Source organism: Streptomyces sp. NPDC005070 (assembly GCF_053600395.1).
Map to the genome: position 1 here is coordinate 1 of NZ_JBSFZS010000043.1, position 52615 is coordinate 52615.

Here is a 52615-nt window from a genome sequence, read left to right on the forward strand (position 1 = left end):
GCGGGGCGTGAGTCACGCGTCCCTGCCACCCCATAGGGGTGTCTGAACGGAGGAGTCCACCCCAGCAGCCAACTGGGCACTACCTCCAAGCCCGGACCTTCAGGACCGGGTCAAGTTGACTCAGAGGAGCCCGTAGGGGAGCCGTCGTCCTCCGCCAGTACCCGCTGGGCCACCGCGAAGGCCGCATTGGCGGCCGGGACACCGCAGTAGACCGCCGTCTGCAGGAGCACCGCTCCGATCTCCTCGGGCGTGAGGCCGTTGCGCCGTGCCGCGCGGACATGCATCGCCAGCTCGTCGTGGTGGCCGTGGGCCACCAGCGCGGTCAGCGTGATCATGCTGCGCTCGCGGCGGCTCAGCGTCGTGTCGGTCCAGATCTCGCCCCAGGCGTAGCGCGAGATGAAGTCCTGGAACCGGGCCGTGAACGGGGTCTGGCGGGCCTGCGCCCGGTCCACGTGCTCGTCGCCGAGGACCTGACGGCGTACCTCCATGCCGCGCCGGGCGCCCTCCGCCGAGAAGTGCGCGCGCAGCGCCGTCAGCACGGCCTCTGGGCACTGGGCGGGCGCCAGATGGGAGGCGCCCGGGATCTCCACGAGTGCCGCACCCGGCACCGCGTCCGCGATCTCCCGCAGGTGCGCGGGCGGCGTCGCGGGATCCTCGCGCCCCGCGATCAGCAGCGTCGGTACGGTGATCGACGCCAGCTCCTCGCGGAGGTCGTACGCGGCGAGGGCGTCGCAACAGGCGGCGTACGCCGCCGGGTCGGCGTCGCGGTGGTCCTGGACCAGTTCCGGAACGGTGAATCCGGCGGTGAACCAGCGGGCGTCGGCGGTCGCCGCGACGGGCCCGAGGCCCTCGCGGCGCACTAGTTCGGCCCGTTCCTCCCATGGCTTCGGCCCGTTGAAGTGGGCCGAGGAGCAGATGACCGCGAGCGATGAGAGCCGTTCGGGGTGGTGGACCGCCAGATGCAGGCCCACTGCTCCGCCCAGCGACACACCGGCGTACGCGAAGCGCCCGATGTCCAGGGAGTCGGCCAGTTCCAGCACGAGCCCGGCCAGGTCGGCGACCGTCGCGCCCGGGCCGATCGGATTGGAGGGTGCGCCGCCGTGCCCGGGCAGGTTCCAGCGCACCACCCGGTGGGCCGCGGACAGTTCGGGCGCGATCTTGTCCCACAGGGCGTAGGACGTCCCGAGCGAGGGCCCGAGGAGGAGCGGGGGAGTGGCCGGGGATCCCTCGGCGCGGTGGGTGAGCAGGGTCGCGGTCAACGTCGCTCCAGAGCACGGTCGGTGAGGACTCCGGCGGAGCCCGTGTAGCGGGTCGGGTCGGTCAGGTCGGCGAGGTCGACACCCGGGTGGTCCCGCAGGGCGGGTTCCTCGCCGAGCACGTCCGCGAGGGGCCGCCGTTCACCGGCGGCCCGATCGGCGGCTCGCGTCAGCAGTTCCCTGGCGCGCGCCCGGCCGAGAACCGGGGCGAGTTCGGCGGCCAGCCGTTCGGAGACGATTAACCCGTGGGTCAGGCCCAGGTGTTCACGCATGGCGTCCGCGTCGACCCGTAGGTTCTCGGTCAGTTCGGCCGTGTCGCGGGCCGCCCCGCTGGTCAGCCGGAGCAGATCGCGCAGGGGTTCCCACTCGGCGTGCCAGGCCCCGGCCGGCCGTTCGTCCTCGGCCGTCAGTGTGCCGTACAGGGTGGCCGCGAGCAGCGGAGCACGCCGGGCGGCGGAGGCCACGAGGGTGGCCCGCACCGGGTTCGCCTTGTGCGGCATCGCGGACGAGCCGCCGCCGGATCCCTCGGCCAGCTCGGCGATCTCCGTGCGCGAGAGGGTGAGCACGTCCACGGCCGTCTTGCCGAGCGCGCCGGCCGTGAACGCCAGGGCTCCGGCCAGGTCCGCGATGGGTGTGCGCAGGGTATGCCAGGGCAACACCGTTTCGGCGAGGCCGAGTTCGCGGGCGTACGCGGCGGTCAGGGCCCCGGTGTCCTGCGTACCGAAGGCGGTGAAGGCGGCCAAGGTGCCGGCCGCGCCGCCCAGTTGGGCGGGCAGGGAGACCCGTACGGCGCGCAGCCGGTCCCGGGCGTCGAGCACCAGGGACCGCCACCCCGCCGCCTTCAGCCCGAAGGTCGTCGGCACCGCGTGCTGGGTGAGCGTGCGGCCGGGCAGGACGGTGTCCCGGTGCCGCGCCGCGAGCCGCGCGAGGTGGTGCCCGGTCCGTTCCAGGTCGTCCAGGACCAGGTCAAGGGTGCGGGCCGCGACGAGCATGGTGGCCGAGTCCAGGATGTCCTGGCTCGTCGCGCCCCGGTGGACGTACGGGCCGAACTCGGCGGCGACGGCGGCCGTCAGGTCCGTGACCAGAGGGATCACCGGGTTGCCGCCGCCCCGGGCGCGCAGCGCGATCGACGTGAGGTCGAAGTCCGCGGTGGCGGCCGCGCGGGTCACCGCCGTCGCGGCCTCGGCCGGGGCCAGACCCAGGGACGCCTGGGCCCGGGTCAGGGCGGCCTCCGCGTCGAGCAGGGCCCGCAGATAGGCGGTGTCGCTGGTCGCGGCCGACGCCGGAGAGCCCACCCGGCCGGGAGCGAGCAGGCCGATGTCGGACGCGAGGGGGTCGGTGCCCGTCACCGGAACTCCAGGAAGACCGTCTCGCCTTCGCCCTGGAGGCGGATGTCGAAGCGGTACGTCCGCGGCGCGCCCTCGGCCGCGATCAGCGTGGCGCGCCGCTCGTCCGGCAGCGCGTCGAGCAGCGGATCCGTGCCGTCGGCCAGATAGGCGCGGGTGAACAGGTGGTGGGTCAGGCCGCGCGCGAAGACGCACACGCCGATGTACGGCAGCCCGGTGTTCCCCGGGGGCAGGGTGTGCAGCGCGTAGCGGCCGTCGGTGTCGGTGGCGACCCGGCCGAAGCCGGTGAAGCCGATGCCGTTGCGGCCGAGGAACCCGCCCGTGGACGGGTCGCGGCGCAGCGAGCCGGGGGCGCCGGTGAGCGAACCGTCGGGCGCGGCCTGCCAGAAGTCGAGCAGGGCGTCGGGGACCGGCGCGCCCGCCCCGTCGAGCACGTGGCCGTGCAGGGTGATGCTGTCGGGGTGGCCCGGGGGCGCGATGTCGCCGCCGCCCGGGAACGGCAGTGCGTGGCCGTAGAAGGGACCGATGGTGTGGGCGGGAGTGGGGAGCGGTCGCTCGGTCATGTTCATCGGCCTTCCTCGATCCAGGTGGCGGAGGGACCGTCGAGGACTATGTCCCACGTGTAGCCCATCGAGAACTCGGGCCGCGAGAGATCGTGGTCGTACGTGGCGATCAGCCGGTCGCGGGCCGCCCGGTCCGTCACGGACCGCAGGATCGGGTCGTACGGGAACAGCGGGTCGCTCGGGAAGTACATCTGGGTCACCAGCCGCTGGGTGAACGCGGTGCCGAAGACCGAGAAGTGGATGTGCGCGGGCCGCCAGGCGTTGGTGTGATTGCCCCAGGGGTACGCTCCCGGCTTGACCGTGGTGAAGGTGTACCGTCCCTGATTGTCCGTCAGGGTCCGCCCTACGCCGGTGAAGTTGGGGTCGAGCGGGGCCGGGTGCTGCTCGCGCAGATGGGCGTACCGCCCCGCGGCGTTGGCCTGCCAGATCTCGACGAGCTGGCCGCGCACCGGCCGGCCCTCGCGGTCGAGCAGCCGGCCCGCGACGGTGATCCGCTCGCCGATCGGCTCGCCCCGGTGCTGCAGGGTGAGGTCGTTGTCGATCCCGGTGATGTCGGTGACGCCGAAGACGGGACCGGACAGCTCGACGGTCTCGGGGTCGTCGCCGCTCACCGCGACCAGCGGCTGCTTCGGGTGGCGGAGCCGTGAGCTGCGGTACGGGGGATAGTCGCGTGCGGGGTGGTGCCGCACGGGCGCTCCGCCGGCCACCGCCTTGTCGTACGCGTCCTGGTGATCCTTGATCTCGGCGTCGATGTCCGACTGGGTGAGAGCCATGGTCGAGTTCCTAGCGTTCGAGGACGAGGGCGAGGCCCTGGCCCACGCCGATACAGAGGGTGGCGACACCGACTCCGCTGCCCTTGCGGGCGAGTTGGTGGGCGACGGTTCCGGCGAGCCGGGCGCCGGAGGCGCCCAGGGGGTGGCCGAGGGCGATGGCGCCACCGCGCGGGTTGAGGATCGCGGGTTCGAACTCGGGCCATTCGGCGAGGCAGCCGAGCACCTGGGCGGCGAAGGCCTCGTTCAGCTCCAGTGTCGACAGGTTGTCAAATCCCTTGCTCGCCTTGGCCAGAGCGCGGTTCACGGCTTCGACGGGGGCGAGTCCGAAGTACCGGGGGTCGATCGCGGACACACCGGTCGCGGACACCCGGGCGAGAGGTTCGCGGCCGGTGACCCGCAGGCCCTCCGCGTCGGTCAGCAGCAGGGCGGCGGCACCGTCGTTGAGCGGCGAGGCGTTGGCCGCGGTGACCGTGCCCGCCTCGGTGCGGAAGGACGGCTTCAGCCGGGCCATGGCGTCGAGGGACGCGTCGGCGCGTACGCATTCGTCGGCGTCGAACACGACCGGACCGCCCTTGCGCCGGGGCAGGGACAGCGGGGCGATCTCGGCGTCGAACAGGCCTTCCTCCTGGGCCCGGGCCGCCTTCCGGTGGCTGGCGAGGGCGAACTCGTCCTGCTGCTCACGGGTGATCGTGTGCTTGTCGGCGATGAGTTCGGCGGACTCACCGAGCGGGATGGTCCACCGCGGGTCCATCCCCGGATTGACCATGCGCCAGCCGAGCGTCGTGGAGTACAGCTCGGTGTGCCCGGCGGGGAACGGCTTCTCGCTCTTGGGCAGGACGTAGGGCGCGCGGGTCATCGACTCGACGCCGCCGGCCAGGACGATCGAGGCGTCGCCGAGCGCGATGGCGCGGGCGGCCTGGATGACGGCTTCGAGCCCGGAGGCGCACAGCCGGTTGACGGTCACGCCCGGCACGGAGGTGGGCAGCCCGGCCAGGAGGGCGGCCATCCGGCCCACGTTCCGGTTCTCCTCGCCGGCGCCGTTGGCGTTGCCGAAGTACACGTCCTCGATCCGCGCCGGGTCCAGGTCCGGGGTGCGGGCGAGGAGTTCGCGGACGGCGTGGGCCGCGAGATCGTCCGGTCGGACGGCGGCGAGCGAACCGCCGTACCTGCCGATCGGCGTCCGTACGGCATCGACGATGTAGACGTCCTTCACAGCCGGATCCCTTCCGCGACACGGACCTCGGCGGCGGTCCTGGCCACGACCTCCGCGGCCGTGACGCCCGGGGCGGTCTCCACCAGGAGCAGGCCCTCGTCAGTGACGTCGAGGACGCCCAGGTCGGTGATGATCCGGTTCACACAGGCCTTCCCGGTGAGCGGCAGCTCGCACTCCCCGAGGATCTTGGGCGAGCCGTCCTTGGCCGTGTGCGTCATCACCACGATGACCGTACGGGCCCCGTGGACGAGGTCCATCGCCCCGCCGATGCCGGTGATCATCTTGCCGGGGACGGCCCAGTTGGCGAGGTCGCCGCCGGCCGACACCTGCATCGCGCCCAGCACCGCGACGTCGATGTGCCCGCCGCGGATCATCCCGAAGGACAGTGCGGAGTCGAAGTAGGAGGCACCCGGCAGGACCGTGACGGTCTCCTTGCCGGCGTTGATGAGATCGGGGTCGACCTGGTCCTCGGCCGGGTACGGGCCGGTGCCGAGAATGCCGTTCTCCGACTCCAGGATCACCTCCACGCCCGGGGGGAGGTGATTGGGGATCAGGGTCGGCAGGCCGATGCCGAGGTTCACGTACTGGCCGTCCGTCAGCTCCCGCGCGGCGCGCGCGGCCATCTCTTCCCTGCTCCAGGCCATCACTCGCCCACCGTTCCGTTCGCCGCGGACGCCGAGACCGTCCGCTTCTCGATCATCTTGGCGTTCGCCTGCTCGGGGGTCAGGGCCACGACGCGCTGTACGAAGATGCCGGGCAGATGCACGGCGTCCGGGTCGATCCCGCCCGGCTCCACGAGCTCCTCGACCTCGGCGATCGTCACCCGGCCGGCCATCGCGGCGAGCGGGTTGAAGTTCCTAGAGGACTTGTTGAAGACGAGGTTGCCGTGCCGGTCGCCCCTCGCGGCCCGTACCAGTGCGAAGTCGGTGCGGATGCCGTGCTCCAGCACGTACTCGGTGCCGTCGAACTCGCGTACCTCCTTCGGCGGGGAGGCCAGCGTGACCCCGCCCTGGCCGTCGTACCGCCATGGCAGCCCGCCCTCGGCGACCTGGGTGCCGACCCCGGCGGGCGTGTAGAAGGCGGGGATCCCGGCGCCGCCGGCGCGCAGCCGTTCGGCCAGTGTGCCCTGAGGGATCATCTCGACCTCCAGCTCACCGGCCAGGTACTGCCGGGCGAACTCCTTGTTCGCGCCGATGTACGAGCCGGTGACGCGGGCGACGCGTCCGGCGGCGAGCAGGGTCGCGAGCCCGGAGTCCATGGCCCCGCAGTTGTTGGAGACGACCCCGAGCCCCTGGACGCCGCGCTCGTGGAGAGCCGCGATCAGCACGTTCGGTACGCCGCTGAGGCCGAATCCGCCGACCGCCAGGGTCGCGCCGTCCGGTACATCGGCCACCGCCTCCAGGGCCGTGGCGACCACCTTGTCCATCCGCGAGGCCTCATCTCTTCCGGCTGTTCCGGCGCCCCAAATTAATCAGGGCACTGATTAATTCTTCGAGGCGTTCGACACGCTGCCATCCGGACATCGGTCCGTCAAGACTCCGTACAGGCGACAGAATGCGCGGCGGCAGCATGGCCGACGGAGGTGGGACAGCCGCCGAGGAGGGCGGGTATCGTTCAGTGCACAAACGAATTCGGCAGCGATGACGTCAGGAGCGCACATGGCCGCTGTGGACCTCTCCACCCATCCGGGCCACCTGGCCCGGAGACTCCAGCAGGCGCACTACCTGCTGTGGAACACGATGGTCTCCGAGGAGATCACCTCGCCCCAGTTCGCGGTCCTGAACGCGCTCGTCGCCGAGCCCGGCCTCGACCAGCGCACGGTGGGGGAGCGGGTGGGGCTCGACCGGTCCACGATCGCCGAGGTCATCAGCCGGCTCGGGCGCCGCGCGCTGCTGGACAAGGTGCGCGACCCCGAGGACGGGCGGCGCTACCTGCTCCGCCTCACGGACGACGGGCTGCGCGTCCACCGCAAACTGACCGTGCGCACCGCGCGCATGAACCAGGTGTTCCTGGCCCCGCTCTCCGCCGAGGAACAGGGCCTCTTCTTCGACCTCATCCAGCGTGTCTCGGACGCCGCCGAGGGGCTCCGCAACCCCGCGGAGCCCCTTCGCGCACAGCACTGAGGCGCCGCTCACGCCTTGGCCAGGACCACCCACACCTGGCCCGGCGCGAAGTTCATCGGCGCGCCGTCCGGGGTGGTGAACCGGGTGCCGTCGGTCGCCGCGGGGCGCGTCCAGTTCGCGTCGAAGGCGCGGCCGTCGCGCAGCACCTGGGCCGTGCCCGAGCCCACCGACTCCGTGAACGGCGTGTTGTTGCCGAGGAAGTCGTGGTACTTCGACGTACGCACCTTCACGTACTGGATGACCACGGTCGCCGGAGCCACCGTTTTGCCGTCGGTCGTCACCGTCGGGGTGCCGTCCATGGCCACCAGCCAGCGCCCCCGTTCGGCGGACCAGGTGAAGGTGAAGCGGGCCGACGGGAAGCGGACCGTGCGCGAGGTCTCCGGAGTGCCGCCCGAGGGTGCCGCACCGAAGTGGAAGCCCGTGGTCAGCGCCGCGTCGCCAGGCACGGAGTCCATCAGCCGCCGCGGACGCAGATACAGATTGTGCGGAGCGGCCTTGCCCGCACCCCGGTACCAGGCGTCGGGCACCCTCCCGGCCGGCTCGGGATCCAGCGGGGCGTCGTCGATCAGCGGCAGCAGCTTGTGCTGGGCTCCGGAGAAGGCGAGCGTCGGGTCGTGGAACTGTCTCAGCAGTTCGAGATCCGACTCGCGGGCACTGCGTACGGGCCCGACGGCATCGGGCAGGGTGCTCGCGAAGACCGCCATCAGCCGGCTCAGACCGCCCTCGACCTGCTCCGCGTAGACCACGTCCGCCGCGTCGAGCCCTGTCTGGGGGCGGGCGTCGGGCGCGTTGTCTATCTTCACCGCGAGCACCGGTCCCGCCTTCACCGTGCCGGTCCCGCTCTCGCTCGGGCTCTGGCTCTGACTCGGCGACCGGCTGTCGTCGGTGGCTCCGCCCCCCGAAGTGCAGCCCGACATCAGGGAGCCCGTCACCGTGACGGCCAGCAGTGCCGCCGTCCACGCGCCCCGCCGCGTCCGCACCATCTCTCGCATGCCCACCGTGCCACCTGTCCCGTGCCATCGATTTATGCGTTCATCAGTTCATCGGTGGCCGAACCCGATCGTTTCTGATTGCGCGCGGCGACTGAGCTGATCGGCTCAGCGGGACGATCCGTGCAGGGTCGAAGGGGGTCGCGGAGGCGACGATTCCGTGCCGGTGATCCGGCTCTGCCCGGGTGTCTCAGCTCCGCGGCCCCAGGATCTCCGCCAGGTCGTAGCCGACCGGCTCCTCCAGTTGTCCGTACGTACAGCTCTCGGCGGTGCGGTCGGGACGCCATCGGCGGAAGCGGGCCGTGTGGCGGAACCGTACGCCGTTCTCCATGTGGTCGTACGCCACCTCGGCCACCCGCTCGGGCCGGACCGGAATCCAGGACAGGTCCTTCTTCGCCGACCATCTGCTGGGCGCGCCGGGCAGCCGGGCGCTCTCGTGCGCCGACTCCTGCGCCCAGGCCGCCCAGGGATGCTCCGCCGCGTCCTCGAGCCGCAGGGGCTCCAGTTCCTCCACCAGTTCCGCCCGCCGCTTCATCGTGAACGCGGCGCTCACGCCCACGTGCTGGAGCGTGCCGCCGGTGTCGTACAGCCCCAGCAGCAGCGACCCGACGACCGGCCCGCTCTTGTGGAAGCGGTAGCCGGCCACGACGACATCCGCCGTCCGCTCGTGCTTGATCTTGTACATGGCCCGCTCGTCCCGCAGATACGGCAGCGTGAGCGGCTTCGCCATGACTCCGTCGAGCCCCGCTCCCTCGTACTGCTCGAACCATTGCTGCGCCACCTCGCGGTCCGTGGTCGCGGGCGCCAGATGCACCGGTGCCGTCACCTCGGACAGCGCCTTGATCAGCAGCGCGCGCCGGTCGGTCAGCGGCACGTCCAGCAGGGAGGCGTCGGCCAGGGCCAGCAGGTCGAAGGCCACGAAGGAGGCGGGAGTCTTCTCGGCCAGCATCCGCACCCGGGAGTCCGCCGGGTGGATCCGCTCCGTGAGCGCGTCGAAGTCGAGCCGCCCGTCCCTGGCGATCACGATCTCCCCGTCCATCACACAGCGCTCCGGCAAGCGCTCCCGCAATGCCTCGACAAGCTCCGGAAAATACCTGGTCAGCGGCTTCCCGGTGCGGCTGCCGATCTCCGTCTCGTCCCCGTCGCGGAACACGATGGCCCGGAAACCGTCCCACTTCGCCTCGTAGTGCATGTCCGGCGGGATCTTCGCCACGGACTTGGCGAGCATCGGCTTCACGGGGGGCATCACCGGCAGATCCATACTTCGACTCTAAGAGCCGTCCATGGTGTCCGCCTGTCGCGTCTTCCGTCCGACAGCGTCCGGCTGTCCTGCGGTTTTACCGCCGCTTCGCGGCCGGGCTGTGAGACGAGTGTGAGACGGCGTCGCGGTCGTCAGGCGCCGGCGGTCGGGTCCTGCTTCGGTCGGCCGCCCTTGCGGGACCGGCGCTCCGCGAGTTCCTTGTCGGCCTTCTCAAGGTCGGCCTTGTCCTCGTCGGTGCCGTGCTCCAGGACGCGGGCCCTCATGTGGTCGAGGACGTCGTTCGTGCGATCCGTCCCGAGCTGCTCGCACACCCGCCCGTATGCCTGCCACAGCGGATCCGGCACCCGGATCGGACGGGGTGTCGTGTGCCGCTTCGGCGCTGCGGCGGACTGCTCTGCCTCATGTGGCAGTCCCTGTTCTTCGGCGGCCTGCCCCGCCGCGGCAAGACGTTCACGCAGCGCCTGATGACCGCGGCCGGACTCCTCGACCCCTACGTCCGGCACTACATTGCGGACGGGAAGGGCGGCGCCGACTGGATGCCCGCCCGGGCGGTCGCCCACCGGCTGGTCATGGGCGCGGAGGACGACGCCGTCGAGGCACTGAAGGCGATGCTGAAGGAGCTGCTCGCCGAGATGGAGCGCCGGTTCGTGCTGCTCCGCGGCCTGCCCGTCTCCGTGTGCCCCGAGGGCAAGCTGACCCCGGCCATCGTCGAGAAGTACAACCTCCCAATCATCTTCGTCACCATCGACGAACTCCAGGAGTACTTCACCCCAATGGACAAAGACGACCGCGATCAGGTCATCAACAACCTGTGCCGCATCGCCCGGCGCGGGCCGGCCGCAGGGTTCGTCTCGAACTTCGCCTCGCAGCGCCCGGACGCCGAGTCCGTGCCGACGAAGCTGCGGGAGATCATTACTCTCCGGTACTGCACACAGGTCGTCGACCAGACCAGCTCAGACATGGTTTTGGGCAAGGGCAAGGCCGCCCAGGGCGCCGACGCCTCGGTCCTGTCCGAGGACCACCGCGGTACGGGCGTCCTGGTTACCGGCCCGGCGTCGTTCGTCACCGTGCGGGCCGACTTCCTCGACGGCCCGGCGTTCGCCGAGCTGTGCCAGCGCGGCCGCGTCCTGCGGTAGAAGGCGGGGCAGCTCACCGGCGAGGCCGTCGCGGACGTCACGGCAGCAGCCGACCAGGCCGGATACGTCATCGCCCCGGCCCTGTCGGACTGCCTCACGGTGATGCGGCACACCGCCCGGATGCACACCGTGGATCTGCTGCATCGGCTGGAGAACCTCGACGAGGAGTACGGCGACTGGGATGCCGAGCGCCTGGCCCGCGAGCTGGAGGCGGCCGGGGTGAGGCGGACCACGAAGCAGGTCAACATTGGCGGAAAGAACCTCGCTGGCTACCGACGCGAGGACCTGGAGGCGGCCGTTCCCCCGGAGTTCCTGAACGCCCGGTAGACCCCACCCCCTCTACAACCACCCCCGGAATACGACGGCGGCCCCCGCTATCCACACCTGTGGATCTAGAGGGGGGCCGCTACCGGCATATAGAGGGGTGTAGTGGCTCCTGGCCTGCGAGGTAGCGGCCCTAGAGGGGGGTATGGGCCAGTGCCGTTCCAGGCCGCTCAGGGCGTCCAGTGCCGCGGGGCGGACGAGGTTGAGCGGGCGATCCGGGAACCCGGAGCTACAGCTACGACGCCCTGAGGCCCTTGTGACCCACTGTGATGAAGGTGGGGAGTCAGATGGCTCAGTCGCCCTGGCAGGAAGTGCGCCTTATGTCACGACTTCCTATCTTGATTCTTGGAGTGCCTGGAGGGCCGCGCCTCACATCGGCGTTCGCTACCGTGGAGGGAGCCGTCCAGTCACGAGCACACATGGGAGTAGAGCGATGAAGACGACGTTGGCGTCTCGGATCACGAAGCCGCGCAGCCGGACGCGTCTGTCGTCGTTCCTTCTGGGCCTGGGGTCGACGTGTGACGTCGCCGGGCTCGGAACCTATACGGCGATGAGCAGGGTGCAGGTCGGCTCTGTTCGGATGGGTCAGGAGCACGATTGGCTGGCGGTGGGCAGGGACCTTCGCAAGGTGATGGCGGACGATCGGATCATCCTGACGGTGACTCGTCAGAGTCCTCGAGTGACAGAGAAATCCGAGCAGGCGGTGGTCGAGGTGCTGCGGCGGGTGAAGGCCAGGCAGAAGGCTCAAGTGGGTCGCCGCGTGCTGGTCGGCCGGAAGATGCAGAAGGTGGATTTTCGCAAGGTGGTCACGCGCGATCGGATCGACCCAGCTCCGTAGGAGGGCCAACCGCCGGGGAGATGGAGTTGGCGGGTTCCGTCGGGGAAGTCGTAGAAGGCGCCATCGAGGAGCTTACGGAAGCCTCGACGGAAGCTATCGAGGAGATCCACAGAGAGATCAGGCGCGAATTCCGGTCCGGCCCACTTCCTGATCCTTCTGAGCTTCTAGCCTATGAGAGTGCGCTGCCGGGCCTCGCTGACCGGATCGTCCACATGACCGAGGTGGAGCAGCAGCACCGACACGAGATCAATACGTGGGTGGTCCGGCAGCCGTACTTCCTGGCACGTACTGGGCAGCTTTGCGGTCTGGTAGCGGTGCTTCTGATGGCAGCTTTTGCCGCCTACCTCGCATCCCTAGGTGAAGCGGGGTGGGCAGTCGCTGTGGCAGCTGTGGACTTTGTGGGAGTTGCCGGAGTCTTCGTGACGGGTCAGGTCGCGTCTCGGCGTCAAGACAAAGCGCTTGAGGCGAGCGACGACGACGAGGAAGACGACGAGACGGAAGAGGACGAATGAGCACTTCACATCTGCGACGGCGGATGTAAGGGCAGGGGTTGCCCGCCCCTACCAGCACGGGGCTGCGGGGCGGGCGAGGGCGAGCGGTTCGGGAAGCCGCGGACGTGCCCGCGCTGCCGGGGAAAGCGGCTTCGCCTGTGCGTTGGGCGGCGAGCTCATAACGCTTGGCGCCGAACCCGTGACGCCGGTGTCCGGTGACGGCGAAGATGCCCCATGCTCTCCCCCGCTCGCATCCTCGGCGCGACTGCCGCCGCCGTAGCCCTCGCCGGCGGTGGCTTTGCTGCCGGCCGCCTTACGGCTCCTGACGCCAGCTCCACGGCGTCCCAGTGCACGGAGCCCCGGGACCTGCTCCGGCGGTATGCCGACGCCATCAATGCGGATCAGGACCTGGCGAAGAATCGAACCAACGGGCGAACCTACGCCCACGTGATCTTGCAGAACCCCGACTGCTTCGGAGCCGAGGAGCGAGCATCTGCTCAGACCATCCTCGACACGATCGGCCAAGGTGCGCCGCAGGATTCGACTGACGGTTTGGAGGAGTGCTTCGCCGGCGCTACCGACGGCACCCTGGGGAACGACTGCTGACCCGCCTCCAGTCGGTCAGTGCTTCCAGACCTCGGGCCCGCCGCCGCGCCACTCGATCAGCTCGGACCGGACGACGTCCATCTCCCCCCAGTCCTGCAACCCGGCGGTCTGCATGAACGCCGCGACGTCGCGCACAGAGAAAGCCCGGCCGAGGATCACCCCGTCCACCCGGACACGTCGGCCGCCGTCCTCGTCGGGCGGGTAGATCACCACGGGTCTACCGGTCATGATCACAGCATGGCCTGTCCTGACGTTCTCGGCATTCGGGGGCGACGGACGTCTGCGGCGACGCGGGAATGCTGACGGCCGGGGCGGCTTCTAGCGTCGGTCGAGTGGGGCTGAGTCAGCCACAGTGATGATCGCGGCGTGAAGAAGATCCATTGCACTGACCGCCCCGATGTGACGCCGACTGGAATCATCGGATGACCCGCGAAGAGCGGCTCGCGATCCTCGGCCCCGAGACCGTCGCCGCGATCAAGGCCCGCGTCGCACTCGCCCCGGACCCCAGCGACGAACTCGTCGAGTATCTCCGCCGGATCTGGACCAACCCTGGCGGAGCGATCCCGAGGTCCCGGCGCAGCGGGGGAGCCAGACATGACCCCCGCCGAAGCCGCAGCCGCACGCCGGCGGGCGCTCCTCGGCGACGACGTCATCGACTACATCGACGCCTGCGTGGACGCGGCCCCCGACCCGGAGCCCGTTGAGTGGGTCGAAGCCCTCCGCCGGATCTTCACCAGCACTCCAGGGACGATATCGTGAGCGTCGGCCCTCTGTTCGGCCGCGAGGAAGCCGAGCGCCGCCTCGGACCGGCCGCCGTTGAGCGAGCCCGCCAAAACGTGGCCGCCGCCCCGCCACTGGGACCCGAACTCCGGGAGCAGTTGAGGGCCTTGTTCGCCTCGGTCCGCTTCGCGGAACGGCAGGCACCCGCGACTCATGAGATATGAGCGGCGTCCCGTTCTCCTTCGCTGACTGCGAGGCCATGTTCCCTGGCTGCGCCGAGCTCGTCGCCCGCAAGGTGGCTGAGGCCCCTCGGTTCACCGAGGAGCACAAGCTCCGCGGCAAGGCGCTCTGGTCGACGTTCCGAGTTCCAAAGAAGCTGGAGTCCTGCCGGGGCGGGGTCGACCAATAGCCCCCAGCTAGCGAGTGCACAACGGCTGGCGTCGGACGCACGACGCCAGCACCCGTTGAGCACGCTGGCAACGCCAGATGGCGAGCCTCGGCGGCCCCCGCCGGGCGCTCAGGCCAGCTCAAAACACCGGGCCCGCTCCTCTGTGTAAACGGTGTACTCGTCATCGCCCAGGATGCGGACGGGGAGCCTTTTCACGATCGGCGTGATGCCGTCAGCCACGATCGTTACGACGAGTGCCGTAGCCCCGGGTGCCAGTTCCCGGACGTCTCCCAAGTCCAGGCCTGGCAGGGTGCGGGACCACTGGCCGTGGACGATGCTGTCGGTACCGCCGTCCCACTGGATCTGTGTCACCCCGACGCTCGTGACGAAAGCGATCTGTTCCCAGCCCGGATGCTCCCCCAAGCCGCCGAGGCCCTCGAGCTGGATCCGCCCGCCCGGGTTCTTCGCCGCGTAGACGCTCGAATTCGTCAGCGTCACGGTGGCCCAACTTTGCTTGAAGCTGGCGATCCTGCGCTGCTCGCTGTCGCTCACCTCGTCATCGTCGATCGCCGCTGCCACGAAGACGGGCTCGTTCGGGTAGCTGAAATTGAACGTGATCGCGATATCCAGCGAGGGGAGACCCGTGGCTGCCCTGTAGGCCAGCAGCGCCAGCACCGCGGCGACAGCGGTCAGAATGCAGGTGTCGATCACGAGCGCGGTGTTCACGATGATCGCTCGGTCGTCGGTGTGCAGCCCCAGCTTCCAGCCGCCGACAGTGGCTCCGAGGACAATGACCGTGCCGACTGTGATCGTCGTCAGAGTCGTAGCAGTCGTCAAGAGACGGTAGTTACGCAGGAATTTCACGGCTGGAGTGTTCCACGCGGCGGTGTTGAGTGCGGCAGTATCCGCAGAGCCGACCGTGCCTTCCTCAAGGAGAAGTTCATGTCGTACGCCGATGACCCCAAGCGGCTCGCTCGCCTGCTGCGGGACTTGGCCCAAGCCCTCGAAGACAGCGGGGTGAGCCCCGTCGGGACCAGCAACGAGCGGCATCTGATGGACGATGCGATCCGGGCAGCCAATGAGTTGGACCCCGACCGCGGCGGACCGGGGCGCGGACGCTTCGCCGCTTTCTGACGGGCTGCGCCCCTGCACGCGAACGGCTCCGGTCACCCTGGCGGAGCCGTTTAGGGAGCAGCCAGCAGGCTCCCGGCATCGTCGAGAATCCACCCGTTGCCGGCTGCGTCCTTGAAGGTGATGTGGACCATGCCGCGCTTGTTGGTCATCACGTGGAACCACGCCTCGCGACCGACGCCCAGCCGTTCCACGTGCATGTCGCTCGTGCCGCGGATGAGTTCGGCGAGGATGCCAGCCGCAACTCCTTCGCCAGGCACCACGTCAAGGGCGTGGAAGGCTGGGATCCCCTGTGTCTCACAGCGCACTTCGGTGATCGGGTCGTTGCTTCCATTGACGACCTGGATGTAGTCCGGGTCTTGGGCCACCAGATGGATCTTGCGTGCCTGAGCTTCGCGACGATCCTGAGCCGCAGCCATCAACTCTTGCCGCTCCAACTCAAGAGTTCTCGACTGCTCTGCGATGAAAGTGCGTTGCTCGTCGATCTGGTCCCGCTGACTCTTCAACGTCCACACCGCAGCAGCAGCTGCCGCCGCCGCGAACACAGCCCCCAACCACGTTGGGGCGTCACCCCAGTTGATCGCGCTCATGTCCGAAGCCTACGAGCAGGCGCAGACAGTCGGCTGAACGCGCTGGATAGGCGCCCGCTACGCTTCACTGATCTCGGTGATCCGCTTCGCCACGGCATCCAAATGCTTAGTTCCGATGGCCATCTCAGCGGACATCAGATCGAACGACGCCTGATCTTCGCTATTCGCGCCCACCGTGCACGCCGATGCGGACTTCCCCAGATGATCCAGTGCCAGCTTCCAGCGCGCGGCCGACTCCTTGTCCGGGATCGGGTCTTCTTCCGCGGCCCCTTCAACATCCGCGGTGAGCTGCGCACAACTGGTCTGCAACGCCTCCAGGTCGACCGGGTCCGAGTCCTTCTCCACTTGTCCCAGGCTCTTCGCGAGGGTGTCGAGGGAATCGAAGCCGCCGGCATCTGCCCAGGCGCGGACCTTGGTGGCTGTATCGGCGCTGGCCGACGCAGATGCCGATGCTGATGTCGTTGTCGCCTGCTCAGGCGTGGCGCTGGTGCTACCGCAGCCGGTGAGCGTGAGTGCGAGCGCGACTGCCGTCGTCGCAACCGCAGGCCTGATACGCATGGTCCCCCCAAGGACAGATGAGCCAGAACACGGATGCTGCTCTGTCGCATCGACGTGTGGGGGCGTTGTATCCCTTCCGTGACACAAGGTCACCCGAGCATCACGGAGGGGCGCGAGTTGCGCCCTGTTGTGGGCGAACGTGTCCGCACTACGGTGCGCGGCAGATCAGCGGACCGACGAAGGGACTGGCAATGACCCGACGCCTGTGGAAAGTCGGCACGAACTCCGGCAACGACGGATGCCCCACCCTGTACACCGAGCCCGGCACCAACACCTACGTCGTTCAGGGCGACCCGGTCACCGACCCGGCCGACCTCGCGCAGCTCGACCTCGCGGAAGGCGAGGCCGCGGTGACCGTGCCCCGCGAACTGCTCGCGAACTTCGGACCGAAGGAGCCCGTGCACGTGCCGCAGTTCATCAGCTTCGAGGACTTCGCCAGCATGTTCGCCAAGCTGAAGCACTCCGCGTGGAGGCTGGAGACCCGGCGCCGCTACGCCTCCGACGAGACCACCGGCACCTACGCGCAGTTCCTCGCCGAGGGCCGCGTCGACTGGGACCTCGACGACCCGTGGTGCACCGGCCGCCGTCAGCAGTCCGCGCTCGGGAAGCGGTTCGAGCGGGCCCGGATCGTCGACGAGCCGCCCACCGTCGGGCAGCGGTACCTCCTCGACAATGCCCGCCGCAACACCGAGGTCGGCGAGACGATCCGTGTTCTCACTCGCTCCCGTGCCGAGGAACTCGGCCTCCCGTGCGAGGACTTCTGGCTCTTCGATGCCCGGGTTGTCGCCCTGCTCCACCACGATCAGGACGACGTCATGACCGAGGTGGAGCTGATCACGAACCCCGTCGAGGTGCTCCGGTATGCGCAGGTTCGCGAGGCTGCTTGGCACTTTGCCGTGCCATACGACCAGTTCAGCGGGTAGCTTCCAAAGGGTGAGCACGGACTTCCAGCAAGCCCGCGAGGCGCTCGGCCGTCGGCTCCGTGAGCTGCGCGGCCAGCGCACCCAACGGGACCTGGCGGCCGTGCTGCAGTGGCCGCAGGCCAAGGTTTCCAAGCTGGAGACCGGACGGCAGACCGCCACCGCCGACGACGTCACCTCCTGGGCAGAAGCCGCAGGCGCCCCGGAGGCAGCCCCGGAACTCACGGCCCGACTCCAGGGCCTGGAGACGCACACGCGGTCCTGGCGCCGCCAACTGCGGGCCGGACACCGCCCGGTGCAGGACGTCCTGACCATCGAGTACGAGCGGTCTACCGAGCTGCGGGCGTGGCAGGGCGCCATGGTCGTCGGCCTGCTCCAGACCCCGGACTACGCGCGCGCCGTGTTCACCCGGTACGCCGAGCTCCATCAGTCGCCGCGTGACATCGAGGACGCGGTCCGCGCCCGGGTCCGGCGCCAAGACCTGCTCTACCAGCCGGGCCGCACCTTCCACCTCCTCATGTGGGAGGCAGCCCTGCACGCGGGTGTCGCCCCGCCGGACATCCTCGCGGCGCAACTGGACCGCCTCGGCTCCGTGATCGGCCTCGACACCGTCCGCCTCGGCATCGTGCCCTTCGGCGCTCAGGTCGGAGTGCCGCCGGCCAACGCGTTCTGGCTGTACGACGACCGTCTGACCATCGTCGAGGACTGGCATGCCGAGCTGTGGCTGAACGACACGGACAGCGTGGCTCTGTACCGGAGGGTGTGGGACACCCTCGACCAGGCCGCGGTGTACGGAACCCATGCCCGGCGCCTGATCGCGCGGGCCCGGAGCCAGTTCACGGACCGCCCGTAAGCATCACGGCGAATTGCTCGGGGGCCCGGTCGAATATTCGCGAATCAGACCGGGCTCTGATTCTCGCGGGCCCCTACCTTGCTGGTCATGGCCTTACAACCTGCCCCGTATGTACGGCAGGCGGGACAGGACTGGCTCCTCTCCTGCGCCGACATCCCCTCCGAAATACGGTCCCTGTGGGACGCCGACGAACTCGGACCGTTCCCCACCGGAGGCCACTGGATGGCCGCCGAAACGACGCTCACGCGGACGATGGACGCCCTCAAGCGCATCGACCCACCCCAGCGCGGTCCGGTCCTGTCCGACGTCACCCACGGCCTCGCCTGGTGGCTCCTGCCACACACCCTCGGCGAGGAACTGGACGACGTCCGCACAGTCACCGTCCACCCCCGCGGCTGGGTGCTCCGCTGCCCGCCCGTCCTGTACCCGGTCCGCGGCCGCGTCTGGCTGGAACGCCCCGACGGGAGCGGCCGGCTCAACGACCCTCTCCTGCTCGGCGCCACGCTCGGCCCCGGCGGTGGGCCCCGACTCCCCGCGGAGGCATGCGCATGACTCTCACCTCAGCAGCAACCACGGACAGCTTCCTGCGCGAGAGCCGCGGGCAGCGGCTGATCGACGCCGCGACATCCGACCGCGAGCTGGCAGCCGCGCAGGCCCTCGTCGAGGAAGAGACGATCCTCGCTCACCGCAGCGTGCAACGCGCGCTCGGCCTGGAGACGCCAAGTCCCTCGGCGGTCCGGTGGGAGGGGCTGGCCGGACGGGTGTACGGCCTCGGCCTGGACGAGGAGCAGCGCGCGTTCCTGGGGCTCGCCCTATCGATGCTGGGCATCGGGCACGTGTCGCTCGCCACGGTGTCCGATCTCGGAGAGCGGCGCCTGGCGGTCATGCTGCGCGCCATCGCGCGGCTCGCAGGCAACAACACGTTGGCGGTGGGGACGCGGCTCTGAACTCTCGCTGCCGGCTGCGTGGTCGGCAGCGAGTAGGGGCCGGCCTGCCCAGAGACCCGTGGGGGCAGACCGGTGACGGCTGCTCGCCGTCCTCGGCATCCCAGACTCAACGCGAGGGCGGGCGGGACCAGGCCCCGGCCGGACGCCGATCCGGTCGGGGCCACTCCATGCCCTACGCCTTCGGGTGGTCCGCCAGCAGGCTGCCGCGCTCGCAGTCCGGGCACGTCCTGCCGCTCACGGCCCTCGTCGGGAAGTCGAGGTCGGGCCGCACGTCATAGACGATCTTGTGGTCGTAGCCGCGGGAGTGGAAGGGGAATCGTCCGGCCTCGACGTCGTAGGCGTGAACAGTGATGCCGGACTCGTCGGCGCTGCGCAGGAGCCCCGACACGTCGTCCGCCTCCAGGGCGGTCTTCAGGTTGGTCATGAGGACAGACTGGTTCGCCGTCCGCCGCAACGCCAGGAATCAGCGAAACGGATTTCGCCCCGCCCTCTCAACGGTCCCACCAGGAGCGGCAAACGAGGTGGAGCCACGAGCGGCGTGGAAATGGTGGCAGCGCCGGAATTGAAAATCACCCGATCGGGGTCACAACCCGGACACAGGCCCCACACCGGTCGCTCATACGGCGCATGATGCGACCTCCATCACACGCACGTCCTGGGGGGACCATGCGCCGCGCCACCACCATGCTGCTCGCCTGCCTGCTGCTCGCCGGCGCCACCGTCGGCTGCTCATCCGGCGACGACAAGGCCGACGCGAAACCCACCACGCCCGCCCGCGTCACCGTCACCGCGACACCCTCACTCAGCCAGGCCGAGACGGAGCGCCAGTGCAGCGCCGCCGTTTCCGAAGCTGCGCCCGGGTGGGACGACTGGAACATCGACCCCGGGAAGTGGGCGGACGATCCGCGCACGCCGAAGGTCTGCCTGGGGTTGAAGGATGAGGAGTTCCCCTCTCGCGGGAACCGCGAGTTCATGGCCGCGTTCCTCGACGGGCTGGAGGCGGCGGACGATCCGCGCGCGCGTCAGTAGGCAGGACACGGCCCGGGGCTAGGGACTGTCCGATGGGTCGTGCGAGCTGATCAGGGCCGGTGGTTTGGGCGCAGATGACCTTCTCCGAAGGCACTGTGGTCGGGCTCGTCGGCGCTGAGGTGCTCGTCGCCAATCCGCTCACCCTTTCCTGCGTCGGCCGGTTGAGGAATTTGGTTGCGGTGGATCAGGCGGATGCGGTGATACTCCGACATGAGTAGAGACGCCGAGGTCATCGTGCTCGCCCGCGGGTCGGACGAGGTGATGGAACCGCTGACCCAGGAGGACCCGGAACGCACATGGCGAGGTCGCTTCGTCCCGATAGCGGGGCACTGGGGCTACGAGTTCGGGTGGGCCCTGGAGTTGGAGAAAGTGCGTGCCCGCAAGGGTCTGCTCAGGCACCTGGAGTCGCTGCCGTGGCCGTGTCCGCATACGGTGCAAGTTCTGCTCCGTGACCAGGACGACGACTGCTTCGGGCTATGGATGTTCCACGAGGGCCGACTGGTGGAAATCACCATTGCGCGCACCGAGCGTTTCCACCAGCCGGCACCGCCCAATGAGGAATTCGAACCTGACCCGGGCATGCTGCTACGCACCGACCAAGGCACGGCCCTGCCCGAGCAGACCCCAGAAGCACGCCGCGACACCCGCTCACCCTGGTAGACCGAGTTCGACAGCTCATCTGGGGACGTCAGGGCTGTCGACGCCCGCGTGCTCAGCGAACTGCGCCACCAGTACCCACCACCCAGGTGCTGACAAGCTGTGAACGAGGCGTTTTCACTGCGTACGGAGCCATAGGCGGATCGCAGCCACAGTGACCGTCCCATGGAAGACGTACGCCCGTTTGTCGAAGCGCGTGGCGACGGCGCGGAAGTTCTTGAGCCGGTTGATGGTCCGCTCGACCTCGTTGCGGCGGCGATAGATCGACTTGTCGAATCCTGTGGGCCGGCCTCCTTGGCTGCCGCGGCGCCGGCGGTTGGCCCGCTGGTCTCTCGGCTCGGGGATCGTGTGCTTGATCTGGCGCCTGCGCAGGTGACGCCGATTACGGCGTGATGAGTACGCTTTGTCTCCCCCGACATGGTCGGGTCGAGTGCGCGGTCGTCCACCAGCCTGCCGGGGCACACGGATCTTCTCCAGGACGGGAATCATCTGCGGTGCGTCCCCCCACTGGCCGGGCGTGATGACAAACCCGAGCGGGCGACACCCACCTTCCCCAGCAAGGTGGATCTTGCTCGTGAGCCCGCCTCGCGAGCGTCCCAGGCCCTCATCGGGACGGTGACGCGCCGGACTCTTGCGCCGACCCGGGCTCTTCGGGGCGCGAGTGGAGGCGCCGGCCGCGTGCTGATGAGCGCGGCAGGTCGTGGAATCGACGCTGACCACACTCCAGTCGATCCGGCCCTCGGCATCGACGTCGGCCTGGACGGCCCGCAGAATCCTCTCCCACGTGCCGTCCGCCGACCACCTGCGATGACGATCGTGAACCGTCTTCCAGCTACCGAAGCAGGGAGGAAGGTCCCGCCAGGGGAGGCCGGTCCGCTGCCGGAACAGAATCCCGTTGATCACACGGCGGTGGGACTGCCAGCGTCCACCCCGTCCGTGATTCGTTGGCAAGTGCGGCTCCAGTCGAGCCCACTCTTCATCCGCAAGATCTCCCCGCCCCATGTCCCACGGGACGAGTGCCCAGCGGGAGCGTCACTCGACCCATCGGACACGACCTAGGTCTAGCACCCCCGCTAGTACCAGATCTTGCCCTTGACCTGCGACCTAGCGTCTAGCAGCGGCACCCCCGGACGCCGTCATTCCCGCCCGAGAGAGGAATCCCGCCCCATGGTCACTGCTTGCCTGCTGTTCCTGCTCGTGCTCGGCCGCTACGCAGTGTTGTGTGCGGTAAAGCCGTTCGCGCCGTGCCGCCGATGTGCCGGCCGAGGGGAGATCGAGCGCTTCCGAAAGGCGCACACCTGCCCCCGGTGCCGTGGCCACCGGCTCCGGGGGCGCCTCGGACGCCGGGCCCACAACGCGTTGGTCCGTACGTACGACGACGGCAGCCGCTGATCGCAGCAAGCGCTCCGGCTATGGCTGCGAGGTGCCGTTCATGGAGTTGGTCCGTTGCTTCGGAGGGCGCTGCTTCGGTGCCGCTTTCGGCTTAGGGTCTTTCCGTTCGGCCGATGACCTGCCTCTGTGGGAGCTGGTGGCAAGAACCTCGTTAATGATCTGACACCGCACATCCTGGGCGTGATCGGCGTCGAGTCCTGCCGTCAGTCGTTCAGCGGTCAGATAGAAGCTGTTCAAGACCGGTTGGTCGAAGTATCGGTTCAGTTGGCCGATTGACTCCTTGTACATCGACAGATACGTCTTGGTGAGGTATCCGGACAAGACGGTGCTGAATGCGGCGAGAGCACCAATGAACCAGCGGACTTGATCGAGCGGAACGAATGCCACGGCGAACGCGGCACACACCAGCAGAAGCAAACCGATGTGCATCGCGACCCGGGATGACTTGAACGATTTGTCAGCCTGTTCAGTCACGATCCGGTGATAGGTGTCGATCTGGCCCTGGTTGAGTTCCATGAGAGTAGCCAGCTCGGTGGTCTTCTTCAGCTTCTCCAGCGCTTCATGCCGTAGCTCTTGCTGGGTCTTCAACTGCTCAGCGATACGCGCGTTCTGATTCTTCATGTACGTGCGCCGCGTGATCAGCCAAGGAACAGTGATGAGGAGAAGGATGAGGCAGGTGGCTCCAACACCAGCGACTGCTGTCCACACAGCCCTGTCTGCATCGCCATTCTTGTCGGCTGCCAGGGACAGAAGCATGGCTCCCACTCCGGCGATACCAAGGGCGATCGACCCGGCTGCGAAGAATGCCGCTTTGCGATCGTCCTTGCCCTGGAAGGCCACGTAGTGGCCCTGACGGTAGACGTCTCCGCTCATCGCGACCCCGATGGTCCCCGAGCTTACAATTCTGCCGTCGGCCTCACCGCTCATACTTAACCCCCTGATCAGGACCGGAAGCCTAGTGCCGGCCCTACGTACGCGGGACCGGTTCGCGTGAACTAGTGACTTGCCGCACCCGCCGGGCTTCTGGGCCGGTAGGCGAGAGGAGCGGTCCCTCGGGGCCGCTCCTCTACTTCAGGCGGCTTTCAGCGGGCTGTTCGATGCCCGCAGCAAGCTGTGGATCCGGGCATCCCGCACCCGGGCCTCCGGGTGCTTCGGCCCGAACGCCTCGGCCATGACCTGAGAGACGGCATACATGGTCAGGGTGTCCGGCGGGATCGGCGTCCCCGTCGTGCCGTTCAGCCGCAGTGTTCCGCCGCTGCCGTGGCCGGTCTCGTAGCAGTCGACGGTCTCGTCACCGAGGGGCAGCCCCAGCTCCGCGAGTCGGGCATGTACTGCTCCGATGGCGTCGTTGTGCCCACGAACTGTCAGGAACAGTGCGCCCAGCTCGCGAGCTGCGTCGTGGATCGCCTTGACGATGGCGTCGTCGGACTTGGACAGCTTGGCGCTCATGGCCTTCACATCTGCCGCGTGGGGGCGCTCGGCGGCCTTGCGGTTCTTCAGGGCCTGGTCCTGTGCGGCCTTGCGTTCCTTCAGCTCGGCGAGATGCCCCATCCTCAGCCGGATCGCATCTGCCGTCTCGTCCCGGTTGGCCATGCGCAGACGCGCGCCCCGCTCCCGCATCTCGGCGACGCGGGCCTCGGCCTGCTCAGTGATCACGTGCTGCTCCTTCAGGCAATGGATCGGCGGGCCGCTGCGCGGGCTCGCGCGCGGTCCGTGTGCTGCTGCCGCGCAGACTCCGGGGCTGCCGTGGCGAACAGGGCCTGCGCCTCGCGGATGCTGCGCCGGGCGTCAGCGTCACCGGCGAGCGCGGCGTCTTGATGCTTGGTCATCGCACGGATGTGCGCTCGACTCGCGCTGAGGGCCATGCCGTGATCCGAGGCTTCGTATGCGGCGCGTATATCGTGAATGCCGTGGGGTCGAGTCGCCATTACGTTCCCTTTCGGTGCGGCCGAATATTTGATCCCCTCTCTTTATTCTAATGGGGAACGCGGGTTCTTGAGTGCGAAATCCCGCTTTGTCAACCCTGATTGTGGAACTATTTATTTTGCCGAGAAATTACCTAAAAATCTTTTCGATTTGAGCGCGCAGGACCACATGGTGTGGCGCGGATTTTCAAGCCTATAGCGATTCCGGCATTTCGTATGAATCGGATTCTTTGGTCAAGGTGTGCTTGAGGGTTCCGGCTGGTCGTCGCCATCAAGGACCCTTTTTGCGATCTCCAGGAATCGATCCCGAGCGTGGTGGTACGCATTAGCTTCTTGGGTCGCTTGTCCGTCGCTACGCTCCCGGGCTTCGTGAGCTTGACTGAACGAATCCACGACTTGCTCGACCCCTTCGAGGACTGACTCTGGTCCCTCAAGGGAGATGGCGGCCAAAGCCCGCACGATAGGTGACACGTCGGAGAAATTTCCGCGCTCGATGCTTTCTGCTACGTCCAGAAATTCGATGTACACCTGTCGCCGCCTTTCGTCGATGCGGGCACGCCGCTGCTCGTCGAGAGTGGCCTGCACCGTGTGCAACAGCGCGTCCGCCTGGCGTTCCCCAGCGTGCTTTGCGGCCTCGGCCTGCCGCAGCCCGGCGCTCCGCGTGTACCACCCTGTGACGATCGAACCCGCCACCGCTGAACCGGCCGCGATCAGCGCGACCCCCCATTCGCTCATGGATGGAGTCTGCCGGTCGACGGCCCGTGAAACGGGGGGATCGGTCGTACTCGTGCAGGGCCGCGGCGAGTTGCCGACCCTCGGGGGCGTGACGCCGCAGGAGCGCACCGGCCGTCGTGTGCAGTTCGTTCCACGAGGGTGGACGGTCGACGGCGAGGGCATCCTCCAGCACCGTGCGGACGGGGTGATTGCCGGCCGGGAGGGCGTGACCATCATGCTCGCCGTCTGGGTCCGTCGCGGGGGCCTTGGTGTGTTCGCTTGAAGCTGCTCAGAGCCAGAGAGACCAGACGCTCGCTCCGGAGCCCAGTACGACGCCCAGAAGCGTCAGCAGGAGAGGGGCTTTCAGCGAGTCTGAGGCCTGCTCCAGCACGTTCAGGCGGATGAGCTCCTTGAGATAGGAGACATCGTTCCACGAGGAGGACGGCGGCAACACCATCTCCATGTGCAGCTTCTTCTCATCTTCCGGCATCTCAGATGCCAGAAGAATCTGGATCCCGCGCCATTGCCAGTCCAGCTTTCGATACTCGGCCCGTAGCTCGCCACCGCCCCAAATGAGCCCGCCGATGGTGAAGAGCAGGGCAAGGATGGTGAGGGCTGCGACCGTGCCGCGCTGGCCGTCGAGGCCGGCGGCGAGGACCACGCTGGCCCCCGCGGCGAAGCCTGCGCCTAGAGCCGACCAGTGGCGCGCCGTCACTCGGGGATGGCCTGATCGCGGACGAAGGAGCCCATGCCGGGCGTGGTGACCAGCAGACCTTCTTCGCGCAATGCGGCGGTCGCCTTCCGCACGGTGCCGCGGGCGACGCCGAACTCCGCCTCCATCTGGACCTCGGAGACGAGCGTGCGGGGCGGCAGCTCGCCGCTGATGATGCGGGCGCGGAGCACTTCTGCGATCTGCTCCCACTTGGGCCGGGTCGGGTCGTAGTCGATCACCCGTCCGACTGTAGGTATGCGGACGTATTAGGGCATAGATATACATAGCCATGCCTAGGTATAGACAGGTGTGTACAGGACTCTTACGGTGGCGGCCTAGGAGGCCCCGGCGACCGCGCGAACGGCCCCGGGGCGTGGCCGACGCTTCGAGGAGCGCGACATGACGCAACGTAGCGGCCGCCCGGCGGCCGTGGCAGAGGCCCTGCCGCTGGATGTGGAGACGATGAGGGCGACGGCCCGGCTGCTCCTGGGGGAGGACGCCGAACTGCCCACCGAGACCGAGCTGAACACCCTGACGCTCACACTGCGCGGGCACATGATGCTGCTCATCCCGGCCGTCGAGGACGTGGCCCGGCCGCTGCCCGAGGACGACGTGCCCCGGGCCTGCGCGATGGCGTGCCTAGGGGAGTCCCGCATGCGGCTCGGGCTGGAGCCGGGGGTCACCCTGCCCGCCGCCGTGGCCCACGCGCAGCGGCTCGCCCGTTCCGTGAACGCGTTGTGCGATCACGTGGAGAACCTGAACGGGGGGCACAGGTGAGCGCGCTCCGGATCTGCCGCCACTGCGACGAATCGATCACCGACCCGGACGACGCGGTCCTCATCGGTTGCGATCTCGGCAACTCCGGTCCGGGCTGGGACGTCTGGGCGCACACCAGGCACGCTGCGTTGGTCGGGCCGGACCCGGACGCGGTGCGGATCCTGGCCCGCGTCCTTCTCGCGCGAGCGCAGCAGTGAGCCGGCCGTCTGCTGTTCGTCACTCACCTACGTCACGAAGGTACGTATGTCAGTCGAGAATCCCCCGCAGGCAGCGGCACTGGCCGACCTGCGCAAACTGTCCGGGCTGTCGCAGCTTGAGGTCGCCCGGCGGATGGGCGTCAGCAAGGCGCGGACCGGCCAGATCGAACTGGACTTCCCGAACGTGCGTTTCTCCGTGGTGGAGGCATACATCAAGGCCCTCGGCGGGCGTATCGAGTTCGCCGCTGTCGGGCCCGTCGATGTGTGGGCGGACGAGATCGCGCAGGACCCGCGAGGCCCCCGTGATCACGGCGACCGTACCCGCGTCCGCTCTGAGGGCGGCTGACGGCCCGTGAGGCGGACGGCGGGAGTGCCCGCCGTCCGTCCTTGGAACGCGACCCTGAGGGGCGCTCAGGGGCTTGGGCGGCGCTGCTGCGGCAGTCGGACGCGCGATAGAGGGAACAGAGCGATCTGGACCCACTCTCGCGTCTGATGCACGACTGCCAGCCCTTCGCCCTCGAACCGGATGCGCAGCCTCGCCGGTGCGCCGCCCGCCCTCTCGGCCGCGCTCAGCCGTACGGTGCTCACGGCTGCCGTCATGCCCCGCCTGAGAGCCCAGCGAGAGGCGCCGGACCGGACGGCGCGGACGGAGTCGAAGTCGGTCCCCTCGATGATCTCGTGTTGCAGGAGTTCATCGTCGGTATCCAGCGGGACCGGCTCCATGCGCCTTTCCTTCTCTCCCTCATGGGGCTGCGCCCCGGGGAAGTCGCGGGGCTGCGCTGGGAAGACGTCGACCTGGAGTTCGGGACGCTTTCGGTTGTAAACACCAGGACGATGGTCAAGAACAGCTACGTCATCGAGAAGGACACCAAGACCAGTTCAGGGGAGCGGGACCTTCCGCTGCCGGACAAGGTGAAGGAGGCGCTGAAGAAGTTCAAGGCCCGTCAGGCGCGCGAGAAGCTCGCGGCGGGGGAAGCGTACGAAGAGAGCCGGTACGTGCTGGTGGACGACCTCGGTCGCGTCCTGACCACGCGCCACCTGCGTGAGCAGGCATACGACCTGATGAAGCGTCTGCAACTCCGGAGGGTGCGCCTCTACGACGCTCGTCACTCCTGCCTCAAGTACCTGGCTGTCAACGGAGTCACGGACGTGGTCCTCGCCGCCTGGGCGGGCCACACGAACGCGGCCTTCACGAAGGCCCGGTACATCGCCCCCGATGTCGAAGACCTGCGCCCTGCGGCCTTCGCATGGGACGGTCTTCACGGCGCTCTTCCGGTGCCGATGTGAGAAGTTGTGAGATCTGATCACTAAGTGATCAGGAAAAAGTGCCTCTGACCTGGTAGTACGTGCCCCACCGCAGATCCAAACTTCGATTCTGCGCGGTGGCGCGGGCATCCGCCCGGTGTGCGGGGCCCGCGAGCTGCGCCTACCGTGGCTCGCATGGGCGATGCGGTGGAACTCGAAGCGGCCGGCAGGAGCGTTCGTCTGTCCAGCCCGGACAAGATCTTCTTCCCTGAGCGCGGATTCACGAAGCTGGACCTCGCCCAGTACTACCTCGCCGTCGGCGACGGCATCCTGCGCGCCCTGCGCAACCGCCCCACCACCCTGGAGCGCTACCCGGACGGGGTGACCGGGGAGTCCTTCTTCCAGAAGCGGGCGCCCAAGAACATGCCCGACTGGATCCCGACCGCCCACATCACCTTCCCCAGCGGCCGCAGCGCCGATGAGATGTGCCCCACCGAGCCGGCCGCCGTGCTGTGGGCCGCGCAGTTCGGCACGCTCACCTTCCATCCCTGGCCGGTCCGCCGCGACGACGTCGACAGTCCCGACGAACTGCGCATCGACCTCGACCCGCAGCCCGGCACGGACTACGCCGACGCGGTGCGCGCCGCCCACGAACTGCGCGAGGTCCTGCACGAGTACGGCGGTCTGCGGGGCTGGCCCAAGACCTCCGGGGGCCGCGGCCTCCATGTCTTCGTGCCCATCCAGCCGCGCTGGACCTTCACCCAGGTGCGCCGGGCTGCCATCGCCGTCGGGCGCGAGCTCGAACGCCGTATGCCCGACCAGGTCACCACCGCCTGGTGGAAGGAGGAGCGGGGCGAGAAGATCTTCGTGGACTACAACCAGACGGCCCGGGACCGCACCATCGCCTCGGCCTATTCCGTACGTCCCCGCCCGCACGCCCCGGTCTCCGCACCGCTGCGCTGGGACGAGGTGCAGGACGCCAGACCCCGGGACTTCGACCTGGCGACCATGCCGGGCCGCTTCGCCGAACTCGGCGACGTGCACGCCGACATGGACGAGCACGCCTTCTCGCTGGAGGCCCTGCTCGAACTCGCCAGCCGCGACGAGCACGACCACGGTCTCGGCGACCTCCCGTACCCGCCCGAGTACCCGAAGATGCCGGGCGAGCCCAAGCGGGTGCAGCCGAGCCGCGCGAAGCACGAGGACGCCTAGAGTCCGGGGCCGGCCTCGGGGCCCGCCTGGGGCCCTCTCCGCCAAGTCACCCTGTGGTGACACCGGTTCGAGGCGTTTTCGATGATCGGGGAGCACCCCCACGGAGCGAGCGGTCGCGCGGCTATCCTGATCGGCATCCGCCGAGGAGGTGCCCTGAGGTGACCGAGACAGCGTCGCGCCCCACGCTGGAGGCCGTGGCCGCGCGGGCCGGGGTCTCCCGGGCCACCGTGTCACGGGTCGTGAACGGTGGGGACGGAGTCCGTGAGCCGCTCGTCGAGCGGGTGCGCCGGGCCGTCGAAGAACTGGGCTACGTGCCGAACCAGGCCGCCCGCAGCCTCGTCACCCGGCGCCACGACGCGGTCGCCGTGGTGATCGCCGAGCCCGAGACGCGGGTCTTCGCCGACCCGTTCTTCGCACTCCAGCTCCGGGGCATCAGCAAGGAGCTGACGGCCAACGACTCCCAACTGGTCCTGCTGCTCACGGAAGGGCGCGACGACCACGCCCGCGTCGCCCGCTATCTCGCCGGCGGCCATGTCGACGGCGCGCTCGTGTTCTCCCTGCACCTCGACGACCCGCTGCCGGGCCTCATCCACGGCGCAGGTGTGCCGACCGTGTTCGGTGGACGGCCCGGCTGGGGCGACGGCGTCCGCGAAGCCGTGTATGTCGACTGCGACAACCGCGGCGGAGCCCGCCAGGCCGTTCGCCACCTTCTCGGTCTCGGGCGGACGCGCGTCGCCCACATCACCGGTGCCCTCGACCAGACGTCCGCCGTCGACCGGCTCGACGGCTTCCGGGACGTCATGGCCGACGCCGGTCCGGAGCTCGTCGCGCAGGGGGACTTCACCCCCGCCGGCGGCGAACGCGCGATGCGGGAAATCCTGGAGCGCCGCCCCGACGTCGACGCGGTGTTCGTGGCGAACGACCTGTCGGCCCTGGGCGTGCTGCGCGTGCTGCGTGAGCACGGACGACGGGTGCCCGACGACGTTGCCGTGATCGGCTTCGACGACATGCTGCCGATAGCCGAACAGACGGATCCGCCGCTGACGACGGTGCGTCAGGACATAGAGGAGATGGGCCGGCTGATGGCCCGGCTGCTGATCCGCGGTCTTGAGGGCGGCCCCGCCGCGCAGGACCCGGCGCCCGATCCCGCCGGAGTGGTCCTGCCGACGACGATCGTACGACGGGCCTCGGCGTAGGGCTGAAGACCGTGGTGCGAGGGGCCTCGGCGCGGCGCCGGCGCCGGTGGCACGACGGGGCTCGGCCTGGCGCGCGGGACCTCTCGGCGCGGGGCCGGTGGGATTGCCCCGCGCCGGCCCCGGCGACCGGGGGCGTCAGCTCTGCTGTGGGGCGCTCTTGATCACCGCGAAGCGCGCCCCGTACGGATCGGCGAGCTTGGCGATGCGGCCGACGCCCTCCATGTCCGTGGCGGGCATACGGACCGTACCGCCGAGTTCCCCGGCCCTGGCGACCACGGCGTCCGTGTCGGGGACCTCGATGTACGGCAGCCAGTACGCGCCGGCCTTCGCCTCGACCGGGTCGTCCGCGAGCGGCATCAGGCCGCCGAACACGCCCTCCGCCTCGGTCTCCGCGGGGTTGACACAGGTGTAGGTCCCGCCCGGGAACTGGAACGCCGAAGTCTGCCACCCGAAGACGGAGTTGTAGAACGCGGCGGCCGCGGCGATGTCCGGCGTGCAGAGCTCGACCCAGCACAGCGAACCGGGGTCGCCCGCCATGCCCAGGCCCTTGGTCCGGCCGGGCTGCCACACGCCGAAGGTCACGCCCGCCTGATCGGCGAGCATGGCCATGTGGCCCTCGCCCATCACGTCCATGGGCGGCATGAGCACCGTGCCCTTGTGCTGCTCGACCGCCTTGGCGGAGGCTTCGGCGTCCGCGGTCCGGAAGTAGACGTTCCAGGACGGCGGGCCCTGCTCGGCGGTGATCTGCATCCCCCCGGCCACGGTCTTGCCGTCCACCTGGAAGAAGCCGTAGCCACCGGCGTCCGGCCCCGCCGACTGGAACCGCCAGCCGAAGATGCCTCCGTAGAAGGCGATGGCGCCTTCGATGTCGGCCGTGCCGACATCCAGCCAGTTCGGGGAGCCGTTGACGAAGCTGGTGGTGAGCATGATTGCCCTCCTTTGAGGGGTCCCGTTGCCTTTGATGCCGAGTCTTCCACCGCCCACTGACAATCGCCCCGGAGACGCGCAAACCGCCCGGAGCGGCGACGTCCGTCACTCCGAGTGGCCGCCGGGATTCGTATCGTCGCCGACTTCTCCCGCGCGCCGCCGTGCCCTAGGCCTTCCCGCGGGGCCATCATCGAGGCCGCCGGAAGCCTTGGTACACCGCGTTGATCCCGCGTTGATCGAACGTTTTTCGCCGCCGGGCACGCTGTGACCATGTACTCGGTAACCATCACTCCGTCCGACCTCGCCTGGCAGGAACAGGCGTTGTGCGCGCAGACGGGGGCGGACTTCTTCTTTCCCGAGCCGGGCAGCTCGGTACGCGACGCCAAGCGCATCTGCGGGATGTGCGTGATGCGTCCCGCGTGCCTCGAATACGCGCTGAGCAACGACGAACGCTTCGGCGTGTGGGGCGGACTCTCCGAGAAGGAGCGCCTCGGCCTGCGGCGCGCCCTGGAGTGACACGCCCCCGGCCTCCTTTCGACTGCCGTCGTGGATCATCGGAGTGAGCTGATTGGCATATGCGCTTGGACAGTGACAAATGTGCGTATGACGTCCTCTGATCGTTGTCACCGACACCGAAAGGGATGTCATGGCCGACAGCAAGGCCGACAAAGCAAAAAAAGCCGCCGGGTCGATCGGACTCGTGACGCCGTTGGGGAAGTCTGCCGCCGCGCAGGCTCCCCGGGCCGACGAGGAGTGGCAGCTCCCCGGCGGCAGTGCGCGGGTGTACTACGGACAGGGCCAGAAGGGAGTGGTCCGGCCGGTGGTCCTCGCCGACGGCTTCAACCTCGGGCCGTCCGACTTCGACTGGCTGTGGGACGGGCTGGAGAACGGTGAGTTCCCGTTCATCAGCCGGCTCCGGCAGCGGGGACGCACGCTGATCCTCGTCGGGTTCGACGAGCGGAGCGAGTCGATCCTGCGCAACGCCGAGACGATGACCGCCGCGATCATGCGGACCATCGCCGAGCAGCTCGGCGACGCCCGGCTGCTCGTCGGCGGGTTCAGCATGGGCGGCATCGTCGCCCGCTACGCGCTGGCGAAGATGGAAATGCAGCGCATGGACCACCGGGTCGCCTGCTACGTGTCGTTCGACAGCCCGCACCGGGGAGGGTGGGTGCCGATCGGGCTCCAGGCGTTCGCGCACTACCTCGCCGACGCCGGCGACGACACCTACCTGCGGCAGATCAGCAGCCCCGCCTCCCAGCAGATGCTCTGGCGCCACCTGGACGCTCTCGACGGCACGCCGAAGGAGAGCCCGCTGCGCACGGAGTTCAAGCACCAGTTGGAGCGGGTGGGCGGCTGGCCGCGCATCCCGCGCCTGCTCGGGGTCTCCAGCGGACGCGGTGACGGCGTGGGCAACGGGGTGCGCGCCGGGGCGAAGGCGCTGACCTGCGCCGGGCCGCTCTTCGACGGCACGTACTTCCTCGCCCAGCCGAAGGGCGAGGCGGCGGAGGTGGCCGTGCTCGACGGCATCCTCGGCGGACCGCACACGATCACCACGAGCGGGTTCCCCGAACTGGACGGCGCGCCCGGCGGGACGCTCGAATCGTTCGGCATCGTCGGAGACACGCTCAAGGCGTTCGGCGAGAACATCGACATGGTCCACCGGGCCGTGTGCTTCGTCCCGTCCGTCAGCGCGGTCTCGGTCCGCGACCTGGACCGGCAGGAGAACCTGTACGTCAACATCGACCAGCTGCCCCCGGACCAGTCCGATCTCGACGACTTCATGCTCTCCGAGCGCAACGACCCGCACGCCATCATGACGCCGGAGATCGGGGAGTGGGTCCTGGACCGGCTCCCCGACTAGACCGGCCCGGGACTGGACCGGTCGGGGACCGGGCAGCCGCGCGACCGGTCGTGGCCCACGGGGCCACGGCATGTGCGGGCGCCCCGGCAGGACCTGAACCCTGCCGGGGCGCCCGCGCCCGTTCCTGTCCGCCCGGGACGGGTCACGCGGTGGCGCGGGCCGCCATCCGGGCCTTGCGGGCGGCGAGCTTCTCGTCGAACTTCGAGGCCTCGGCGTCGAGGCCGCCCATGAAGAAGCCGAGCTCCTCCTGGGCCTTGAGGCCCTCGGGGCCGAGGCCGTCGATCTCCAGGATCCTGAGGTGACGCAGCACCGGCTGGATCACGTCGTCGTGGTGGATGCGCAGGTTGTAGATCTCGCCGATGGCCATCTGCGCGGCCATGCGCTCGAAGCCGGGCATGCCGTGACCGGGCATCCGGAAGTTGACGACGACGTCACGGACGGCCTGCATGGTCAGGTCGGGGGCGAGCTCGAACGCGGCCTTCAGAAGGTTGCGGTAGAAGACCATGTGGAGGTTCTCGTCGGTCGCGATGCGCGCCAGCATGCGGTCGCAGACCGGGTCGCCCGACTGGTGGCCGGTGTTGCGGTGCGAGACGCGGGTCGCCAGCTCCTGGAAGGCGACGTACGCGACCGAGTGCAGCATCGAGTGACGGTTGTCCGACTCGAAGCCCTCGCTCATGTGCTGCATCCGGAAGGCCTCGAGCTTGTCCGGGTCCACCGCGCGCGAGGCGAGCAGGTAGTCGCGCATCACGATGCCGTGCCGGCCCTCCTCCGCCGTCCAGCGGTGCACCCAGGTGCCCCAGGCGCCGTCGCGGCCGAAGAGGGACGCGATCTCGTGGTGGTAGCTCGGGAGGTTGTCCTCGGTGAGCAGGTTCACGACGAGCGCGATCCGGCCGATCTCGGTGACCTTGGACTGCTCCTTGTCCCAGGCCTCGCCGTCCTCGAAGATCCCGGGGAAGTTGCGGGCGTCGCTGAAGGGCACGTACTCGTGCGGCATCCAGTCCTTGGCCACCTTCAGGTGGCGGTTGAGCTCCGTCTCGACGACTTCCTCCAGCGCGTACAGCAGACGAGCGTCGGTCCAGGCGGCTGCCGGGCTGCCGAGGTCGGGGGAAGTGATCGTCACTGGTGCTCCAGGGAGGGACGGGACAACGAGCTGATACCTAACCTACGGCATCGTAGGCTACGTCTCCGTAGGTTACGTCTCCGTAGGTTAAGAAGCCCGTAAACACTGCTGATCAGCGGTGTTGCGGGCGAGGGTACGCCGCTTCCGCCCCCTGCCGGAGAGGCCCCCGGGCGTCGAGGGGCGGGACCGAATGGGTGACTCGCTCACTCGTTCAGACGTACAGCTCCCGAAGTCTCACCGAGAGGCAGGTCACGCAGCCTTCGAGCTTCTCGAACTCGCTGATGTCCACCACGACCGGTTCATGGCCGAGGTCGGCGAGCAGTTCCGCGGTCTTCGGGGCGGACGCGGCTATCAGCAGCTTCCCGCCGCCCAGGAGCACCACGTGCGCCCCGGACTCCTCCGGGACGGCCAGGAAGCGCGGGAACAACGAGGGCGTGTCCACGAGCGGCTCGTGCCCGATCACCGTCCCGTCGGGCAGAGCGGTGACCGCCGACTTCAGATGCAGCACCTTGCTGACGGGAACGGTGACGACCCGCGCCCCGAGCGGTTCGAAGGCGGCGCGCAACTGCTGGACCCCGGCCGCGTTCGTCCGGCCGCCGCGGCCCACGTAGATCGTGTCGCCCACCTTCAGGACGTCGCCGCCGTCGAGGGTGCCCGGATCCCAGATCCAGTTCACCGAGCAGCCGAGGCGTGCCACGGCCTCCTCGACCCCCGGCGTCTCGGCCCGGCGGGACTCCGCGCCGGGCCGGGCGATGAGCGCGACATTGCGGAAGACGACGACGGCGTCCTCGACGAACACCGCGTCCGGACAGTCCTCGGCCGGGTCCACCTCGACGGTCTCCCAGCCGTGCGTCCGCAGCGCCTCGGTGTACGCCTCCCACTGCTCGACCGCGAGATCGACCTCCACCTCCGTGCGTTCCAAGTGGGTCACCAGCCCCTCGGCGAGGCGGGGGCCGGGCCGGCGGACGAGCGCTTTCTGACTGGGCACGGGCGGGTCTCCGAATCGGCTGGGGGTGTCGAACGCACCATCATGCAGCGCGGTTCGCGCCCACAGAAGACCCCCGGCCCGACACCGGGCACCGCCCACCCCCGACGCTAGGCCGCCTCCGCCTCCCCGCACTATGAGGAATACCCGACAGTTTCCGGAGCGATTTCTTTCAGTTCTCCTCCTTCCAGCAGCAGCCGTCGCGTGATGCCGATCGACTCCAGGAACGGCATGTCGTGGCTGGCGACGATCAGTGCCCCTTCGTACGACTCCAGGGCCGTGGTGAGCTGGTGCACGCTCGCCATGTCGAGGTTGTTCGTCGGCTCGTCGAGCATCAGGAGCTGCGGGGCGGGCTCGGCCAGCATCAGGGCCGCGAGCGCCGCGCGGAAACGTTCGCCGCCGGAGAGCGTCGCCGCCCGCTGGTCGGCCTTCGTCCCCTTGAACAGGAAGCGGGCGAGCCGGGCCCGGATCCGGTTGCCGGTGGCGGCGGGCGCGTACCGGGCCACGTTCTCGGCGACCGTCAGCTCGTCGTCGAGGACATCGAGCCGCTGGGGCAGGAAGCGCAGGGGCACATGGGCGTGCGCCTCACCGGACACGGCGTCCAGCTCCCCGGCGATCGTGCGCAGGAGTGTCGTCTTGCCCGATCCGTTGCGCCCGACGATCGCGACGCGTTCGGGTCCGCGAAGATCGAACACGCCGTTCACCCGTGCACCGTGCATCAGCTCCAGCCGGTCGAGGGTGAGGACGTCGCGCCCCGGCGGCACCGCCGTGTACGGCAGGTCGATCCGGATCACGTCGTCGTCCCGTACGGCCTCCACCGCCTCGTCGAGGCGCTCCTTCGCCTCGCTCAGCCTGCCCTCGTGCAGGAGCCGGTGCTTGCCCGCGGACTCCTGGGCCGACCGTTTGCGCGCTCCCATGACGATCTTCGGTTCGCGCTTCTGGTCGTTCATCTTCTGCCCGTACCGCCTGCGCCGGGCCAACTTGACCTGAGCGTCGACCAGTTCGCGCTTCTGCTTCTTCAGATCGGACTCGGCGACGCGCACCATGCGCTCCGCCGCCTCCTGTTCGGCGGCGAGCGCCTCCTCGTACGCGGAGAAGTTCCCGCCGTACCAGGTGACCTCGCCGGAGTGCAGATCGGCGATCTGGTCGGCCAGATCGAGGAGTTCGCGGTCGTGACTGACCACGATCATGACTCCGGACCAGGCTTCCACGGCCGCGTACAGCCGCTGTCGCGCGTACAGGTCGAGGTTGTTGGTGGGTTCGTCGAGCAGCAGGACGTCGGGCCGGCGCAGCAGGAGCGCGGCCAGCCGCAGCAGCACCGACTCGCCGCCGGACACCTCACCGATCGTACGGTCCAGGTCGATGTGTCCGAGGCCGAGTTCGCCGAGGGTCGCGCGGGCCCGCTCCTCGACGTCCCAGTCGTCGCCGACGACGTCGAAGTGCTCCTCGGACACGTCACCCGCCTCGATCGCGTGCAGGGCGGCGCGGACCGCGCGGATGCCGAGGGCCTCGTCGACCCGCAGCGCGGTGTCGAGGGTGACGTTCTGCGGCAGACGGCCGACCTCGCCGGCGACCCGGACGGTCCCGTCGGCCGAGGTGAGCTCTCCGGCGATCAGCTTCAACAGGGTCGACTTGCCCGAGCCGTTGACGCCGACGAGTCCGGTGACGCCCGGTCCGAAGGCGACCTGGAGACCGTCGAAGACCTCGGTGCCGTCCGGCCAGGCGAAGGACAGGGAGGTACAGGTGACGGAGGTGGGGAACGTTGACATGAGAGCCTCGCGATTGCTGGATGCGGTCGGGGGTACGCGTACGGGACACCGCGAGGCGACGACGATCCGGTTCGGAGGAGAGCGGGAAGAACGGGCTCCGCACCCTGGGACGGCTCGAACGCCGAGGTCGCACGCTGCGCACACGCGGGTCCGACGGGACCGGCTGTGTGACGCGGTGTCTCCGACCTCAGACGAGCAACGTCCTTCTCCATTCGACGGCAACAGAACCGCTTCACACCGTAGGGACGGTCCCGAGGGCTGTCAAAGGATTAACGCGCCCCACCGACGAACGCGCCCCACCGACGAACCGAGGAGATCCCGTGCCGAACGGCTCGCTCTCGTTGCCCGCCCGGCTCTACCTCCTGGCGTGGGACACCACGAAGGGGAGGATCACCGGGTCCACCCACCTCCACCACCTGGTCCGCGCCGGCGCCCTCACCGAGCTCGCCCAGCGCGGGCTGCTCGTCGACGACGACGGCATCGTCACCCCCGTCGACGCCGACTCCCGGACCGGGGACGTCGTTCTCGACGGGCTCCTGGAACTCGTGGCGGAGTCCCGGCCCCGGCGGTGGAAGCCGTGGGTCACCTCACGGGCCCGGGTCACCCTGGACGCGGTCCGCGCCCAGCTCGCGGCCGAGGGATACCTGCGGGCGGAGCGCAAGCGGGTCTTCGGGATCTTCCCGTCCGTCGAGTACGAGCTGGACCGGGTCCCCGTGGTGGAAGCCCTGCGCGAGGACGCACGGGAGGTGCTGGAGGGACCGGTACCCGTCGCCGACGTCGGTGACCGCGACGCCGCCCTCGTCGCCCTGGCCACGGCCGCCGAGCTGCGTACCTTCGCGTCGCCCAAGGAGCGCAGACTCCACCGCGCCCGCATCGACGAGCTCACCGAGCGCGGGGGAGCGGCGGCTCCCGCCCTGAGGAAGGTCATCCGGGACGTCCGCACGGCGGTGGTCGTGGCGGCCACGACGGCCTCCTCCACGACCGCTGCCACGACGGCGTCGAACTGAACGTGGCGAAGGCCACGTCGAACCGGACGCCCGGCGCGGGACGGGCTCGCCCCGGGAATCCACGTTCCCGGGGGCGCGCCCGGCCCGTCGTGCGCCCGGCACCCCCGTCCATGTCGGATTCCTGCCAGCGTCCCTCGCACCGGGCTGCTTGGCTTGTCCCCATGACCGACACCGAGCGACTCCGTGACTCCGCCCTCGCCTTCCGCGCCCTGCACGTGCCCGGCCGGCCCCTCGTCCTGGCGAACGCCTGGGACGCGGTGAGCGCCCGGATCGTCGAGGACGCGGGCGCCGCGGCGGTGGCGACGACCAGCGCGGGCCTCGCCTGGACGCTGGGAGCGGCGGACGGGGACCGGCTGGACAGGGAGGACGCGTTCGCGGCCGTCGCGCGGATCGCCGCCGTGGTCCGGGTGCCGGTCAGCGCGGACATCGAGAGCGGCTACGCGTCCGACGCCACGGGCGTGGGGGACACCGTAAGGGCGGTGCTCGCGGCGGGCGCGGTGGGCGTCAACATCGAGGACGCCCTGTACGAGGAGGGGGCCGGGCCGCTGCGGCCGCGGGCGGAGCAGGCGGAGCGCGTCGCGGCGGTCCGCGCGGCCGCCGACGCGGCGGGGGTTCCCCTGTTTGTCAACGCTCGCATCGACACGTTTCTGCGCGGCGCGGGCGGGGTGGAGGAGACCCTGGAGCGGGCCGCCGCCTTCCTGGCGGCGGGAGCCGACGGGGTCTTCGTCCCCGGAACCGTCGATCCGGTGACCGTGAAGGCGCTCGTCGAGGGCATCGAAGGCCCCCTGAACATCCTGGTGGGCCCCGGGGCGTCGTCCGTGGACGAGCTGGCCGCACTCGGCGTGGCCCGGATCAGTGCGGGGTCGAGCATCGCGGCGGCGGCGCACGCCCTGGTCCGGCGTGCCGCGCGGGAGCTGCTGGGCACGGGGACCTGCGAGAGCCTGACCGGCGGGTTCGACTACGCCGGCCTCAACGCCCTGATGGGACGCGCCGGCTGACGGCACCCGCGCCGGGTCAGCAGGTGCCCCGCATGAGCTCGGCCAGGTCGTGGTCCAGGTCCACCTGGAGGTGCTCGAGGCCGACCGGCACCAGCTCGGTGGTCTGCTGGAGGAAGGTCCGCACCTCGCCCGAGCGCACATGGATCACGGCGGTGCCCTCGGGGGCGTGGAACTCCAGGACGGTGCGGTCGAAGCCGTACGGCCGCACCCGTACGTCGCCGTACCCCACCGCGTCCTCCAGACCGGACACGAGCAGTTCCCGGGCGAAGGTCCAGCAGACCTCGATGCCTTCGAGCGTCGCGGGGGCCGGGAAGGTCATGCGGACGGCGAACGGGTCGGTCCGGTCGTAGTGCAGCGTGGCCGGAATGCTCGGCATCCGCGGCGCGGCGGCGACGAGGCGGGCCTCTACGGGCTGCTCGATTGCGGTGGACAACGCCTTGCTCCCTTGTGACGGCTGGACGAACTCCGGGCGGATGAAGCCGGTCAATTGAAGAGACGGAAGAATGACCCGGCGCGTGCACCTCTGACCCGAGTGACCTCTGTCACCGAGGCCACGCACCGGGAGATCCACTTTCCCCGATCGTGATGATCCTTGTCGCAGATCGCGGTGATCCCTTTCCGTTCCGCACTCACCCGACACCGGAGAGGACACCCGGGCGGCTCCCGAGGTTCCCGCCGGAGGCCATCTGGACGCGATCGGGGGAGTCGGCTAGCTTCGCCCGCCATGAGGGGCTTGGGGAAGACGAGACGCACGGGCCGTACGGTCGGCGTGGGTTCGGCGGCGACCGCACTCGCCGCGGCGCTGGTGGTGGCTGTACCGGCGGTGGCCGCGCCCGCGCAGGCGCACGACACGGCGCGGCCCCCGCACTGGGCGCTCAAGGACACCGGCACGGACGCGCGCCTGCGCGGGCTGTCGGCCGTCGGCAGGGACACCGCGTGGGTGGCCGGCTCGAAGGGCACCGTGCTGCGTACCACCGACGGCGGCGCGGTCTGGCGGAACGTGTCGCCGCCCGGTGCCGCGGACCTGGAGTTCCGCGACATCGAGGCGTTCGACGCCCGGCGTGCCGTGGTCCTGGCCATCGGCGAGGGCGAGGCCTCCCGCGTCTACCGGACCGAGGACGGCGGCGCCACGTGGACCGAGTCCTTCCGCAACACCGATGTTCACGCCTTCTACGACTGCCTCACGTTCCTCGACCGGCGGCACGGGCTGGCGGTGAGCGACCCGGTGGACGGCAGGTTCCGCATCCTGTCGACCCGCGACGGCGGCCGTACCTGGAAGGTGCTGCCCGGCGACGGGATGCCCGCCGCCGAGGACGGTGAGGCGGGCTTCGCCGCGAGCGGCCAGTGTCTGGTCGGCTCGGGACCCCGCGATGTGTGGCTGGCCACGGGAGGCGGGGCGCACGCGCGCGTGCTGCACTCCGTGGACCGCGGACTGACCTGGACCGCCACCGGTACCCCGGTCCCCGCGGGCGACCCGGCGCGCGGCGTCTTCGCCCTCGCCTTCCGCGACCGCGTCCACGGCATCGCGGTGGGCGGCGACTACCGCGCCGACCAGCCCTCACCGCGGGCCGCGGCGATCACCCCCGACGGCGGCCGCACCTGGACCACCGCTGACCGGCCCCCGCCCGCCTACCGCTCCGGCGTCACCTGGCTTCCGCACAGCCGCACCGCGGCCCTCGCGGTCGGCCCCACCGGCACCGACCTGACTACCGACGGCGGCGGCACCTGGCGCACCCTCGACACCGGCTCGTACGACACCGTGGACTGCACCCCGGACCTGGGCTGCTGGGCCTCCGGCGAGAAGGGGCGCGTCGCCCGGCTGGAGCGTTGAGCCGCGGGGAGGGTCCTCAGCCGAGGGTCTCGCGGTAGCGCTCCAGGCCCGGTGCCGTCTTCGTCGCGACGAACTCGGTGACGCGGTACGCGCACACGCCCGCGGCGACGAACGGGTCGCCCGCGGCGATCTCCTCGATCCGCGCCCGGTCCTCCGCGACGGCCAGGATCACCCCGCCGTCGCGGGGATTCTTGCGCCCCGAGGCGAGGAAGGTCCCGGCCGCGTACTGCTCGTCGAGCCAGGCGACATGTGCCTCCAGAACGGCGTCGACGGCATCGAGCGGCGCGGTGTAGGACAACTCCAGTACGAACATGATCGCGACCCTGTGCCCACCGTCCGCCCGCCCGGGCCCACCCGGGCGGGGACCGGCCCGTAGGCTCGTCCGCATCATGACGATCGTGAGCATTCCCGCGGGCTGGCCCGTCACCGAGGAACAAGCCCGGGCCGTACAGGACGAGTTGCGCGACCGGGTGGTGCTCGACGAGCCGGGCCCGCCGCCCGGCACCGGCCACGTGACCGGCGTCGACGTCGCCTACGACGACGAGCGGGACGTCGTCGTCGCGGCCGCCGTCGTCCTCGACGCGGCGACCCACGAGGTCGTGGCGGAGGCCACCGCCGTCGGCAGGGTCTCCTTCCCGTACGTCCCCGGACTGCTCGCCTTCCGCGAGATCCCGACCGTCATGGCCGCGCTGGACGCCCTGCCCTGCCCGCCCGGTCTGGTCGTCTGCGACGGGTACGGACTCGCCCACCCCCGCCGCTTCGGCCTCGCCGGCCACCTCGGCGTCCTCACCGGACTCCCCACGATCGGGGTCGCCAAGAACCCGTTCACCTTCGCCTACGAGGAGCCGGGCGCCCGGCGCGGCAGCGCCTCACCGCTGCTGGCGGGCACCGACGAGGTGGGCCGCACGCTGCGCACCCAGGACGGGATCAAGCCGGTGTTCGTGTCCGTCGGCCACCGCGTGGACCTCGACAACGCCTGCGCCCACACCCTCGCGCTCACCCCGAAGTACCGCCTGCCGGAATCCACCCGCCGGGCGGACTCCCTGTGCCGCCGGGCTCTCCGGCAGGCGACCTCCTGACACCGCCCGCCGACCCGCCCGCCCACGTGAGTACGGCTCCTGAGTACCCGTACGGATGTACGGCCGAGCCGTGACCGGCAGGCTGATCCGCATGACGACGCACCAGGACTCGAACCCCTCCGCCGAACCCGCGCGGCCCGCCGGGCGCGCGGTGACGGCCGCGCTGGTCCTCGCCGTTCCGGCCGGCCTCGCCTGGATCGGCGGGATGATCTACACGGTGATCGCCTGGACGTCGTGAGGATCGCCCGATCCCCACGGTCGTCCCAGTCCCCGCGGACACGCCCTAGCGCACCGCCGCCACCCGGAAGGTGATCCCCGCCGCGCTGAGCCGTTCCAGCAGTGCGTCGCCCATCGCCACCACGGGGGTGACCTGTCCGGACGTCTTCGGCAGCTCGTCGAGGGCCAGCGACAGGGCGGACTCCGCGAGCATCTTCGCGGTCTCGCCGTAGCCGGGGTCGCCGCCCGAGACCTCGGTGAACACCCGCCGGCCGCCGCCCTCGCCCACGAACCGCACCGAGAACCAGCTCTTGGCCCGGCGCTCGGCGCTCGGCCCCTCGCCCGGCTTGATCCGGTCGGACAGCCAGCGGCGCGCGGGCGGAACCTGGGCGGCGGCGAAGAGCGCGCTCACCCCGGCGATCCCGCCCAAGGCGATGGGCAGCCGCTCGACGGCCGCGTAGTGGCGGTAGCGGAAGTCCGGCCCGTACCGCGTCAGGGCCCGCGCCGAGCGCTGCACCACCTGGGCGTCGATCGTGGGCAGCGGCAGCGCCCACGCCCCGACCTCCTTGGCGAACCGCGGCGCCCCCAGCGGGGCCTCGACCCGCCGCCCCATCAGGCGCGGTTCGTGGTGCCTGCGTTCCCGCGCCGCGGCCAGCATGTGCCGGCCGCGCGCGAACTGGTTGAGGGCGGAGGCGAACGTGCCGCCCGAGAACATCGCCTGGGAGCGCACGAATCCCTCCACCCTCAGCGGCACGTCCTCCGGGAGCTGCCGGACGGTGAACCAGGCGCCCAGGTCGTGCGGGATCGAGTCGAAGCCGCAGGCGTGCACGAGCCGCGCGCCCGTCTCCCGCGCGCGTGCGTCGTGCCGCACGTACATCAGGTCCACGAACTCGGGCTCGCCGGTCAGGTCCAGGTAGTCGGTCCCGGCGTCCGCGCAGGCGGCCACCAGTTCCTCCCCGTAGGTGATGTACGGCCCCACGGTCGAGGCCACCACACGCGCCTGCCGGGCGAGCTCCCCCACCGAGTCCGGGTCGTTCACGTCCGCCCGCAGCACACCGGGTGCGCCGCCGAGCCGCTCCCGCAGCCGTTCCAGCTTCTCGGCGCTGCGTCCGGCGATGGCCCACCGCAGTCCCTCGGGCGCGTGAGCGGCCAGATACTCCGCGGTGAGCTCCCCGACGAACCCCGTGGCTCCGAAGAGCACGATGTCGTACGCGCGGTCCGGCTCGTTCATCCTGCTCATGACACCCTCCACCACTGTGGGCTGCGCTCGAACGTGCGGCCCGCGCCACGTCGTGCGCGAAGCGCCGTTGTCGGTGGCTGAGGCTAGCGTGAGGTACGAACAGCCGGACGACGAGGTGGTACGAACAGGCCGGAGGCAGCCGTGGCCGTGTCGCAAAACGCGCTGAAAAAGTGGCAGAAGGTGCGTGGATTCGCGCTCGGCCTGCCCGGCGCCTCGGAGGAGTTCCCCTGGGGCGAGACCGTCGCGAAGGTCAACGCGAAGGTCTTCGTCTTCCTCGGTCTCGACGACGGCAGTTACCCGCTCGGCGTCACGGTGAAGCTCAAGGACGAGGCGGCGCACGCCCACGCGCTCACCTCGCCGGGCGCGGTGCCCGCGGGGTACGGCCTGGGCAGGGCCGGCTGGGTGCGCGTACCCCTGGAGGAGCAGGGGGCCCCGGCGGCGGAGCTGCTGTGCGACTGGGTCGAGGAGAGCTATCGCGTGATTGCACCCAAAAGGCTGATAGCCGAGCTGGACCAGCGCTGATCGTGACGCCGACCGACGGTGTCGCCGATGCGGAGCCCGGTCCCGAAGCCGGAATTTAACTAAGCGCTTGCTCGCCAGGGGCTTGCCCGGAGTGGAACACGTTCTTAACATCACTGATGTCACATCAGTGGTGTCACAGTGCTGGGGGCTTGATGACAGCGGCAGGAACGCCGGGGCACGGCCCCCTCACCGGGGTGCGCGTGGTCGAGCTGGCGGGCATCGGTCCCGGCCCGTTCGCCGCCATGCTGCTGGCCGACCTCGGAGCGGACGTCGTCCGGGTGGACCGGCCCGGCGGCGCGGGGATCGGCGTCGACCCGGCCCACGACATCACCAACCGCAACAAGCGGTCCGTGCTCGTCGACCTCAAGGCCGAGGACGGCCCGCCCCGCGTCCTCGACCTGGCCGAACGGGCCGACATCCTGATCGAGGGCTACCGCCCCGGCGTCGCCGAGCGGCTCGGCGTGGGCCCCGAGGACTGCCGGGCCCGCAACCCGCGGCTCGTCTACGGCCGGATGACGGGATGGGGCCAGGAAGGACCGCTCGCCCAGCGTGCCGGGCACGACATCGCCTACATCGCGCTCACGGGCACCCTCGGGATGATCGGCGACCCGGACGGGCCGCCGGCGGTCCCGGCGAACCTCCTCGGCGACTACGCGGGCGGCTCGCTCTACCTCGTCGTCGGTCTCCTCGCCGCCCTGCACCACGCGCGTGCGACCGGCACCGGACAGGTCGTGGACGCGGCCATCGTCGACGGCACCGCGCACCTCTCGACGATGATCCACGGCATGATCGCGGCGGGCGGCTGGCAGGACCGGCGCGCCGCCAACCTCCTCGACGGCGGCTGCCCCTACTACGGGACCTACGAGACCGCCGACGGCCGGCACATGGCCGTCGGCCCCCTGGAGCAGCGGTTCTACGACCGGTTCGTCGACCTGCTCGGCATCCCCGAACTCGGGCCCGCCCACAAGGACCCGGCCCGGTGGGAGGAACTGCGCGGGGCGGTCGCCGACCGCTTCAGGACCCGTACGAGGGACGAGTGGACCGCCGTCTTCGAGGGCAGCGACGCGTGCGTCGCGCCGGTCCTGTCCCTGCGTGAGGCACCCGGTCATCCGCATCTCGCCGCCCGGGGCACGTTCGTGGACCACGGCGGCATCACCCAGCCCGCCCCCGCGCCGCGCTTCTCGGCCACTCCCACCTCGGTCCGCGGCGGGCCCGCCCTGCCGGGCGCCGACACCGCGGACGTGGCCCGCGACTGGGACGTACCCGGACTGACGAAGGACGGCGGATGACGAGATCCCGCCGGCCGCTCGCTCCCGGCCGGGGCCCGGCGCCCGCTCCCGCCTGCGCGAGCCCCGGTACCGCCCTCCCCGAAGGTTCCCGTACACACTCCAGGAAGGCGCTTCCTGCATGAAGCGGCAGATCTTCACCGCCGAGCACGACGCGTTCCGCGAGACCGTGCGCATCTTCCTCGCCAAGGAGGTGCTGCCCCACTACGAGCAGTGGGAGAAGGACGGCATCGTCTCCCGCGAGGCCTGGCGGGCGGCCGGGAAGCAGGGCCTGCTCGGACTCGCCGTGCCCGAGGAGTACGGAGGCGGCGGCGACACCGACTTCCGCTACAGCGCCGTACTCGCCGAGGAGTTCACGCGCGCGGGAGCGGCCGGCCTGGCCCTCGGGCTGCACAACGACATCATCGGCCCGTATCTGACCGGCCTCGCCACCGAGGAGCAGAAGCGGCGCTGGCTGCCCGGCTTCTGCGACGGCTCGATCATCACCGCGATCGCGATGACCGAACCCGGCGCCGGCTCCGACCTCCAGGGCATCGCCACCCGCGCCGAGGACAAGGGCGACCACTTCCTGCTCAACGGCTCCAAGACCTTCATCTCCAACGGCATCCTCGCCGACCTGGTGATCGTGGTCGCCAGGACCACCCCCGAGGGCGGGGCGCGCGGACTGTCGCTGCTCGTCGTCGAGCGGGGCATGGAGGGCTTCGAACGCGGCCGCAACCTCGACAAGATCGGCCAGAAGTCGCAGGACACCGCGGAGTTGTTCTTCAACGACGTCCGCGTGCCCAAGGAGAACCTGCTCGGCGAACCGAACGGCGCGTTCCTCCACCTGATGACCAACCTCGCGCAGGAGCGCATGGGCATCGCCGTCGCCGCCATCGCCGGGGCGGAGTACCTGCTGGAGATCACCACGCAGTACGTGAAGGAACGCGAGGCATTCGGCAGGCCGCTCGCGAAACTCCAGCACATCCGGTTCGAGATAGCCGAGATGGCCACCGAGTGTGCCGTCACCCGCACCTTCCTCGACCGCTGCATCGTGGACCACTCGGACGGCGAACTCGACGCGGTGCACGCCTCGATGGCCAAGTGGTGGGCGACCGAACTTCAGAAGCGCGTGGCCGACCGATGCCTTCAACTGCACGGCGGCTACGGCTATATGACGGAGTACCGGGTCGCACGGGCCTTCACCGACGGACGCATCCAGACCATCTACGGCGGGACGACCGAGATCATGAAGGAGATCATCGGCCGCTCCCTGCTCGGCTAAACCCTCCTCGAAAGGCTTACCAGTGAGCACCGAAGCGTACGTGTACGACGCGATCCGCACCCCGCGCGGTCGCGGCAAGCAGAACGGCTCCCTGCACGGAACGAAGCCAATCGACCTCGTCGTCGGGCTCATCCACGAGGTGCAGCGCCGCTTCCCCGGTCTCGACCCGGCCGCCGTCGACGACATCGTGCTCGGTGTCGTCGGCCCGGTCGGCGACCAGGGCTCCGACATCGCCCGGATCGCGGCCATCGCCGCCGGACTGCCCGACACGGTGGCAGGCGTCCAGGAGAACCGCTTCTGTGCCTCGGGCCTCGAAGCCGTCAACATGGCCGCGATGAAGGTCCGTTCGGGCTGGGAGGACCTCGTCCTCGCGGGCGGCGTCGAGTCGATGTCGCGGGTGCCGATGGCCTCGGACGGCGGCGCCTGGTTCGCCGACCCGATGACCAACCTGGCCACCAACTTCGTGCCGCAGGGCATCGGCGCCGACCTCATCGCCACCATCGAGGGCTTCTCCCGCCGCGACGTCGACGAGTACGCGGCCCTCTCCCAGGAGCGCGCGGCCAACGCCGTGAAGGACGGCCGCTTCGAGCGGTCCGTCGTCCCCGTCAAGGACCGCGGCGGTCTCACCGTCCTCGACCACGACGAGTTCCTGCGCCCCGGCACCACCGCCGACTCGCTGGCGAAGCTGAAGCCGTCGTTCGCGGACATCGGTGAACTGGGCGGCTTCGACGCGGTCGCGCTGCAGAAGTACCACTGGGTCGAGAAGATCGACCACGTCCACCACGCGGGCAACTCCTCCGGCATCGTGGACGGCGCCTCGCTGGTCGCCATCGGCTCCAAGGAGGTCGGCGAGCGCTACGGCCTGACCCCGCGCGCGCGGATCGTCGCCGCAGCCGTGTCCGGCTCCGAGCCGACCATCATGCTCACCGGTCCCGCGCCCGCGGCCCGCAAGGCGCTCGCCAAGGCCGGCCTGACCATCGACGACATCGACCTCGTCGAGATCAACGAGGCCTTCGCGGCCGTCGTCCTGCGCTTCGTGAAGGACATGGGCCTGTCGCTGGACAAGGTCAACGTCAACGGCGGCGCCATCGCGCTGGGCCACCCCCTCGGCGCCACCGGCGCGATGATCCTCGGCACCCTCGTCGACGAACTGGAGCGCCAGGACAAGCGCTACGGCCTCGCCACCCTGTGCGTGGGCGGCGGCATGGGCATCGCCACGATCGTCGAACGCGTCTGACCTTCCCAACGGATCAAGGATCTACGGAGCATCCCCTGATGAGCACTGAGCCCACCACCATCCGCTGGGAACAGGACGAGACCGGCGTCGTCACCCTCGTCCTCGACGACCCCAACCAGTCCGCCAACACCATGAACACGGCGTTCCGCGCCTCCCTCGCCGCGGTCACCGACCGCCTGGAGGCCGAGAAGGACTCGATCCGGGGCGTCATCCTCACCTCCGCCAAGAAGACCTTCTTCGCGGGCGGCGACCTGCGCGACCTCATCCGGGTCACCGCCGAGACCGCCCAGGACCTCTTCGACGGCGGCCTCGCGATCAAGCGGAACCTGCGCCGCATCGAGACCCTGGGCAAGCCGGTCGTCGCCGCGATCAACGGCGCGGCCCTGGGCGGCGGCTTCGAGCTCGCCCTCGCCTGCCACCACCGGGTCGCCCTCGACACCTCCGGCACCAAGATCGGCTGCCCCGAGGTCACCCTCGGCCTGCTCCCCGGAGGCGGCGGAGTCGTCCGCACCGTACGCCTCCTGGGCATCGCCGACGCCCTGCTGAAGGTCCTCCTCCAGGGCACGCAGTACAACGCGACGCGCGCCCGGGACAACGGCCTCGTCCACGAGGTGGCCGCCACCCCCGAGGAACTCCTCGCCAAGGCCCGCGCGTTCATCGACGCCAACCCCGAGTCGCAGCAGCCCTGGGACAAGCCCGGCTACCGCATCCCCGGCGGCACCCCGTCGAACCCGAAGTTCGCGGCCAACCTGCCCGCCTTCCCGGCCAGCCTGCGCAAGCAGACGAACGGCGCCCCCTACCCGGCCCCGCGCAGCATTCTCGCGGCGGCCGTCGAGGGCTCCCAGGTCGACTTCGAGACGGCCCAGGTCATCGAGGCCCGCTACTTCGTCGAGCTGGCCGCGGGCCAGACCTCGAAGAACATGATCCAGGCCTTCTTCTTCGACCTCCAGGCCGTCAACTCCGGCGCCAACCGCCCCAAGGGCATCGAGCCGCGCCCGGTCCGCAGGGTCGCCGTCCTCGGCGCCGGGATGATGGGCGCGGGCATCGCCTACTCGTGCGCGCTCGCGGGCATGGACGTCGTCCTCAAGGACGTCTCGGCCGACGCGGCGGCCAAGGGCAAGGCGTACTCCGAGAAGCTCTGCGCCAAGGCGGTCTCGCGGGGGCGTACGACCCAGGAGAAGGCCGACGCGCTGCTCGCCCGCATCACGCCCACCGCCGACCCGAACGACCTCGCGGGCTGCGACGCGGTCATCGAGGCGGTCTTCGAGGACACGGCGCTCAAGCACAAGGTGTTCCAGGAGATCCAGAACATCGTCGAGCCCGACGCCCTGCTCTGCTCCAACACGTCCACCCTGCCGATCACCGCTCTCGCCGAAGGCGTCGAGCGGCAGGAGGACTTCATCGGGCTGCACTTCTTCTCGCCCGTCGACAAGATGCCGCTGGTGGAGATCATCAAGGGCGAGCGCACCGGCGACGAGACACTGGCCCGCGCCTTCGACCTGGTCCGCCAGATCAAGAAGACCCCGATCGTCGTCAACGACTCGCGGGGCTTCTTCACCTCCCGGGTCATCGGGCACTTCATCAACGAGGGCGTGGCGATGGTCGGCGAGGGCATCGAGCCCGCCTCCGTCGAGCAGGCCGCCGCCCAGGCCGGCTACCCGGCGAAGGTCCTCTCCCTCATGGACGAGCTGACTCTCACCCTGCCGCGCAAGATCCGCAAGGAGTCGAAGCAGGCGGTCGAGGAGGCGGGCGGCACCTGGGAGACCCACCCGGCCGAGGCCGTCATCGACCGCATGGTGGACGAGTTCGAGCGACCCGGACGCAGCGGGGGAGCGGGCTTCTACGAGTACGGCGAGGACGGCGGGCGCGGTCTTCTCTGGCCCGGTCTGCGCGAGCACTTCACCAAGCCGGGGTACGAGATCCCGTTCGAGGACATGAAGGAGCGCATGCTCTTCTCCGAGGCGCTGGACACCGTCCGGCTCCTGGAGGAGGGCGTCCTGACCTCCGTCGCCGACGCCAACATCGGTTCCGTCTTCGGGATCGGCTTCCCGGGCTGGACCGGCGGTGTCCTCCAGTACATCAACGGCTACGAGGGCGGTACCGGTACGGGACCGGCCGCGTTCGTGGCCCGCGCGCGGGAACTCGCCGAGCGGTACGGCGACCGTTTCCTCCCGCCGGCGCTGCTCGTCGAGAAGGCGGAGAAGGGCGAGCGGTTCGCCGACGCGTCCTCCTGATCCGGGCCGGCGCTTGATCCGGGCCGGCGCCTGATCCGGGACCGGGTCAGGCGGCAGGCGCGGGATTCGCTCCACGGGGGCGGGTCCCGGACACCGAGAGGCGTCCGGTACCCGCCCCCGACGTCGAACAGCGGCGGTCAGGACTCCTTGAGCCATTCCCGCAACTCGTCCTTCAACGAGCGCTGGAACGCGGTCAGGAGCGCCTGCACGACCAGCGGCTGCATGTGCGCCGACAGCGACTTCACGGCCGCCACGGACTCCTGGTCGCCCACGGCGTTGCGCAGCAGACCGGACAGTTCGTGGGCCGCGGCACGCGAGTGGTCCAGCAGGACCGTCCGCGCGGCGAGGATCGTCTCGTCCGCGATCGGTACGTCCAGGAGCTCCAGGCCGAGTTTCAGCAGCCCGGGGTCCAGCCGGACCGGGTCCCCCGTCCCTTCGACGACGCCCATCGCGGCGAGCCGCTCCAGGTCCGTGTCACCGAGCGGCCGCCCGGCCCGCCGTTCCAGTTCCACCCGGCTCACGTCCTCCATCGCGTCGGGCGCCCAGGAGGCCACCACGGCACGGTGGATGGCGAGTTCGTGCGCGCTCAGGCCGGGCGGCAACTGCGTCAGGTGGCGCTCGATCGCGGCCAGCGTCATGCCCTGGTGCTGCAACTCCTCGATGAGCGCGAGCCGGGCCAGATGCTCCTGGCTGTAGTGGCCCACCCGGCGGGGGCCGATCACGGGCGGCGGCAGCAGGCCCCTGGCGCTGTAGAAGCGGACCGTACGGACGGTGACGCCCGCGCGCGCGGCCAGTTCGTCGACCGTGAGCTTCGGCTCCTCGGTGTCCGTCGTCATGGCAGGTCCTCGCCTCTCGCGTCGTGCGGCGCGCGTCCGGGGTGAGGGGTGACGGCGCGGTGCAACAGTATTGCTGTCTCACCAGTGTTGTGAAAGCACCTGTCCACCGACGCCGTTGTCAGTGGCGGCCTCTACCGTGGTGGCATGTCGGAGATCGGTTACGTGCGCGGTGACGCCACCGCTCCCTCGGTGAAGGGCGTCAAAGTGATCGCCCACCTGTGCAACGACGTCGGGGGCTGGGGGAAGGGCTTCGTGCTGGCGCTCTCCCGCCGCTGGCCGGAGCCCGAGGCCGCCTACCGCGCCTGGCACCGCGGCCGCGCCGGCAACGACTTCGGCCTGGGCTCGGCCCAGTTCGTCCAGGTCGAGCCGTATGTGTGGGTGGCGAACCTGGTGGGCCAGAGGGGGATACGCACCGGCAGCAAGGGCGCGCCCGTGCGCTACGAGGCCATTGACGCCTCACTCGCGCTGCTGGCCGACAAGGCGGTCGAGCTCGGGGCGTCCGTGCACATGCCGCGCATCGGATGCGGTCTGGCCGGTGGCACCTGGGCGCGGGTGGAGCCCCTGGTCACCGAGCGGCTCGTGCGCCGCGGCCTGGCGGTGACGGTGTACGACCACGGCGGCTGACCGACGCCGCGGGTGTTGGGGAGACGGGGCGGCGTCCTCACCCCGGGCGAGCGGGCAAGCGGGCGAGCGCGCGCGGAAGCAGGTCTCGGAAGGAGTTCACGGAGGGGCTTGCGGAAGTTTCTGCAATTCCTTGCGGTGATCGTCGAGGGCCTGGTTGACTCGCTGCTCGCGTCCGAAAGGGAGTGTCATGAGCCGCGACATCGACGTCCTCGTCCTGGGCGGAGCGGGTGTGGACACGATCGTCCACGTCCCCGAACTGCCGTTGCCCTACGCCGACAGCTACATGATCCGCCCAGGCATCGAGACCCGGGCCGGGCAGACCGGTGACTTCGTCGCGCTGGGACTGCACGCCCTCGGCCTGCGCACGCACCACCTCGACATGCTCGGCGACGACCCCGAGGGCGACCTCGTACGAGCCCTGCACCGCGAGCGGGGCATCGCGCTCACTGAAATCGCCCAGCCCGCGGGCACCAAGCGCGCGGTCAACCTCGTCGGCCCCGACGGACGCAGGCTGTCCCTGTACGACGACAGCCGGGCCGCCGAAGGGGACCGACTGCCCGAGAGCACGGTGCGGGACCTGGCCGCGGTGAGCCGGCACGCCCACGTGTCCATCACCCACCCCTGCGCCTTCGCCCTGCCGGTCCTCCGGGAGGCGGGGGTGACCATCTCGACCGATCTGCACAACTGGGACGGCGAGAACCCGTACCACGAGGCCTTCGCCTACACCGCCGACGTCGTGTTCGTCTCCACCACCGCCCTCGCCGACCACGAGCGCACCATGCGGAAGATTATGGAGCGAGGCCGGGCCGAGGTCGTCGTCGCCACGGCGGGCGCCGAGGGCGCGTACGTACTGGCCGACGGCGAGGTGACCCACGTCCCCGCGATTCCGCCCCGCACACCGGTCGTCGACTCGAACGGCGCGGGGGACTCCTTCGCCGCGGGTTTCCTCTTCGGCCGGCTGACCGGCGAACCCGTCGGGCGCTGCGCTGTGTACGGCGCGGTGGCCGGCGCCTACGCGTGCACGGTGCCCGCGACCCGGGCCGACGCCGTCACCCGCGCGGAACTCCTCGCCCAGGTGGCGGACCGGGATCACCGGAAGGCGGAACCGGCCCACCCCTGACGGAGGTCCCGGCAGCCCTCCAGGTGAGGGAGGTTGAACAGGAGACCGTGCGGACAGGGACCTGGCATGGCTGCGCAGGCACTCACATGGCTCGATCTCTCACGGGCCGAGGACGCCCGTGTCTTCGAGGATTCGCGCGAGGCGTGGCTCGCCCTCCTGAAAGCGTCCTACGGCGACCTCAATCACCGCGACGACATCCATGTGGCCCGCGTCCACGCGCGAGGCTGCCAACTGCTGCTGGCCACGCTGAACGGCCGGAACGGGACTCGCCTCGTGGGGTGTTCGTACGTCAACGAGAACGGAAGGAGAGCGGCCACGGCCGTCGATCCCGCGTACCGGGGCCGTGGTCTGGGGAATGCCATGGTGCGCGAGAC

The 52615-nt window shown here is 70.0% G+C and carries 67 protein-coding genes (1 of these 67 cut by a window edge); 37 read left to right on the forward strand and 30 right to left on the reverse strand.

The window, feature by feature from the left end; all coding sequences use genetic code 11:
• Positions 1–110: 110 nt before the first annotated feature.
• From pcaDC to ACWEBX_RS16820, 7 genes are read right to left on the reverse strand one after another with little or no spacing between them, the layout of a single operon-like run.
• Positions 111–1259 carry a bifunctional 3-oxoadipate enol-lactonase/4-carboxymuconolactone decarboxylase PcaDC gene (gene pcaDC / locus ACWEBX_RS16790; protein WP_451885591.1) on the reverse strand — a complete coding sequence of 383 codons (1149 nt, stop codon included), beginning with the start codon at positions 1257–1259 and terminating at the stop codon, positions 111–113.
• Positions 1256–2605 (reverse strand): 3-carboxy-cis,cis-muconate cycloisomerase, encoded by a 1350-nt coding sequence (gene pcaB / locus ACWEBX_RS16795; protein WP_451885592.1) that lies wholly within the window; start codon positions 2603–2605, stop codon positions 1256–1258. Before pcaB ends, pcaDC begins: the two co-directional genes overlap by 4 nt.
• Positions 2602–3165 carry a protocatechuate 3,4-dioxygenase subunit alpha gene (gene pcaG, locus ACWEBX_RS16800; RefSeq protein WP_451885593.1) on the reverse strand — a complete coding sequence of 188 codons (564 nt, stop codon included), beginning with the start codon at positions 3163–3165 and terminating at the stop codon, positions 2602–2604. The genes pcaB and pcaG overlap by 4 nt, the downstream gene beginning before the upstream one ends.
• A 2-nt stretch (positions 3166–3167) precedes the next feature.
• The gene (gene pcaH, locus ACWEBX_RS16805; RefSeq protein ID WP_451885594.1) at positions 3168–3938 is read right to left on the reverse strand and encodes a protocatechuate 3,4-dioxygenase subunit beta; all 771 of its coding nucleotides are present in this window, start codon (positions 3936–3938) and stop codon (positions 3168–3170) included.
• Positions 3939–3948: 10 nt separating this feature from the next.
• On the reverse strand, positions 3949–5151 hold the full coding sequence (locus ACWEBX_RS16810; RefSeq protein ID WP_451885595.1) for a thiolase family protein: 1203 nt from the start codon (positions 5149–5151) through the stop codon (positions 3949–3951).
• On the reverse strand, positions 5148–5795 hold the full coding sequence (locus tag ACWEBX_RS16815; RefSeq protein WP_451885596.1) for a CoA transferase subunit B: 648 nt from the start codon (positions 5793–5795) through the stop codon (positions 5148–5150). The genes ACWEBX_RS16810 and ACWEBX_RS16815 overlap by 4 nt, the downstream gene beginning before the upstream one ends.
• Complete coding sequence (locus tag ACWEBX_RS16820) at positions 5795–6577, reverse strand: CoA transferase subunit A (RefSeq protein WP_451885597.1); 783 nt, start codon at positions 6575–6577, stop codon at positions 5795–5797. The genes ACWEBX_RS16815 and ACWEBX_RS16820 overlap by 1 nt, the downstream gene beginning before the upstream one ends.
• 232 nt (positions 6578–6809) lie before the next feature.
• Here ACWEBX_RS16820 and ACWEBX_RS16825 point away from each other — a divergent pair, with 232 nt between their 5' ends.
• The gene (locus ACWEBX_RS16825; RefSeq protein WP_451885598.1) at positions 6810–7274 is read left to right on the forward strand and encodes a MarR family winged helix-turn-helix transcriptional regulator; all 465 of its coding nucleotides are present in this window, start codon (positions 6810–6812) and stop codon (positions 7272–7274) included.
• Between the two features lie 8 nt (positions 7275–7282).
• Here ACWEBX_RS16825 and ACWEBX_RS16830 read toward each other — a convergent pair whose 3' ends face one another.
• The 3 genes from ACWEBX_RS16830 to ACWEBX_RS16840 form a co-directional block, all read right to left on the reverse strand.
• Positions 7283–8266, reverse strand: a complete 984-nt coding sequence (locus ACWEBX_RS16830) for a DUF3048 domain-containing protein (RefSeq protein ID WP_451885663.1) — start codon at positions 8264–8266, stop codon at positions 7283–7285.
• 187 nt (positions 8267–8453) lie between these two features.
• Positions 8454–9524 carry an ATP-dependent DNA ligase gene (locus tag ACWEBX_RS16835; protein WP_451885599.1) on the reverse strand — a complete coding sequence of 357 codons (1071 nt, stop codon included), beginning with the start codon at positions 9522–9524 and terminating at the stop codon, positions 8454–8456.
• Between the two features lie 131 nt (positions 9525–9655).
• Positions 9656–9868 carry a hypothetical protein gene (locus ACWEBX_RS16840; RefSeq protein ID WP_451885600.1) on the reverse strand — a complete coding sequence of 71 codons (213 nt, stop codon included), beginning with the start codon at positions 9866–9868 and terminating at the stop codon, positions 9656–9658.
• 21 nt (positions 9869–9889) lie between these two features.
• Here ACWEBX_RS16840 and ACWEBX_RS16845 point away from each other — a divergent pair, with 21 nt between their 5' ends.
• From ACWEBX_RS16845 to ACWEBX_RS16865, 5 genes are all read left to right on the forward strand, one after another.
• The gene (locus ACWEBX_RS16845; protein WP_451885601.1) at positions 9890–10660 is read left to right on the forward strand and encodes an FtsK/SpoIIIE domain-containing protein; all 771 of its coding nucleotides are present in this window, start codon (positions 9890–9892) and stop codon (positions 10658–10660) included.
• 102 nt (positions 10661–10762) lie between these two features.
• Positions 10763–10987: a hypothetical protein gene (locus tag ACWEBX_RS16850; protein ID WP_451885602.1), complete on the forward strand. Its 225-nt coding sequence runs from the start codon at positions 10763–10765 to the stop codon at positions 10985–10987.
• A 430-nt stretch (positions 10988–11417) separates the two neighbouring features.
• The gene (locus tag ACWEBX_RS16855) at positions 11418–11822 is read left to right on the forward strand and encodes a hypothetical protein (RefSeq protein ID WP_451885603.1); all 405 of its coding nucleotides are present in this window, start codon (positions 11418–11420) and stop codon (positions 11820–11822) included.
• A 26-nt stretch (positions 11823–11848) separates the two neighbouring features.
• The gene (locus tag ACWEBX_RS16860) at positions 11849–12334 is read left to right on the forward strand and encodes a DUF2335 domain-containing protein (RefSeq protein WP_451885604.1); all 486 of its coding nucleotides are present in this window, start codon (positions 11849–11851) and stop codon (positions 12332–12334) included.
• A gap of 213 nt (positions 12335–12547) precedes the next feature.
• Positions 12548–12919, forward strand: a complete 372-nt coding sequence (locus tag ACWEBX_RS16865; protein WP_451885605.1) for a hypothetical protein — start codon at positions 12548–12550, stop codon at positions 12917–12919.
• Positions 12920–12934: 15 nt separating this feature from the next.
• Here ACWEBX_RS16865 and ACWEBX_RS16870 read toward each other — a convergent pair whose 3' ends face one another.
• Entirely contained in the window at positions 12935–13147 is a 213-nt protein-coding gene (locus ACWEBX_RS16870) for a hypothetical protein (RefSeq protein WP_451885606.1), read from the reverse strand.
• Between the two features lie 366 nt (positions 13148–13513).
• On the opposite strand from ACWEBX_RS16870, the gene ACWEBX_RS16875 reads away from it, so the two are divergent.
• On the forward strand, positions 13514–13678 hold the full coding sequence (locus ACWEBX_RS16875; protein WP_451885607.1) for a hypothetical protein: 165 nt from the start codon (positions 13514–13516) through the stop codon (positions 13676–13678).
• On the forward strand, positions 13675–13863 hold the full coding sequence (locus ACWEBX_RS16880; protein WP_451885608.1) for a hypothetical protein: 189 nt from the start codon (positions 13675–13677) through the stop codon (positions 13861–13863). Before ACWEBX_RS16875 ends, ACWEBX_RS16880 begins: the two co-directional genes overlap by 4 nt.
• Before the next feature lie 293 nt (positions 13864–14156).
• Here ACWEBX_RS16880 and ACWEBX_RS16885 read toward each other — a convergent pair whose 3' ends face one another.
• Positions 14157–14891 carry a hypothetical protein gene (locus ACWEBX_RS16885; RefSeq protein ID WP_451885609.1) on the reverse strand — a complete coding sequence of 245 codons (735 nt, stop codon included), beginning with the start codon at positions 14889–14891 and terminating at the stop codon, positions 14157–14159.
• 78 nt (positions 14892–14969) lie between these two features.
• On the opposite strand from ACWEBX_RS16885, the gene ACWEBX_RS16890 reads away from it, so the two are divergent.
• Positions 14970–15161: a hypothetical protein gene (locus tag ACWEBX_RS16890; RefSeq protein WP_451885610.1), complete on the forward strand. Its 192-nt coding sequence runs from the start codon at positions 14970–14972 to the stop codon at positions 15159–15161.
• Between the two features lie 50 nt (positions 15162–15211).
• On the opposite strand, the gene ACWEBX_RS16895 is transcribed toward ACWEBX_RS16890, so the two are convergent.
• Positions 15212–15748 (reverse strand): hypothetical protein, encoded by a 537-nt coding sequence (locus tag ACWEBX_RS16895; RefSeq protein ID WP_451885611.1) that lies wholly within the window; start codon positions 15746–15748, stop codon positions 15212–15214.
• Between the two features lie 57 nt (positions 15749–15805).
• Positions 15806–16306 (reverse strand): hypothetical protein, encoded by a 501-nt coding sequence (locus ACWEBX_RS16900; RefSeq protein WP_451885612.1) that lies wholly within the window; start codon positions 16304–16306, stop codon positions 15806–15808.
• A 191-nt stretch (positions 16307–16497) separates the two neighbouring features.
• Between ACWEBX_RS16900 and ACWEBX_RS16905 the strand changes: the two genes are divergently transcribed.
• The 4 genes from ACWEBX_RS16905 to ACWEBX_RS16920 all read left to right on the forward strand — a co-directional run bounded on the left by ACWEBX_RS16905 (position 16498) and on the right by ACWEBX_RS16920 (position 19026).
• Positions 16498–17229 carry a DUF6879 family protein gene (locus ACWEBX_RS16905; protein WP_451885613.1) on the forward strand — a complete coding sequence of 244 codons (732 nt, stop codon included), beginning with the start codon at positions 16498–16500 and terminating at the stop codon, positions 17227–17229.
• A gap of 10 nt (positions 17230–17239) precedes the next feature.
• Positions 17240–18079, forward strand: a complete 840-nt coding sequence (locus ACWEBX_RS16910) for a helix-turn-helix domain-containing protein (RefSeq protein ID WP_451885614.1) — start codon at positions 17240–17242, stop codon at positions 18077–18079.
• Between the two features lie 87 nt (positions 18080–18166).
• The gene (locus ACWEBX_RS16915; protein WP_451885615.1) at positions 18167–18631 is read left to right on the forward strand and encodes a hypothetical protein; all 465 of its coding nucleotides are present in this window, start codon (positions 18167–18169) and stop codon (positions 18629–18631) included.
• On the forward strand, positions 18628–19026 hold the full coding sequence (locus ACWEBX_RS16920) for a hypothetical protein (RefSeq protein WP_451885616.1): 399 nt from the start codon (positions 18628–18630) through the stop codon (positions 19024–19026). The genes ACWEBX_RS16915 and ACWEBX_RS16920 overlap by 4 nt, the downstream gene beginning before the upstream one ends.
• Positions 19027–19198: 172 nt before the next feature.
• Here the strand turns inward: ACWEBX_RS16920 and ACWEBX_RS16925 are convergent, their stop codons facing one another.
• Positions 19199–19450 (reverse strand): hypothetical protein, encoded by a 252-nt coding sequence (locus ACWEBX_RS16925; RefSeq protein ID WP_451885617.1) that lies wholly within the window; start codon positions 19448–19450, stop codon positions 19199–19201.
• A gap of 242 nt (positions 19451–19692) precedes the next feature.
• Here ACWEBX_RS16925 and ACWEBX_RS16930 point away from each other — a divergent pair, with 242 nt between their 5' ends.
• Positions 19693–20055 carry a hypothetical protein gene (locus tag ACWEBX_RS16930; RefSeq protein WP_451885618.1) on the forward strand — a complete coding sequence of 121 codons (363 nt, stop codon included), beginning with the start codon at positions 19693–19695 and terminating at the stop codon, positions 20053–20055.
• A gap of 210 nt (positions 20056–20265) precedes the next feature.
• On the forward strand, positions 20266–20715 hold the full coding sequence (locus ACWEBX_RS16935) for a hypothetical protein (RefSeq protein ID WP_451885619.1): 450 nt from the start codon (positions 20266–20268) through the stop codon (positions 20713–20715).
• Between the two features lie 114 nt (positions 20716–20829).
• Here the strand turns inward: ACWEBX_RS16935 and ACWEBX_RS16940 are convergent, their stop codons facing one another.
• The 5 genes from ACWEBX_RS16940 to ACWEBX_RS16960 form a co-directional block, all read right to left on the reverse strand.
• Positions 20830–21714 (reverse strand): IS5 family transposase, encoded by an 885-nt coding sequence (locus tag ACWEBX_RS16940; RefSeq protein WP_451885620.1) that lies wholly within the window; start codon positions 21712–21714, stop codon positions 20830–20832.
• Positions 21715–22122: 408 nt separating this feature from the next.
• The gene (locus ACWEBX_RS16945; RefSeq protein WP_451885621.1) at positions 22123–23031 is read right to left on the reverse strand and encodes a hypothetical protein; all 909 of its coding nucleotides are present in this window, start codon (positions 23029–23031) and stop codon (positions 22123–22125) included.
• Positions 23032–23175: 144 nt separating this feature from the next.
• A complete protein-coding gene (locus tag ACWEBX_RS16950) occupies positions 23176–23760 on the reverse strand; it encodes a hypothetical protein (RefSeq protein WP_451885622.1) in 585 nt (194 codons plus the stop codon).
• Between the two features lie 11 nt (positions 23761–23771).
• Positions 23772–23933 (reverse strand): hypothetical protein, encoded by a 162-nt coding sequence (locus ACWEBX_RS16955; protein ID WP_451885623.1) that lies wholly within the window; start codon positions 23931–23933, stop codon positions 23772–23774.
• A gap of 330 nt (positions 23934–24263) precedes the next feature.
• A complete protein-coding gene (locus tag ACWEBX_RS16960) occupies positions 24264–24764 on the reverse strand; it encodes a hypothetical protein (protein ID WP_451885624.1) in 501 nt (166 codons plus the stop codon).
• An 88-nt stretch (positions 24765–24852) separates the two neighbouring features.
• Here ACWEBX_RS16960 and ACWEBX_RS16965 point away from each other — a divergent pair, with 88 nt between their 5' ends.
• Positions 24853–25026, forward strand: coding sequence for a hypothetical protein (locus ACWEBX_RS16965; RefSeq protein WP_451885625.1), 174 nt, complete (start codon positions 24853–24855; stop codon positions 25024–25026).
• 6 nt (positions 25027–25032) lie between these two features.
• On the opposite strand, the gene ACWEBX_RS16970 is transcribed toward ACWEBX_RS16965, so the two are convergent.
• Together ACWEBX_RS16970 and ACWEBX_RS16975 are read right to left on the reverse strand one after the other, a co-directional pair.
• Positions 25033–25404: a hypothetical protein gene (locus ACWEBX_RS16970; RefSeq protein ID WP_451885626.1), complete on the reverse strand. Its 372-nt coding sequence runs from the start codon at positions 25402–25404 to the stop codon at positions 25033–25035.
• Between the two features lie 50 nt (positions 25405–25454).
• The gene (locus ACWEBX_RS16975; RefSeq protein WP_451885627.1) at positions 25455–25694 is read right to left on the reverse strand and encodes a GntR family transcriptional regulator; all 240 of its coding nucleotides are present in this window, start codon (positions 25692–25694) and stop codon (positions 25455–25457) included.
• A gap of 160 nt (positions 25695–25854) precedes the next feature.
• Here ACWEBX_RS16975 and ACWEBX_RS16980 point away from each other — a divergent pair, with 160 nt between their 5' ends.
• From ACWEBX_RS16980 to ACWEBX_RS17005, 6 genes are all read left to right on the forward strand, one after another.
• Positions 25855–26232: a DUF6415 family natural product biosynthesis protein gene (locus ACWEBX_RS16980; RefSeq protein WP_451885628.1), complete on the forward strand. Its 378-nt coding sequence runs from the start codon at positions 25855–25857 to the stop codon at positions 26230–26232.
• Complete coding sequence (locus ACWEBX_RS16985) at positions 26229–26429, forward strand: hypothetical protein (protein ID WP_451885629.1); 201 nt, start codon at positions 26229–26231, stop codon at positions 26427–26429. Before ACWEBX_RS16980 ends, ACWEBX_RS16985 begins: the two co-directional genes overlap by 4 nt.
• Before the next feature lie 46 nt (positions 26430–26475).
• Complete coding sequence (locus ACWEBX_RS16990; protein ID WP_451885630.1) at positions 26476–26775, forward strand: helix-turn-helix domain-containing protein; 300 nt, start codon at positions 26476–26478, stop codon at positions 26773–26775.
• A 335-nt stretch (positions 26776–27110) separates the two neighbouring features.
• Positions 27111–27716: a site-specific integrase gene (locus ACWEBX_RS16995; RefSeq protein WP_451885631.1), complete on the forward strand. Its 606-nt coding sequence runs from the start codon at positions 27111–27113 to the stop codon at positions 27714–27716.
• Between the two features lie 153 nt (positions 27717–27869).
• Positions 27870–28886, forward strand: coding sequence for a non-homologous end-joining DNA ligase (gene ligD / locus ACWEBX_RS17000; protein ID WP_451885632.1), 1017 nt, complete (start codon positions 27870–27872; stop codon positions 28884–28886).
• A 158-nt stretch (positions 28887–29044) separates the two neighbouring features.
• Positions 29045–30082 (forward strand): LacI family DNA-binding transcriptional regulator, encoded by a 1038-nt coding sequence (locus ACWEBX_RS17005; RefSeq protein WP_451885633.1) that lies wholly within the window; start codon positions 29045–29047, stop codon positions 30080–30082.
• Positions 30083–30217: 135 nt separating this feature from the next.
• Here ACWEBX_RS17005 and ACWEBX_RS17010 read toward each other — a convergent pair whose 3' ends face one another.
• Positions 30218–31009 (reverse strand): VOC family protein, encoded by a 792-nt coding sequence (locus ACWEBX_RS17010; protein WP_451885634.1) that lies wholly within the window; start codon positions 31007–31009, stop codon positions 30218–30220.
• A 270-nt stretch (positions 31010–31279) separates the two neighbouring features.
• Here ACWEBX_RS17010 and ACWEBX_RS17015 point away from each other — a divergent pair, with 270 nt between their 5' ends.
• Entirely contained in the window at positions 31280–31525 is a 246-nt protein-coding gene (locus tag ACWEBX_RS17015; protein ID WP_451885635.1) for a WhiB family transcriptional regulator, read from the forward strand.
• A gap of 130 nt (positions 31526–31655) precedes the next feature.
• Positions 31656–32873 carry an esterase/lipase family protein gene (locus ACWEBX_RS17020; protein WP_451885636.1) on the forward strand — a complete coding sequence of 406 codons (1218 nt, stop codon included), beginning with the start codon at positions 31656–31658 and terminating at the stop codon, positions 32871–32873.
• Positions 32874–33015: 142 nt separating this feature from the next.
• Here ACWEBX_RS17020 and ACWEBX_RS17025 read toward each other — a convergent pair whose 3' ends face one another.
• The 3 genes from ACWEBX_RS17025 to ACWEBX_RS17035 all read right to left on the reverse strand — a co-directional run bounded on the left by ACWEBX_RS17025 (position 33016) and on the right by ACWEBX_RS17035 (position 36747).
• The gene (locus ACWEBX_RS17025; protein ID WP_451885637.1) at positions 33016–33993 is read right to left on the reverse strand and encodes an acyl-ACP desaturase; all 978 of its coding nucleotides are present in this window, start codon (positions 33991–33993) and stop codon (positions 33016–33018) included.
• Between the two features lie 211 nt (positions 33994–34204).
• The gene (gene ddaH, locus ACWEBX_RS17030) at positions 34205–34981 is read right to left on the reverse strand and encodes a dimethylargininase (protein ID WP_451885638.1); all 777 of its coding nucleotides are present in this window, start codon (positions 34979–34981) and stop codon (positions 34205–34207) included.
• Between the two features lie 131 nt (positions 34982–35112).
• On the reverse strand, positions 35113–36747 hold the full coding sequence (locus ACWEBX_RS17035) for an ABC-F family ATP-binding cassette domain-containing protein (protein ID WP_451885639.1): 1635 nt from the start codon (positions 36745–36747) through the stop codon (positions 35113–35115).
• A 320-nt stretch (positions 36748–37067) separates the two neighbouring features.
• On the opposite strand from ACWEBX_RS17035, the gene ACWEBX_RS17040 reads away from it, so the two are divergent.
• The gene (locus tag ACWEBX_RS17040) at positions 37068–37754 is read left to right on the forward strand and encodes a GOLPH3/VPS74 family protein (protein ID WP_451885640.1); all 687 of its coding nucleotides are present in this window, start codon (positions 37068–37070) and stop codon (positions 37752–37754) included.
• 161 nt (positions 37755–37915) lie between these two features.
• Positions 37916–38752, forward strand: a complete 837-nt coding sequence (locus ACWEBX_RS17045) for an isocitrate lyase/PEP mutase family protein (RefSeq protein WP_451885641.1) — start codon at positions 37916–37918, stop codon at positions 38750–38752.
• Between the two features lie 16 nt (positions 38753–38768).
• On the opposite strand, the gene ACWEBX_RS17050 is transcribed toward ACWEBX_RS17045, so the two are convergent.
• Positions 38769–39185: an SsgA family sporulation/cell division regulator gene (locus ACWEBX_RS17050; protein ID WP_451885642.1), complete on the reverse strand. Its 417-nt coding sequence runs from the start codon at positions 39183–39185 to the stop codon at positions 38769–38771.
• Between the two features lie 291 nt (positions 39186–39476).
• Between ACWEBX_RS17050 and ACWEBX_RS17055 the strand changes: the two genes are divergently transcribed.
• Complete coding sequence (locus tag ACWEBX_RS17055) at positions 39477–40583, forward strand: WD40/YVTN/BNR-like repeat-containing protein (RefSeq protein WP_451885643.1); 1107 nt, start codon at positions 39477–39479, stop codon at positions 40581–40583.
• A gap of 16 nt (positions 40584–40599) precedes the next feature.
• Here the strand turns inward: ACWEBX_RS17055 and ACWEBX_RS17060 are convergent, their stop codons facing one another.
• A complete protein-coding gene (locus ACWEBX_RS17060) occupies positions 40600–40896 on the reverse strand; it encodes a YciI family protein (RefSeq protein WP_384803152.1) in 297 nt (98 codons plus the stop codon).
• A gap of 76 nt (positions 40897–40972) precedes the next feature.
• Between ACWEBX_RS17060 and ACWEBX_RS17065 the strand changes: the two genes are divergently transcribed.
• Both ACWEBX_RS17065 and mmpA read left to right on the forward strand, forming a co-directional pair.
• Complete coding sequence (locus tag ACWEBX_RS17065; RefSeq protein ID WP_451885644.1) at positions 40973–41662, forward strand: endonuclease V; 690 nt, start codon at positions 40973–40975, stop codon at positions 41660–41662.
• A gap of 91 nt (positions 41663–41753) precedes the next feature.
• Entirely contained in the window at positions 41754–41900 is a 147-nt protein-coding gene (mmpA, locus tag ACWEBX_RS17070) for a morphogenic membrane protein MmpA (protein WP_451885645.1), read from the forward strand.
• Positions 41901–41945: 45 nt separating this feature from the next.
• Here mmpA and ACWEBX_RS17075 read toward each other — a convergent pair whose 3' ends face one another.
• Positions 41946–43118, reverse strand: coding sequence for a saccharopine dehydrogenase family protein (locus tag ACWEBX_RS17075; protein ID WP_451885646.1), 1173 nt, complete (start codon positions 43116–43118; stop codon positions 41946–41948).
• A 141-nt stretch (positions 43119–43259) separates the two neighbouring features.
• Here ACWEBX_RS17075 and ACWEBX_RS17080 point away from each other — a divergent pair, with 141 nt between their 5' ends.
• The 5 genes from ACWEBX_RS17080 (at position 43260) to ACWEBX_RS17100 (ending at position 49661) form a co-directional block, all read left to right on the forward strand.
• A complete protein-coding gene (locus ACWEBX_RS17080) occupies positions 43260–43640 on the forward strand; it encodes an MmcQ/YjbR family DNA-binding protein (protein ID WP_451885647.1) in 381 nt (126 codons plus the stop codon).
• 152 nt (positions 43641–43792) lie between these two features.
• Positions 43793–44929 (forward strand): CaiB/BaiF CoA transferase family protein, encoded by a 1137-nt coding sequence (locus ACWEBX_RS17085; RefSeq protein ID WP_451885648.1) that lies wholly within the window; start codon positions 43793–43795, stop codon positions 44927–44929.
• 118 nt (positions 44930–45047) lie between these two features.
• Entirely contained in the window at positions 45048–46190 is a 1143-nt protein-coding gene (locus tag ACWEBX_RS17090) for an acyl-CoA dehydrogenase family protein (protein WP_451885649.1), read from the forward strand.
• A 22-nt stretch (positions 46191–46212) separates the two neighbouring features.
• A complete protein-coding gene (locus ACWEBX_RS17095) occupies positions 46213–47427 on the forward strand; it encodes an acetyl-CoA C-acetyltransferase (protein ID WP_451885650.1) in 1215 nt (404 codons plus the stop codon).
• A gap of 38 nt (positions 47428–47465) precedes the next feature.
• The gene (locus ACWEBX_RS17100) at positions 47466–49661 is read left to right on the forward strand and encodes a 3-hydroxyacyl-CoA dehydrogenase NAD-binding domain-containing protein (RefSeq protein WP_451885651.1); all 2196 of its coding nucleotides are present in this window, start codon (positions 47466–47468) and stop codon (positions 49659–49661) included.
• A gap of 137 nt (positions 49662–49798) precedes the next feature.
• Here the strand turns inward: ACWEBX_RS17100 and ACWEBX_RS17105 are convergent, their stop codons facing one another.
• A complete protein-coding gene (locus ACWEBX_RS17105; RefSeq protein ID WP_451885652.1) occupies positions 49799–50497 on the reverse strand; it encodes a MerR family transcriptional regulator in 699 nt (232 codons plus the stop codon).
• Positions 50498–50641: 144 nt separating this feature from the next.
• On the opposite strand from ACWEBX_RS17105, the gene ACWEBX_RS17110 reads away from it, so the two are divergent.
• The 3 genes from ACWEBX_RS17110 to ACWEBX_RS17120 all read left to right on the forward strand — a co-directional run.
• Entirely contained in the window at positions 50642–51121 is a 480-nt protein-coding gene (locus ACWEBX_RS17110; protein ID WP_451885653.1) for a macro domain-containing protein, read from the forward strand.
• 187 nt (positions 51122–51308) lie between these two features.
• On the forward strand, positions 51309–52241 hold the full coding sequence (locus ACWEBX_RS17115) for an adenosine kinase (protein WP_451885654.1): 933 nt from the start codon (positions 51309–51311) through the stop codon (positions 52239–52241).
• Between the two features lie 66 nt (positions 52242–52307).
• Positions 52308–52615: the beginning of a GNAT family N-acetyltransferase gene (locus ACWEBX_RS17120; RefSeq protein ID WP_451885655.1), read on the forward strand. 352 nt of this gene lie beyond the right edge of the window; 308 of the gene's 660 nt are visible here — the first part of the coding sequence; it begins with the start codon at positions 52308–52310; its stop codon lies beyond the right edge, outside the window.

What these genes read in the sequence shown, in the direction of transcription:
- ACWEBX_RS16945 (WP_451885621.1), bottom strand. Translation starts at nt 23,031, where the DNA reads ATGAGCGGTGAGGCCGACGGCAGAATTGTAAGCTCGGGGACCATCGGG.
- ACWEBX_RS16825 (WP_451885598.1), top strand. Translation starts at nt 6,810, where the DNA reads ATGGCCGCTGTGGACCTCTCCACCCATCCGGGCCACCTGGCCCGGAGA.
- ACWEBX_RS17085 (WP_451885648.1), top strand. Translation starts at nt 43,793, where the DNA reads ATGACAGCGGCAGGAACGCCGGGGCACGGCCCCCTCACCGGGGTGCGC.
- ACWEBX_RS17015 (WP_451885635.1), top strand. Translation starts at nt 31,280, where the DNA reads ATGTACTCGGTAACCATCACTCCGTCCGACCTCGCCTGGCAGGAACAG.
- ACWEBX_RS16875 (WP_451885607.1), top strand. Translation starts at nt 13,514, where the DNA reads ATGACCCCCGCCGAAGCCGCAGCCGCACGCCGGCGGGCGCTCCTCGGC.
- ACWEBX_RS16815 (WP_451885596.1), bottom strand. Translation starts at nt 5,795, where the DNA reads ATGGCCTGGAGCAGGGAAGAGATGGCCGCGCGCGCCGCGCGGGAGCTG.
- ACWEBX_RS16980 (WP_451885628.1), top strand. Translation starts at nt 25,855, where the DNA reads ATGACGCAACGTAGCGGCCGCCCGGCGGCCGTGGCAGAGGCCCTGCCG.
- ACWEBX_RS16830 (WP_451885663.1), bottom strand. Translation starts at nt 8,266, where the DNA reads ATGCGAGAGATGGTGCGGACGCGGCGGGGCGCGTGGACGGCGGCACTG.
- ligD (WP_451885632.1), top strand. Translation starts at nt 27,870, where the DNA reads ATGGGCGATGCGGTGGAACTCGAAGCGGCCGGCAGGAGCGTTCGTCTG.
- ACWEBX_RS16915 (WP_451885615.1), top strand. Translation starts at nt 18,167, where the DNA reads ATGGCCTTACAACCTGCCCCGTATGTACGGCAGGCGGGACAGGACTGG.
- pcaH (WP_451885594.1), bottom strand. Translation starts at nt 3,938, where the DNA reads ATGGCTCTCACCCAGTCGGACATCGACGCCGAGATCAAGGATCACCAG.
- ACWEBX_RS16930 (WP_451885618.1), top strand. Translation starts at nt 19,693, where the DNA reads ATGCGCCGCGCCACCACCATGCTGCTCGCCTGCCTGCTGCTCGCCGGC.
- ACWEBX_RS16955 (WP_451885623.1), bottom strand. Translation starts at nt 23,933, where the DNA reads ATGACCAAGCATCAAGACGCCGCGCTCGCCGGTGACGCTGACGCCCGG.
- ACWEBX_RS17100 (WP_451885651.1), top strand. Translation starts at nt 47,466, where the DNA reads ATGAGCACTGAGCCCACCACCATCCGCTGGGAACAGGACGAGACCGGC.
- ACWEBX_RS16890 (WP_451885610.1), top strand. Translation starts at nt 14,970, where the DNA reads ATGTCGTACGCCGATGACCCCAAGCGGCTCGCTCGCCTGCTGCGGGAC.
- ACWEBX_RS17115 (WP_451885654.1), top strand. Translation starts at nt 51,309, where the DNA reads ATGAGCCGCGACATCGACGTCCTCGTCCTGGGCGGAGCGGGTGTGGAC.
- ACWEBX_RS16990 (WP_451885630.1), top strand. Translation starts at nt 26,476, where the DNA reads ATGTCAGTCGAGAATCCCCCGCAGGCAGCGGCACTGGCCGACCTGCGC.
- ACWEBX_RS16940 (WP_451885620.1), bottom strand. Translation starts at nt 21,714, where the DNA reads ATGGGGCGGGGAGATCTTGCGGATGAAGAGTGGGCTCGACTGGAGCCG.
- ACWEBX_RS16835 (WP_451885599.1), bottom strand. Translation starts at nt 9,524, where the DNA reads ATGGATCTGCCGGTGATGCCCCCCGTGAAGCCGATGCTCGCCAAGTCC.
- ACWEBX_RS17065 (WP_451885644.1), top strand. Translation starts at nt 40,973, where the DNA reads ATGACGATCGTGAGCATTCCCGCGGGCTGGCCCGTCACCGAGGAACAA.
- ACWEBX_RS17075 (WP_451885646.1), bottom strand. Translation starts at nt 43,118, where the DNA reads ATGAGCAGGATGAACGAGCCGGACCGCGCGTACGACATCGTGCTCTTC.
- ACWEBX_RS16855 (WP_451885603.1), top strand. Translation starts at nt 11,418, where the DNA reads ATGAAGACGACGTTGGCGTCTCGGATCACGAAGCCGCGCAGCCGGACG.
- ACWEBX_RS17055 (WP_451885643.1), top strand. Translation starts at nt 39,477, where the DNA reads ATGAGGGGCTTGGGGAAGACGAGACGCACGGGCCGTACGGTCGGCGTG.
- mmpA (WP_451885645.1), top strand. Translation starts at nt 41,754, where the DNA reads ATGACGACGCACCAGGACTCGAACCCCTCCGCCGAACCCGCGCGGCCC.
- ACWEBX_RS17035 (WP_451885639.1), bottom strand. Translation starts at nt 36,747, where the DNA reads ATGTCAACGTTCCCCACCTCCGTCACCTGTACCTCCCTGTCCTTCGCC.
- ACWEBX_RS16905 (WP_451885613.1), top strand. Translation starts at nt 16,498, where the DNA reads ATGACCCGACGCCTGTGGAAAGTCGGCACGAACTCCGGCAACGACGGA.
- ACWEBX_RS16865 (WP_451885605.1), top strand. Translation starts at nt 12,548, where the DNA reads ATGCTCTCCCCCGCTCGCATCCTCGGCGCGACTGCCGCCGCCGTAGCC.
- ACWEBX_RS16870 (WP_451885606.1), bottom strand. Translation starts at nt 13,147, where the DNA reads ATGACCGGTAGACCCGTGGTGATCTACCCGCCCGACGAGGACGGCGGC.
- ACWEBX_RS17090 (WP_451885649.1), top strand. Translation starts at nt 45,048, where the DNA reads ATGAAGCGGCAGATCTTCACCGCCGAGCACGACGCGTTCCGCGAGACC.
- ACWEBX_RS16820 (WP_451885597.1), bottom strand. Translation starts at nt 6,577, where the DNA reads ATGGACAAGGTGGTCGCCACGGCCCTGGAGGCGGTGGCCGATGTACCG.
- ACWEBX_RS16935 (WP_451885619.1), top strand. Translation starts at nt 20,266, where the DNA reads ATGAGTAGAGACGCCGAGGTCATCGTGCTCGCCCGCGGGTCGGACGAG.
- ACWEBX_RS17045 (WP_451885641.1), top strand. Translation starts at nt 37,916, where the DNA reads ATGACCGACACCGAGCGACTCCGTGACTCCGCCCTCGCCTTCCGCGCC.
- ACWEBX_RS17110 (WP_451885653.1), top strand. Translation starts at nt 50,642, where the DNA reads ATGTCGGAGATCGGTTACGTGCGCGGTGACGCCACCGCTCCCTCGGTG.
- ACWEBX_RS16925 (WP_451885617.1), bottom strand. Translation starts at nt 19,450, where the DNA reads ATGACCAACCTGAAGACCGCCCTGGAGGCGGACGACGTGTCGGGGCTC.
- pcaG (WP_451885593.1), bottom strand. Translation starts at nt 3,165, where the DNA reads ATGACCGAGCGACCGCTCCCCACTCCCGCCCACACCATCGGTCCCTTC.
- ACWEBX_RS17060 (WP_384803152.1), bottom strand. Translation starts at nt 40,896, where the DNA reads ATGTTCGTACTGGAGTTGTCCTACACCGCGCCGCTCGATGCCGTCGAC.
- ACWEBX_RS16900 (WP_451885612.1), bottom strand. Translation starts at nt 16,306, where the DNA reads ATGCGTATCAGGCCTGCGGTTGCGACGACGGCAGTCGCGCTCGCACTC.
- ACWEBX_RS17020 (WP_451885636.1), top strand. Translation starts at nt 31,656, where the DNA reads ATGGCCGACAGCAAGGCCGACAAAGCAAAAAAAGCCGCCGGGTCGATC.
- ACWEBX_RS16895 (WP_451885611.1), bottom strand. Translation starts at nt 15,748, where the DNA reads ATGAGCGCGATCAACTGGGGTGACGCCCCAACGTGGTTGGGGGCTGTG.
- ACWEBX_RS17010 (WP_451885634.1), bottom strand. Translation starts at nt 31,009, where the DNA reads ATGCTCACCACCAGCTTCGTCAACGGCTCCCCGAACTGGCTGGATGTC.
- ACWEBX_RS16960 (WP_451885624.1), bottom strand. Translation starts at nt 24,764, where the DNA reads ATGAGCGAATGGGGGGTCGCGCTGATCGCGGCCGGTTCAGCGGTGGCG.
- ACWEBX_RS17105 (WP_451885652.1), bottom strand. Translation starts at nt 50,497, where the DNA reads ATGACGACGGACACCGAGGAGCCGAAGCTCACGGTCGACGAACTGGCC.
- ACWEBX_RS16850 (WP_451885602.1), top strand. Translation starts at nt 10,763, where the DNA reads ATGCGGCACACCGCCCGGATGCACACCGTGGATCTGCTGCATCGGCTG.
- ACWEBX_RS16920 (WP_451885616.1), top strand. Translation starts at nt 18,628, where the DNA reads ATGACTCTCACCTCAGCAGCAACCACGGACAGCTTCCTGCGCGAGAGC.